This window comes from Arthrobacter sp. CG_A4 (assembly GCF_035985125.1).
Classification (GTDB): Bacteria; Actinomycetota; Actinomycetes; order Actinomycetales; family Micrococcaceae; genus Arthrobacter.
Map to the genome: position 1 here is coordinate 57,060 of NZ_JAXCID010000011.1, position 43,835 is coordinate 100,894.

Genomic DNA, 43,835 nt, shown 5'->3' on the forward strand with positions numbered 1-43,835 from the left:
GGCAACGTCCTCGCCGGTCAGTCCCTCGGCGGCATCGGGGGAGTCCGGGGCGCAGAGTGCATAGAGACCACTGGGATGGGCGCTCAGGAACGTCTTGAGCACCATGGTGTCCCGCCGCGCGGGACCGTGTACGGCGTCGGAAACCGAATGTTCAGCGGAGATGGCGAGCGCGCTGGCAACGTCGCCGAACTGCAGATCCAGATCCACCAAAACTGTTCCGTGCGGCGCTGACTTGGCGAGGCCCACTGCGAGATTGCTCGCGATGGTCGTCTTTCCGACGCCGCCCTTGGGTGAGACGACGGCGATGACCCGCCCGGCAGGCGCCTCAGCCTTGGTCTGTTCCACGGGCACAGCTCTGCGGTACAGCGCGGCGCTACGCACGGCACGGTGGAGCAGCGCCGCGACCTCGTCGGCACCGGCCTCCGGTTCCAGCAGGTCAAGAACTCCGGCGCGCAGGGCGGCCAGCACAACGCCGGGGTCCGGCTGAGCCGCCAGGAGCACCGCCACTTCGGGGCATTCGACGTCGAACGCCGTAGCGAGGGTCAGCGCCAGCTCCAGCGGCATGCCCGGGCCAAGGATCAGAACCTCAAGATCAGCGGGGCGTTCCAACTGGCTGCGAACGTCGGCAGGGCGCCCCGGAAGCCTGCCGCCCTGCCAGCGGTGGACGTCCCCTTGCAAGGGCCCCGTGGCGGCTGCCCCGATCCGGCCCGGCAGGCCAGGGTCATCGGTCACAACCACGTAGCGGCTCACTTGTAAATCCCGTCGCGGGTCAGCTCGCGGGTGCCATCTTCCACTGCGGTTGAGGGTTCGTCGGAGAGCCAAATAGTGCCGAATTCCTGCCCGTAGACGACCTTTTCCGCGTTCGCGGCTGTCAGTGCCAGGGTGACCAGCAAGTTCTCGGATGCGGCACCCGGGCTGGCTCCGGAGGTCGAGTCTTCCGCGGCAGGGGCGGGGGCTCCCTGCACGGCAGTGACAAGGACTTTGTGCAGCGTCAAACGCGTGACTTCCGTCTTCAAGGAAATGAAGACACCCACGGTGTCCCCGGCCTTCAGCAGTCCGCCCACCGCGCGCTGCGGCGCCAGCAGGATTGAGACCTCCTGCATCCCTGCCGGCACGGCGGTGGTCCCCGGGTCCTGCATGGTGGCCGGATCGCGGAATCGGGTGCGCAGGAGCTGTTCACCGGGTACCAGGTCCACGGTTGTGACGAGTCCGTTGATGGCTGCAGGATCGGACACGGCATCGGCCGGGAGGGCTTTTGCCGGCACTGCCTGCCGCGTGGCGCTCTGCAGCACAACGTCGGCGGGGGTGCCGGCGGGCACCGCCGCGCTGACGATCAGGACCTCGGAGGTCTGGACTCCAGCGAAAGCGCGCTGCTCTGCGCCGTTGGTGTAGGAGACCAGCAGGATGCTGCCGGCCACTGCCAGCACGACGGCCGTTACCGCTGCTATGGCTCTGCTGTTCACGCTGATTGCTCCTACAGGCTTAGTGCGACGAAGAAGGCGTTGAGCGACTTTCCGTCTAGCTCTTCAACGCCGAACGACTGGAGATCCGCGAGGGAGACCAGCGTGATGAACTTACCTTTGATTCCGGCGCAGTTATGACAGCCCGTCTCTTTTCTCTGCTCACTGGGCCAACTGTGTGCCGTGACCTTGAAGGCCGCGAAACCGTCAATGACGTACGAGACGTTGTTGCCGTTGCCGGTGGCGGTGGAGTGGATCGGAAGAAGGATCGTGGTGCCATCAATATGGCATCCCTTGGGGCCGCTTTTGCCTGGCTCGCCACCGATGACCTGGTCGACGTCGACGAAAGTCTGGCAGCTATTCTTTGCGTCTGCGTCCAGCCAGCCAAAAGCGCCCGGGGATTTGCCGCCCGGGCCGGAGCACGAAGGGGGGTCATCGGTGATCCAGAACTCAACATCTTCGCGGGCAGTCTCGAATACGCAACGGGGGGCCGTGAACGGAAACACCGTGGCCTTTGACGGGCTGCCCCACGACGCTTTTGCGACAGCCTCTACTGTGGTGGAATCTATGCCCAGCACCGGGGCAAACCAGTGCTGGACGGCACTGCCACCGTCCGGGGTGGCGGTGCTGGTCCGGACCGTCACGGTGTTGCCGGAGATGACGGCCGTAGCCGCGGAAACCCCGTCATGCGCGTTCTTACCTGCAAGCAGATTGGCCGTGGCACCGGGGTTGGCGCACCTTTTCGCGGCACAGTCCTGGGCGATGGCCAGTGCAGCGGCGTCGGCCCCGTTTTGCAGTTGGAACCTTTCCGCGTAGATCATGCCGACGTCCACCACGATTGCGGTGATGCCGAGCAACACCACCATAAAAAGTGCCATGATCACGGCCACGGCGCCGTCTTGCCCCGTGGTTCGCCGCCTGTTCAGCCGCCGCATCGCATGACCGCCCGCCCACTCAGTGGAATCGCATCGGCGAAGAGGCCGGACAGCAGGTCCACGGAGTACGTGATGGTGACCGTCACGTCCGTGGCGGCGGCGCAGGACGCCGGCGTGACCTGGACGTTTCCGGCGGTGAGCCGGGGATTGAGGTTTGGCGCCGCAGCGATCGCCGTGTTGATCGCCGCGTTGATCGCCGTGCCGGGCGGCTTCTGGATGGCCATCACCCTTACCGATTCCCGGGCGGCGGCGCTCAGCTGCAGCTGAGCGTTGAAGACTCGGCCAAACTCGATGACGCCCAGAAGAAGCAAAAGAAGCAACGGAACGATCAGTGCGAACTCGACCGCGGCGGCGCCGCGTTCAGAGGATGATCGTTCCATTGCTACTTTCGGCAGACGTAAGGGACGGGCCGCGTCCCTCGGAGGCGCCGTGGCGCCCCACGGGGGCACCTGTTCGGCCGGAGCCGGCTACTTGACGAGTGTGGTCGCTTTGCCGAGGCCGTTGAAGAAGGCGCTCAGCTGATTTCCGAAGACACTGACGCCGGCGATCATGACTACAGCGATCAGGGCGACCATGAGGCCGTATTCGACCGCGGTGGCGCCCTTTTCGTCGTTGCGAAGGCGGGACTGGAGCGTGAAACCGAGGGTGTGCAGGTTTGCTGCCAGACGAGCGAACATAAGGACTCCTGAAGAGAGATGCGGCTGGCCCAGCGCCAGCTCCAGTACATACGTTAGAACGCGCCAGGACGCTCCGGGACAGCGCTGCGCGCAACCTGCGCAAAGGCTTGACGTACGGGCTGTTCCTGCGCTGGACCTGTGCCTACGCTGGGAATTGGAGCGCTTCTGGCGGGCTACGACGTGAACAAGACAAGCCCCAGGGCCGCCGCGAGCAGAGAGGGCCCAAAAGCAACCTCGGCCGCTCGGCCTGGTATCTGCCGCCGCATCGCGACCAGGGAGACAATTCCGCCGACGACGAAGCCGAGGGCGCCGCCGTAAAATACCTGGCTCCACCCCAGGAAACCCAAGTACAGGCCCACAGGCGCGGCGAGCTTCACATCTCCCATTCCGATGCCGTGCGGAGACACGAGCGCCAGGATCAGGAATACGACGAACAAGACCGTCGCCCCGGCCACCGCGCGAAGAAACCCGAACCAATCGGTCGTGGCGGCGCTGTTGACAGCGAAGAGCGCCAGGCCGGACACGAGCATGGCGCCCACGAGCGGATTTGGCAGCAGGCGGAAGGACAAGTCGATGCGGGCCAGCTGGACGGCGAGCACGCCAAGCACCAGAAAGGCTGGCAGTGACCAGTCCGTCCCGAACCGCAGTGCCAGGGCGGCGCAGAGAAGGCCGGTCAGGGCCGCCGTCGTGATTCGTGTCCGCCTGGCCGGCAATACGCCGAGGCGGGGGAGCGAGCGGGCGATTACCAACTCGGAGAGCATCCCCGCGAACAGGCCGAACAGCCCTGCGGAGATGACGAGGAGCGGCCCGGCGCTGGCTGCTATACCTGATAAGGACACAAGGACTCCCTGACTGGAGCAGCACGGGGCGGCCGGGCTGACCGTGCACCGTGCACGGGGACATCCCATTTTGACCCAAGCGCCCGTCATCGGCTATTCTTGGTAGTCGTTGTGCGTGTCCTTTCTCGATGATGCGTGCCCGTATGAGAATCCGGTTGCAGGATAGCTACTCATCGTGCACATTCGGGACCAATAGGACTACTGGTTGCATGGAGCCCTCACCTCTGTTCCGGTAGCGCATAGATAGTAGGTGCACCTCCGCGTGACGCCTAAAACAAGAACGCCAGAACAAGAACGAGGCAAACACCGTGCGTACGTACACCCCGAAGCCCGGCGATATCAACCGCCAGTGGCACGTCATTGACGCCACAGACGTTGTCCTTGGTCGCCTCGCGAGCCAGACCGCAATCCTGCTGCGCGGCAAGCACAAGGCCACCTTTGCGTCCCACATGGACATGGGCGACTTCGTCATCATCATCAACGCTGAAAAGGTTGCCCTCACCGGCGCCAAGCTGGAGCAGAAGCGCGCATACCGCCACTCCGGTTACCCGGGCGGCCTGACCTCGGTCACCTACGCGGAGCTGCTGGAATCCAACCCGGTCCGCGCCGTGGAGAAGGCCATCAAGGGCATGCTCCCGAAGAACTCCCTCGCTGCACAGCAGCTGGGCAAGCTGAAGGTCTACAAGGGTGCAGAGCACCCCCACGCCGCCCAGCAGCCCAAGACATACGAAATTACCCAGGTCGCCCAGTAGTCCTGGCCACCAAACAACTTATCTATACAAGGAGAATCGTGGCTCAGAACGAAGAGACCACCGAGGCCGTTGTGGCTGAGGAAAACCTGACCAGCTACACCTCGGAAAGCGGTCCTGCGGAAGCAGAAGCGCCCAAGAAGGAACGCCCGGCCCTCACGGTTGCCGGCGCAGCAGTTGGCCGTCGCAAGGAAGCCGTCGCACGTGTTCGCATTGTGCCCGGCACCGGCAAGTGGACCATCAACGGCCGCGAGCTGGCCAACTACTTCCCGAACAAGCTGCACCAGCAGGACGTCAACGAACCCTTCAAGATCCTCGATCTTGATGGCGCCTACGACGTGATGGCGCGCATCCATGGTGGTGGCATCTCCGGCCAGGCCGGTGCCCTGCGTCTCGGCATCGCCCGTTCACTGAACGAGATCGACACCGAGAACAACCGCGCCACCCTGAAGAAGGCCGGTTACCTGCGCCGTGACGCCCGCGTCATCGAGCGTAAGAAGGCCGGTCTCAAGAAGGCCCGTAAGGCTCAGCAGTACTCCAAGCGCTAAAAAGCGCTCCAAGCGCATTTGGCGCTTGCACGAAAGCCCGTTCCGCCCCTGTGGCGGGGCGGGCTTTTGCCGTTGGCGCCGCCCGTCTGGTGCCCCGGACGGGCGGCCGGGCCGGAATATTGCGGCCATCGTCTAAACTTGATTCGATGTCTAGATTATTTGGAACCGATGGAGTCCGAGGTTTGGCCAATGGCCTGCTGACTGCCGAGCTGGCTTTGCAGCTGGCCCAGGCCGCCGCCGTTGTGCTGGGCCATGACCGCAATACCAACGGAACACGGCCGCGCGCCGTGGTTGCCCGCGACCCCCGCGCCAGCGGTGAATTCATTGCAGCTGCCGTCGAGGCGGGGCTGGCCAGCTCCGGCATCGATGTCTACGATGCCGGCGTGCTGCCCACCCCCGCGGCGGCCTACCTCGTGGCCGATCTGGATGCAGACTTCGGCGTGATGATCTCCGCCTCGCACAATCCTGCCCCGGACAACGGCATCAAGTTCTTCGCCCGCGGCGGCCAGAAGCTGGCAGACGACGTCGAGAACGCCATCGAAGAGCAGCTGGGCAAGGAACCGTTCCGCCCCACTGGCGGCGAAGTCGGCCGCATCCAGCGCTTCTCCGACGCCGAGGACCGCTACATTGTCCACCTGTTGGGCACGCTCCCGCACCGCCTCGACGGACTCAAAGTCGTCCTGGACTGCGCGCACGGAGCGGCCAGCGGCTGTTCCCCGCAGGTCTTCAAGGACGCCGGCGCTGACGTGGTGGTGATCGGCGCCGAGCCCGACGGCCTGAACATCAACGAAGGCGTCGGTTCCACCCACCTGGGGCCGCTGAAGCGCACGGTGCTGGAGCAGGGAGCGGACCTGGGCATCGCCCACGACGGCGACGCGGACCGCTGCCTCGCCGTGGATCATGAGGGCAACGAAGTTGATGGCGACGAAATCATGGCCATCCTCGCCGTGGCGCTCAAGGCATCAGGGAAGCTCACGGACGATGTCCTGGTCGCCACCGTGATGAGCAACCTTGGACTCAAGATTGCGCTCCGCGAGGCCGGAATCATCCTCCGCGAGACCGGGGTTGGCGACCGGTACGTGCTCGAGGAAATGCGTGCCGGCGGCTTCAACCTCGGCGGTGAGCAGTCCGGCCACGTGATCTTTGCCGATCACGCAACCACCGGCGACGGCGTTCTCACCGGCCTTCAGATTGCAGCGCAGGTGGCCCTCACCGGACGTCCGCTGAAAGAGCTTGCCAAAGTGATGACCAAGCTCCCGCAGGTGCTGATCAACGTCAAGGGCGTTGACCGCACCAGGGTGCAGGGCGACGAATCGGTGGCCGGGGCTGTTGCCCTCGCTGAAGCCGAACTCGGTGACACCGGACGGGTCCTGCTGCGGCCCTCCGGCACCGAGCCGGTGGTCCGGGTGATGGTGGAGGCGGCAGACCACGACACCGCCCAGTCCGTGGCCGAACGCCTGGCGCTGGTGGTCCGGACCGAGCTGGCCCTCGCGCTCGTCCCGGACTGAGCCGACCGAAACCGCATCACTTACGGCGATGGCCCGTCTCCTGCCGGAGGCGGGCCATTGTTATCGGGGCGGAGAAGTGACCCGGCCGGGCCTATTTCTTGAGCGCGTCGCGGATTTCGGTCAGGAGGGCGATCTGCGGGTCTCCGGCCGCTTCCTCCTTGACGTTCGGGTTGATGCCGAGCCGGCGGTTGCGGCGTTCGATCATGTGGTTCATAGGCACCACAACAACGAAATAGATCGCCGCCGCGATGAGGAGGAAGTTGACGATCGCCGTCAGCAGCACGCCAAACTTCATGTCATTTCCGTTCAGGGTGACGACGGCGAACCTGTCGAAGTTGGGCGCTCCGACCAGCCCGGCAATGAACGGCATAAGCACGCTCTGGACGAGTGCCGTTACCACCGCGCCAAATGCGGCGCCGATGACTACTGCGACGGCAAGGTCGACGACGTTGCCTTTGAGAATGAAGTTCTTGAATCCGGTCAGCATGATTCCACGGTAGCCCAGGGGCATGAACGCGGCATGGCGCGCAGCTGAGGTGCCCGGCCCGTGTCGGCCGTCCCGGCGGACGGTTTCCGCTGTTCGGCCCGGACAGGACCGCTACAGGTAGTCCGGTGCCGCTTCGAGCCCGAAGTATTCCTCAAGCGTCGCGGTGCCGCGCTGGTGCATGTCCGTAGCCGCGTCGACGCCGATGAAGCGCAGGTGCCAGGGCTCGTAGTAGTAGCCGGTGATGGGGTGCAACAGCCACGGATAGCGCACCACAAAGCCGAAGCGGTGGCCGTTCGCCGTGGCCCAGACCGCGGCCGGCTGCCCGGCGAAGCAGGGCTGGAAGCTGCACGCGCCCCCGCCGTCGCCGATGTCGAAGCACCAGCCGGTCTGGTGTTCGGAGTGGCCGGGCCGGGCGGAAGCGGTGTCGGCCTCGGCCTGTCCCCGCGAGTCCACATAGCTGTTGTAGGTGAGTGTCTGCGTCGCGAAAGACCGGTAGCCGCTGGCCAGGGTCAGTACGACGCCGGCGCTGGCTGCCGCCGCAAACATCCCTTCCGCCGCTGCCGCCGTCGTACTGTTCAGCAGGGCTGCCTCACCGGATACGGCAAGGCGGACGGACGGCTGGACCAGGTCCACCGGCACGTAAGCCGCGGGGGAGAGCGGCCGGCGCTTGTTGACCACTACCCAGGGACTCGCCGGATCGGTGAGTGAGTGCCGAGCCGCGGACCCGGCGGCGGACGGTGCCGGGGCCGCCGGCGGCGTTTCCGGTGCCGTGCCGGCGGAGGTAGCCGCGACAGACTCCGTCGGGGATATGGCTGCGGTGGACGGTGCCGCCGGGCTGGGCTCCGTCGTCGCCGTGGCGGTACCGAAGGCGGACGACGGCGGCTGCATCGGTTCTGGGGTGCAGGCGGCCAGGGCGGCGAGGCCGGATCCGGCGATCAGGAGTCGGCTGAAGGTCCGTCGGTTCGGGGTCTCCTGGGGCGGGTGGTCCCGGCTTGCCGGCGGAGTCCCGGCAGTGCCGGATCCGTCGTGGCACATCTGTGCTAAACCTTTCGCAGCAGCATGCGCCGGATGGAGTGGTCAGCATCCTTCGTGAGGACCAGCTGCGCCCGGCCGCGGGTGGGCAGGACATTCTCTTCCAGGTTCGGTTCGTTGATGCGCTTCCAGATTTCGCGGGCGGTCTGCTCGGCCTCCGCGTCCGAGAGCGTGGCATAGCGGTGGAAGTAGGACTCGGGCTGCGCGAACGCAGTGGTGCGAAGCTTGCGGAAGCGGTCCACGTACCACTCCTCAATGTAGGGGGTTTTGGCATCAACATAGATGGAGAAGTCGAAGAAGTCACTCAGGGCCAGGCCCTGGCGGCCGTCGTGCCGCGGGCGGGCCGGTGCCAGGACGTTCAGTCCCTCGACAATCAGCACGTCGGGGCGGCGCACCACCACTTCCTTGCCGGGGACGATGTCGTAGGTCACATGGGAGTACCAGGGGGCCCGGACTTCCTCGGCGCCGCCTTTGATTTCGCTCACAAAGCGCAGCAGCGCGCGGCGGTCATAGGACTCCGGAAAACCCTTGCGCTCCAGCAGCTGGCGGCGCTTGAGCTCGGCCAGAGGGTAGAGGAATCCGTCCGTGGTGATGAGCTCCACGTTGGGTGTTCCCGGCCAGCGGCGGAGCATCTCGCGGAGGACCCGGGCGATGGTCGATTTGCCGACGGCCACCGAACCGGCCACGCCAATCACGAACGGGGTGCGCTGGGTCTGCTCTCCGAGGAAGGTGGTGGTGGCCGCGTGCAGCTGGCCCGCGGCCTCCACATACAGGTGCAGGAGCCGGGAGAGCGGCAGGTAGACGTCGCGGACCTCCTTCATGTCGAGGGGATCGCCGAGGCCGCGGAGCCGGAGCACGTCCTCTTCGTTCAGGGGCTGCTCCATCTGGGCCGCGAGCCGGGACCAGGTCTGCCTGTCCAGCTCCACGAACGGGGAGGCGCCGTCGCCGTTCGCTTCATTGCGTTGCAAAGTCACCCTAGAGATTCTCCCCTCTCACGGGGCCGAGAGCGAAATGGGCCGGCCGGGCAAGCCCCGGCCGGGCCGGAGGAGGGGGCCGTTGCCTCCGCGCAGCCTTCGTTTGCGGTCCGGGAAACCCGCTAGGCTTATGCCCATGTGTGGAATCGTTGGATATGTGGGCCACTCAGCTGGCCGGGTAAATACTGGACACAATGCCCTGGACGTTGTTCTTGAAGGATTGCGGCGGCTGGAGTACCGCGGCTACGACTCGGCAGGAATCGCGGTGGTGGCGGACGGAACCATCTCCGCACGCAAGAAGTCGGGCAAGCTGCTCAACCTGCTCGCGGAGCTGGAGGCCAATCCCCTGCCGGCGTCCCTGACCGGCATCGGTCACACCCGCTGGGCAACCCACGGCGGCCCGACGGACCAGAATGCGCACCCGCACCTCTCCGACGAAGGCAAGCTGGCGGTGATCCACAACGGCATTATCGAAAACTTCGCCGAGCTCAAACTGGAGCTCGTGCGCAAGGGTGTGAAATTCCTCTCCGAGACGGACACCGAAGTGGCAGCGGCGCTGCTGGGCGATATCTACCGCAACCAGCTGGGCGGCGACCTCTCCAAGGGTGGCCTGACCAAGGCCATGCAGCTTGCCTGCCAGCGCCTCGAGGGCGCCTTCACCCTCCTTGCCGTGCATGCCGACCAGCCCGACGTGGTTGTGGCGGCGCGCCGAAACTCCCCGCTGGTGGTGGGCCTCGGCGACGGCGAGAACTTCCTCGGGTCCGACGTTTCCGGTTTCATCGATTACACGCGGCGCGCCGTCGAGCTGGGCCAGGACCAGATCGTCACCATCACCGCGGACACCGTGGAGATCACCGACTTCTACGGCGCCCCGGCCGAAGGCAAGGAATACCACGTCGACTGGGACCCGGCCTCGGCAGAAAAGGGCGGCTTCCCGTCCTTTATGGAAAAGGAAATCCACGACCAGCCCGACGCCGTCCTGCAGACCCTACTGGGCCGCTCCGACGTCCACGGCAGGCTGACCCTCGACGAACTCCGGATCGATCCGGAACTGCTCAAGAGCATCGACAAGATCATCGTCCTGGCCTGCGGAACCTCCGCCTATGCCGGGCAGGTTGCAAAGTACGCGATCGAGCACTGGTGCCGGATCCCCACCGAGGTGGAGCTCTCCCACGAATTCCGCTACCGGGACCCGATCGTGGACGCCAACACGCTCATCGTGTCCATCTCCCAGTCCGGCGAGACCATGGACACGCTGATGGCCGTCCGCTATGCCAAGGAACAGGGCGCCAAGACGGTCTCCATCTGCAACACCAACGGATCCACGATCCCGCGCGAATCCGACGCCGTGCTCTACACCCACGCCGGCCCGGAAATCGCGGTGGCCTCCACCAAGGCCTTCCTCGCGCAGATCACCGCAGCGTATCTGCTGGGCCTGTATTTGGCACAGCTGCGCGGCAACAAGTTCCAGGGCGAGATCAAGGACATCCTGGCCGATCTGGGCAAAATCCCTGCCAAGATCCAGCAGATCCTCGACAACGAGGGCCAGATCAAGGCACTCGGCGAGTCCATGGCCGACGCCAAGTCGGTACTGTTCCTGGGCCGCCACGTCGGGTTCCCGGTGGCAATGGAAGGCGCGCTCAAGCTCAAGGAGCTCGCCTACATCCATGCGGAGGGCTTTGCGGCCGGCGAGCTCAAGCACGGCCCGATCGCGCTGATCGAAGAGGGCCAGCCCGTTTTCGTGGTGGTCCCGTCACCCCGCGGCCGGGATTCGCTGCACGCGAAGGTGGTCTCCAACATCCAGGAAGTCCGCGCCCGCGGCGCCATGACCATTGTGATCGCCGAAGAGGGCGACGAAGCGGTCAAGGCCTACGCCGAGCACGTTTTCTACATCCCGGAGTCGCCCACACTGCTGGCGCCCCTGCTCAGCACGGTGCCGCTGCAGATCTTCGCCCTCGCCCTCGCCTCCGCCAAGGGGTACGACGTGGACCAGCCGCGCAACCTGGCCAAGAGCGTCACCGTAGAATAGCGCCATGATTGTTGGCATTGGCGTAGACGTCGTAGACATTGAACGGTTCGGCCGGCAGCTGGAGCGCACCCCCGGGTTGCGCGACAGGCTGTTCGTCCCCGCAGAGCGCGAACTGAATACTCGGTCCCTGGCGGCACGGTTCGCCGCGAAGGAGGCCGTGGCCAAAGTGCTGGGGGCGCCGGCCGGCATGAACTGGCAGGACTGCTGGATCGGACTGGACCAGAACGGCCCCACCGTGCAGATCAAGGGCACGGTGCTGGCCGTGGCAGAATCCAAGGGCGTCAAGCGCTGGCACCTGTCGATAAGTCACGACGGCGGGATCGCCACCGCAACCGTCCTCGCCGAGGGCTGAACAGCAACGTCCGCAGCAACTGCACCGCGAATGGACTGGAACCATGATCAGCGCCTACACCGGAACCCAGATACGCGCGGCTGAGAAGAGGTTCCTGGACGATGGTTTGGGCGCTGTTCTGATGCAGCGGGCCGCCTACGGGCTGGCCAACGCCGTCGTCCGCGAACTGCACAGCCGCGGGAGCCGCCTCTACGGTGCCAGCGTGACCGTACTCGCCGGCAGGGGCAACAACGGCGGCGACGGCCTGTTCGCCGCCGCGCTGCTCGCCGGCCGGGGCATGCGCACGACGGCGGTGCTGACCGCGGGCGGGGCCCACGGGGCCGGACTTGCGGCGTTTGAACGCGCCGGCGGCCGGGTGGTTCGGCTTACTCCGGAAAACGTCACCGAAGTATCGGCAGCCGCCGCGCGGACCGACGTCGTGTTGGACGCGGTCCTTGGAACCGGCGCCCGGGGCGGGCTCCGGGGCCCCGCCGCCGCCCTGCTGGACCGGCTGCAGGGTTCCCGGCCGGGCCTGGTGATCGCCTGTGACATCCCCAGCGGGGTCGATGCCGACACGGGCGAGGCCCACACGCCCGTGCTTGGCGCGGACCTGACGGTGACTTTTGGCGCCGCTAAAGCGGGCCTGCTGGCCGACCCAGGAGCGGACTTCGCCGGACGCGTCCATGTCATCCCGATCGGCATTGAATCGGCGTTGCCGTCGCCTGCTTTGCGCCGGCTGGAAGCCGAAGACCTTGCCCTGCTGCTGCCTCAACCGGAACGGCGCTCCCACAAGTACTCGCGCGGCGTGCTGGGTGTGGTGGCCGGCTCGCGGCGGTACCCCGGCGCCGCCGTCCTGGCCTGCAAAGGCGCCCTGGCCGCCGGCGTCGGCATGGTGCGGTACCTCGGCCCGCCGGAAGTCGCGGACCTGGTCCGCCGGGCCTGCCCCGAGGTGGTGTGCGGCCCGGAAAGCCCGGCGGAAACCCATGTCCAGGCCTGGCTGCTAGGTCCGGGACTCGACGAGGACGCCCATGATCAGCTGGACCGTGTCCGCGAGGCGGTAGCCACCGGGCTTCCGCTCGTGGCCGACGCCGGAGCGCTGCCGGCCCTGCCCCGGGTTCTCGCCCCGCACATGGTCCTGACGCCGCACGCCGGCGAACTGGCCGCCCTGCTGGCGCGGTACGGCGCGGAACCGGGCCGCGCCGGGGTGGAGAACGCAACGCTCGCCGCCGTCGTGCAGGCCGCGTCCCTGACGGGAGCCACGGTGCTGCTCAAGGGCGCCACGACCCTCGTTTCCGCCCCCACGGGAACTGTCTTCAGCCAGGCCGAAGCCACCCCCTGGCTGGCCACGGCGGGCAGCGGGGATGTCCTCGCCGGCGTGCTCGGAGCGCTGCTTGCACAGCTGTCCGGAAGCGGCGAGGCGTTCGCGGCGCACGGGATAGCGGGATCGGACCGGTGGGCAGCGACGGCGGCAATGGCCGCGAGCCTGCACGGCCGGGCCGGAAGCGCCGGATCGGCCGGGGGGCCGGTGACCGCCACCGCCATCGCGGAGTTCGTCCCGGCGATCCTGCGGGGGCTGTAATGAAGAGGAGACCCGGCGCCCCGACAGGGATGCTAACCCTACTTACCAGTAGTCTGTCTAGAGATTGTCCGCATCACACGAGGAGAACACATGGAAGTCTGGCCCGGAATGGCGTACCCGCTGGGAGCCACTTTTGACGGCACCGGCACCAACTTTGCCCTGTTTAGCGAACTCGCCGAGCGGGTGGAGCTCTGTATCCTCGCCGATGACCTGACCGAGACCCGGATCGAGCTGACCGAAGTGGACGGCTACGTGTGGCACTGCTACCTGCCGCTCATCCAGCCCGGCCAGAAATACGGCTACCGCGTCCATGGCCCGTACCAGCCGGAGACCGGGAACCGTTTCAACGCCAACAAGCTGCTGCTGGACCCCTACGCCAAGGCCATTCAGGGCCAGATCGACTGGGACCCGGCCCTCTTTTCCTACGAGTTCGGCGATCCGGACTCGCGCAACGACGGCGATTCCGCGCCGCACACCATGCACGGTGTGGTCATCAACCCGTTCTTCGACTGGGACGGCGACCGCCTCCTGCGCATCCCGTACCACGAATCGGTCATCTATGAGGCCCACGTCAAGGGCCTCACCGAGCTGCACCCGGAGATCCCGAAGGAACAGCGCGGCACGTACGCCGGAGTGTCGCACCCGGCCGTGATCGACCACCTCAAGAAGCTCGGCATCACCGCGATCGAGCTCATGCCCGTGCACCAGTTCATCAACGACGGCACCCTCGTGGAAAAGGGCCTCAACAACTACTGGGGCTACAACACCATCGGCTTCTTCGCCCCGCAGAACACCTACAGCTCCTCCGGCGACGTCGGGCACCAGGTCCAGGAGTTCAAGGCCATGGTCCGCGATCTGCACAAGGCCGGCATCGAGGTGATCCTGGACGTGGTCTACAACCACACCGCGGAGGGAAACCACCTGGGCCCCACGCTGTCCTTCAAGGGCATCGATAACCAGGCATATTACCGTCTGGTTGACGATGACCAGAAGCACTACATGGACTACACCGGAACCGGGAACTCGCTCAACGTCCGGCATCCGCACTCGCTGCAGCTGCTGATGGACTCCCTGCGCTACTGGGTGACGGAAATGCACGTGGACGGCTTCCGCTTCGACCTCGCCTCCACCCTGGCCCGCGAGTTCTACGACGTGGACAAGCTCTCCACCTTCTTCGAACTCATCCAGCAGGACCCGATCGTCTCCCAGGTCAAGCTGATCGCAGAACCGTGGGACATCGGCCCCGGCGGCTACCAGGTGGGCAACTTCCCGCCGCAGTGGACCGAGTGGAACGGCAAATACCGCGACACCGTTCGCGATTTCTGGCGCGGTGAGCCCTCCACCCTGGGCGAGTTCGCCTCGCGCCTGACCGGCTCGGCGGACCTGTACGAAAGCTCGGCGCGCCGGCCTGTCGCCTCCATCAACTTTGTCACCGCGCACGACGGCTTCACCATGCGCGACCTGGTCTCCTACAACGAGAAGCACAACGACGCCAACGGCGAAGGCAACAACGACGGCGAGTCCCACAACCGCTCCTGGAACTCCGGCGCCGAGGGGGACACCGACGACCCGAAAGTGCTGACCCTCCGGGCCCGCCAGCAGCGCAACTTCATCGCGACACTGCTGCTGTCCCAAGGTGTCCCGATGCTCCTGCACGGCGATGAGCTTGGCCGTACACAGCAGGGCAACAACAACACCTACTGCCAGGATTCCGAACTGAGCTGGGTGCACTGGGAAGCCATGGACCAGCCGCTGGTCGAATTTACGGCCTTTGTCAACAAGATCCGCCACGACCACCCGACCTTCCGGCGCAGCCGCTTCTTTGAGGGCCGCCCGGTGGTCCGCGGTGAGGGCGAGAAGCTGCCGGACATCGTCTGGCTGAAAACGGACGGCACAGAAATGCGACCGGAGGACTGGGACAGCGGCTTCGGCCGGACCATCGGCGTGTTTTACAACGGGCACGGCATCCAGGAGCAGGACTCCCGCGGGCGCCGGATCACCGACGACAGCTTCCTTCTAGGCTTCAATGCCCACGACGAAGACGTGGACTTTGCGCTGCCGCCCGAGGAATACTCGCGGTTCTGGGACGTGCTGGTGGACACCGCGGACCAAGCCGACACCGAGCAGCCGCTCAAGGCCGGATCGGTGCTGAAGCTGGCCGCCAAATCCATGGTGGTGCTCCGCGCGCACTCCGGCCCGGAGGTGGAAGTGGACTACTCCGCGGCCGCTTCCCTGGCCGCCATGGCCGAGCATGAGGACGAGGAAGAGGGCACCCGCACCTTGACCGCGGTGGAGGAAGGTCACCCCGTCACCATCGTTGCCCCCACAAAGACCGCCACGGAGGACCCGGCTTCATGAGGACGCCAGTCTCCACCTACCGGCTGCAGATCCGGTCCGGCTTCACCCTCCAGGATGCCGCCGACGCCGTACCGTACCTGAAGTCACTCGGTGCGGACTGGATCTACCTCTCGCCGATCCTGACGGCGGAGAAGGGCTCGGACCACGGCTACGACGTGACCGACCCCTCCGCGATCGACCCCGACCGCGGCGGGCCCGAGGGGCTCGCCGCGGCATCGGCGGCCGCCCGGAAAGCCGGCATGGGAGTGCTCGTCGACATTGTGCCCAACCACGTCGGCGTCGCCACCCCCGTCCAAAACCCGTGGTGGTGGTCGCTGCTGAAGGAAGGTCAGGGATCGCCCTACGCCCGCGCGTTCGACGTCGACTGGGACTTCGGCCACGGCAGGATCAGGATTCCCGTGCTGGGGGACGACTCGGATCTTGACGCGCTTGAGATCCGGGGCGGGGAACTGCGGTACTACGACCACCGCTTCCCGCTGGCCGAGGGCAGCTATACCGAGGGGGACGACCCCCGCGAGGTCCACCGCCGGCAGCACTACGAACTGGTCGGCTGGCGGCGTGCCGACAACGAGCTGAACTACCGCCGGTTCTTCGCCGTCAACAGCCTTGCCGGGATCCGGGTGGAGCTCCCGGAGGTCTTCGACGAAGCCCACGCCGAGATCGTCCGCTGGTTCCGGGACGGGCTGGTTGACGGGCTGCGGATTGACCACCCGGACGGTCTGGCCGACCCGGAAGGCTACCTCCGCCGGCTGCGCGAGGCCACCGGCGGCAGCTACCTGCTGATCGAGAAGATTCTCGAGCCGGGCGAGCAGCTCCCGGCCGGTTTCGACTGCGAGGGCACCACCGGCTACGACGCCCTCGCGGACGTGGACCGGGTCTTCGTTGACGCCGCAGGCCAGGAGCCGCTCGACGCGCTCGATTCCGGGCTGCGCGGGGGCCAAGCCGTGGACTACGAGGACATGATCCGCGGCACCAAGCGGCGGATCACCGACGGGATCCTGCATTCGGAGATGCGCCGGCTCGCGCGCCTGGTGCCTGCCCACGCCGGCCTCAATACCGACGCGGCCGCCGACGCACTGTCCGAGATCATCGCCGCGTTCCCGGTCTACCGCAGCTACCTTCCGGAGGGTGCGGACGTCCTGAAGGAAGCCTGCGGGCTTGCCGTCCGCCGCCGTCCGGAGCTGGCCGGCGCCGTCGGGGTGCTGCTTCCGCTGCTGCTCGACGCCGGTCCTGACGCCGGCGCGGAACTGGGACGCCGTTTCCAGCAGACCTCCGGCATGGTCATGGCCAAGGGCGTGGAGGACACCGCGTTCTTCCGCTACACCCGGCTGGGCACCCTCACCGAAGTCGGAGCCGATCCCACCGAGTTCTCCGTCTCGCCGGCGGAGTTCCACACCCGGATGACCCGCCGCCAGGCCGATCTCCCGCTGTCCATGACCGCGCTCAGCACCCACGACACCAAGCGCAGCGAGGACACCCGGGCGCGGATCTCCGTGATCGCCGAGCGTCCCGCCGAATGGAAAGCCGCCCTGTCCCGCCTGCAGGAACTGGCGCCGCTGCCCGACGGGCCGCTCGCCAACCTCTTGTGGCAGGCCGTCGCCGGCGCGTGGCCCGCGGACCGTGAACGGTTGCAGTCTTACGCCCGGAAAGCCGCCCGCGAGGCGGGGAACTCGACCGATTGGCTGGACCCGGACGCGGCCTTCGAGGACAAGCTGGCGGCCGCCGTCGACGCGGTCTTTGACAACCCCGCAGTCCGAACGGAACTGGACTCCCTCGTTGCCCTGCTGGAACCCTACGGCGCGGCCAACTCCCTCGGCGCCAAGCTAGTGCAGCTGACCATGCCGGGAGTCCCAGACGTCTACCAGGGCACGGAATTCTGGGACCGCTCGCTGACCGATCCGGACAACCGCAGGCCCTTCGACTTCGGTGCGCGCCGCGCGGCCCTGGCCGCGCTCGACGCCGGTGAGCGGCCGGCGTCGTACACCGACGACGCAGCGAAACTGCTGGTCACCTCGCGGGCGCTCCGCCTGCGCCGGGACCGGCCGGAGCTGTTCACCGGCTACACCCCGGTCCAGGCCACCGGCGCCGCCGCGGCGCACCTGCTCGGCTTCGACCGGGGCGGGACAGAAGGCGGCGGGGCGCTCACACTCGCTACCCGGCTGCCGCGCGGACTCGAACGGCAGGGCGGCTGGCAGGACACCGCCGTCGAACTTGCCACGGCCATGACGGATGAGTTGACCGGGCACACCTTTGGCCCCGGCCCGGTGCGCGTGGCCGGCATCCTGCGCGACTACCCGGTGGCCCTCCTGGTGCCCGCCGCCTAAGCAGTCCTTGAAGAACCGACATGGGGAACGGAAGAATGCCATGACCTTGCCTGCACACGGAACCGAACGCTTCGATCTCTGGGCGCCGGACGCGGAGTCAGTAACGCTGCTCGCCGACGGCCGGAAATACCCGATGAGCCGGGTCGTTGGAGCCGGCCGGGCCGGCGGAGGTCCGCCCGGCGCCGGCCCGGACGGCGACAACCAGGACGGCTGGTGGACGGCCGCCGGAGCCCCGGCCACCGGCGAGGTGGCCTACGGCTACCTCCTGGACGGGGACACGACGCCACTGCCGGACCCGCGGTCCCGTCGGCAGCCCGACGGCGTGCACTCGCTGTCGCGGACCTTCGACGCCGGCAGCCACGCCTGGGCTGACGGGCAGTGGGAGGGACGCGGGCTGCAGGGTGCGGTGATCTACGAGCTGCACCTGGGAACCTTCACCCCGGAGGGGACCCTGGACGCGGCCATCGGGAAGCTCAGCTACCTGGCTGAGCTCGGCGTCGACTTCGTGGAACTGCTCCCGGTCAACGGCTTTAACGGCACCCACAACTGGGGCTACGACGGCGTCCTGTGGTACGCCGTGCACGAAGGCTACGGCGGACCCGCCGCGTACCAGCGCTTCGTGGACGCGGCCCACGCCGCCGGCCTGGGAGTTATCCAGGACGTCGTCTACAACCACCTCGGGCCCAGCGGGAACTACTTGTCACGGTTCGGGCCGTACCTCAAGTCGGGGGAGGGCAACACCTGGGGCGACTCCGTCAACCTCGACGGCCCCGGCTCCGACGTCGTGCGCCAATACATCCTGGAGAACGCCGCCATGTGGCTCCGGGACTATCATGTGGACGGGCTGCGGCTGGACGCCGTGCACGCCTTCAAGGACGAACGGGCAGTCCACCTCCTGGAGGAGTTCGGCGCGCTCGCGGATCACATCTCCGCCGAAACCGGGCGTCCTGCCACGATGATCGCCGAGTCGGACCTCAACGATCCCCGGCTGCTGTACCCCCGGGATGTCAACGGCGACGGCCTGGCCGGGCAATGGAGCGATGACTTCCACCACGCGGTCCACGTCAACGTCAGCGGCGAGGCCACCGGCTACTACGCCGACTTCGAATCGCTCGGGGCGCTGGCCAAGGTCCTGGTTGACGGGTTCTTCCACGACGGCGGCTACTCCACTTTCCGGGAACGCCACCACGGCCGGCCCATCAACACCGGCATCGTCCACCCGTCGGCGCTGGTGGTCTGTAGCCAGAACCATGACCAGATCGGCAACCGGGCCACCGGTGACCGGCTGTCCCAGTCGTTGGGCTACGGGCAGCTGGCGCTCGCCGCCGTCGCGACCCTGACGTCGCCGTTCACGCCGATGTTGTTTATGGGCGAGGAATACGGCGCGACGACGCCGTGGCAGTTCTTCACGTCGCACCCGGAACCGGAGCTCGGCAAGGCCACCGCCGAAGGCCGGATCAGGGAATTCGAGCGGATGGGCTGGGACCCCGCCGTCGTGCCCGACCCGCAGGACCCCGGGACCTTCACCCGTTCCAAGCTCAATTGGGCCGAAGCCGCCGAAGGTGACCACGCCCGGCTGCTGGAACTCTACCGCTCGCTGATCGAACTCCGGCGCTCCACACCGGAGCTCGCCGGTCTGGGGTTCGAGGACACCGCGGTGGACTTCAGCGAGGCGGACGGCTGGCTCCTGTTGCGGCGCGGCGGCGTGGAAGTAGCGATGAACTTCTCCGCCGAACCGCGCGGTGTCGCCGTCACCGGTGCTTCGGTTGTGCTGGCCACCGACGACGGCGTGCGGCTCGGGACCGGGCGGCTGGACCTTCCCGGGCACAGCGCCGCAATTCTCTCGAAGTAGTTCTCTGCAAGTATTTTTTAGATGAGGCAGGATGGAATGTATGACTTATTCGGCAGCTGACACCCGCTACGACACAATGCCCTACCGCCGCGTGGGACGCAGCGGCCTGAAACTCCCCGCGATTTCGCTGGGCCTGTGGCACAACTTTGGGGACGACAAGACGTTCGAGGCCCAGCGCGCCATCCTGCGCCGCGCCTTCGATCTCGGCGTCAACCACTTTGACCTGGCCAACAACTACGGCCCGGCGGCCGGTTCGGCCGAGACCAACTTCGGCCGCCACCTCAAGGACGACTTCCGTCCCTACCGTGACGAGCTGGTCATCTCCACCAAGGCCGGCTACAACATGTGGCCGGGCCCGTTCGGCGAATGGGGCTCCCGCAAATACCTGCTCGCGAGCCTGGACCAGTCCCTGAACCGGATGGGCCTGGACTATGTGGACATCTTCTACAGCCACCGGCCGGACCCGGAGACCCCGATGGAGGAGACCATGGGCGCCCTGGACCAGGCGGTCCGCTCGGGCCGGGCCCTGTACGCCGGCATCTCCTCCTACACCCCGGAACAGACCCTCGAGGCCGCCCGCATCCTCAAGGAGCTCGGCACCCCGCTGCTGATCCACCAGCCCAGCTACTCCATGCTGAACCGCTGGACCGAGAACGGCAGCCCCAACCTTTACGAGGCGCTGGAACAGGTGGGTGCAGGATCCATCGCTTTCTCGCCGCTGGCGCAGGGCATGCTGACGGACCGCTACCTCAACGGCATCCCGGCCGATTCCCGCGCCGCCCAGGACAAGTCCCTGGACCAGTCGATGATCACGGAGGAAAACCTGGAGCGCGTGCGGGGCCTGCGCCGGATTGCCGAGGGCCGCGGACAATCGCTCGCCCAGCTGGCCATCGCATGGATCCTGCGCGAGCAGGGCAAGGGCTCGTCCGTGACGTCCGCGCTCGTGGGCGCCTCCAGCGTCCGGCAGCTCGAAGACACGCTGTCCGCCATCAACAGGCTCGACTTCACGGCCGGGGAACTCACCGCAATCGACGAGTTCGCCGTCGAGTCGGACATCAACCTGTGGGCCCAGAAGTAGCCCGCTAAGCGCCTGCGGTAACAGATTCGACGGCGGCGCCGGGAAGTCCGCGCCGGGAACAAGCGGAGCCCCGGCGCAGTTGAGTAGAATGCTAAGGGCGCCGTATGGCGCCGTGCCCGTCTGCCGCCGTCGCGCATCAGAGCGCGTCCGCGCCGGGCATAAGAAGTTTGTCCTCAAAGGAGTTCCGTGTCTTCACATCCGATTCGTGTTGCAATCGTCGGCGTAGGTAACTGTGCCACCTCGCTGGTCCAGGGCGTCCAGTACTACAAGGATGCAGATCCCCAGGCCACGATCCCGGGTTTGATGCACGTGAAGTTCGGCAAGTACCACGTCAACGATGTGCAGTTTGTCGCCGCTTTTGATGTGGATGCCAAGAAAGTCGGCCAGGACCTGTCCGCCGCCATCCTGGCCAGTGAGAACAACACCATCAAAATCGCCGATGTCCCGCCGGCCGGTGTCACCGTGCAACGCGGCCCCACCCTCGACGGGCTCGGCAAGTACTACCTCGAGACGATCGAGCAGTCCGCTGAGGAGCCGGTGGACGTCGTCCAGGCCCTTAAGGACGCCAAGGTGGACGTTATGGTCTGCTACCTTCCCGTCGGTTCGCAGGAAGCTGCCGAGTTCTACGCCCAGTGCGCGATCGATGCCGGCGCGGGCTTCGTCAATGCCCTGCCGGTCTTCATCGCCGGGACCAAGGCGTGGGCGGACAAGTTCACCGCCGCCGGCGTCCCGATCGTGGGCGACGACATCAAGAGCCAGATCGGTGCCACCATCACGCACCGGGTGATGGCCAAGCTGTTCGAGGACCGCGGCGTCACCCTGGACCGCACCTACCAGCTGAACGTCGGCGGCAACATGGACTTCAAGAACATGCTGGAGCGGGACCGCCTCGAATCCAAGAAGATCTCCAAGACCCAGGCCGTCACCTCCAATGTGGAGGCCGATATTGCGCCGCGCGACGTCCACATCGGCCCGTCGGACTACGTCCAGTGGCTCGACGACCGCAAGTGGGCCTTTGTCCGCCTTGAGGGCCGGAACTTCGGCGACGCCCCGGTGTCGCTGGAATACAAGCTGGAGGTCTGGGACTCGCCCAACTCCGCCGGCGTGATCATCGACGCCATCCGTGCCGCCAAGATCGGCCTGGACCGCGGCATCGGCGGCCCGCTGCTCTCGGCTTCGAGCTACTTCATGAAGTCCCCGCCGGAGCAGTTCAACGACGATCTCGCCCGGGAAAAGGTCGAGGCCTTCATCCGCGGCGACCTCGAGCGCTAACCGGCCTCCCCCTCCCGCCCCCTTCTCCTCCTCCTCTCGGTTGCCCTATCACTTGAGGTCCCCAAACCCCCGGTTTGGGCGCCGCAAGTGATAGGGCAACCGGCGTTTAGCGGCCGCGGAGCGCGAACCGGACTCTTTGGACGGCACCGCGGAAGTCATCCGCGAGGTCGTCGGCATTGAACTTGAAGTAGCGCCAGCCGGCCGCGTTGAACGATTCGTCGCGGCGATTGTCGCGGGACTGTTGTTCTTGGGTGAGGTGGTGGCCGCCGTCGTACTGGATGGCGGTCCGTTGCCTCCGGTAGCCAAGGTCCGCAGCGGGAGAGTAACGGTCGCCCGGCACCATCCGAAGCTGCAACTCGGGCTCAGGCAGCCCGGCAGCGGTCAACGCCAGGCGCAGGAACGTTTCCGGAGCGGAGTCGGAGCCTGGACGGATGAGCTCCAGTGCCAGGCGCGCTTTGACGATTCCTTTGAGCTTCGGGTGCCGTCTGAGCATCACCGCGAGCTGGGGGACCGTTGCCCACGGCTCCGTGCGGCCCTCAAGCTCAGGGCGGGGCCGCCGCACCAACTGGTCGCCGAGGGCGGCGAGATCCTTCAACGGCAGGATGCGGGCCAGGTCCAGCCAGGTCCGGGCGGGGGTTGAAATCCGGATTCCGTCCCAGACCATGAGTTCGTCGTCGAACGCCAGGACGGTGTGTCCGACCACGCCCGCACGCCGGACCGGCGGGAGCGCTCTGGGCTTGCTCAAATGCAGTTCCCGGCAGCCTCGGAACCACGACGGGAGCCACAGGCCCAGCAACATTGCAGCCGTGAGGTGCGAAATCCATGCGCCCGGCGTCGCGGCGGAGAGAGCCCGGGCCAGGCCGCGGAGTTCAAATTCCCAGCCGGTGGGCAGGTAGAGCAGCCGGCCGGCCGTCGCGAGATCGGAAGAACGGAGCCGGGAGCTGCCCATGGCCGCAGCCCGCGCCTCATAGACAGTGAACGGGGCCGAGGCGAGATGGGCCGGCAGAGCTGCTGAGGGTCGCATGCGGACCATTCTTGTCCGAACGCCGGTTCGCCGCTCGCGTTATCCACAGAGGCCTTTTGCGCTATCACTTTTGGTCCCCATTCCCCGGGAATGGCAGCCAAAAGTGATAGCGCAACGGGGATTAGAAGAGGCCGACCGGGTTGCCGTCGGCGTCGACGTCCATCCGCATGGCGGCCGGGACCTTGGGCAGGCCGGGCATTGTCATCACAGCTCCGGTGAGGGCCACAATGAAGCCTGCCCCGGTCTTGGGAATGAGGTCCCGTACGTGGACCGTGAAGCCCTTGGGCGCGCCGAGTTTGCTCGCGTCGTCGCTGAAGGAGTACTGGGTTTTCGCCATGCACACAGGGAAACCCGACCAGCCGTTCTTCTCGATCTCCGCGAGCCGCTTGAGCGCCGGCACCGAGAAGTCCACGCCGTCGGCCCCGTAGATTTCCTGCACGATGGTGCGGATCTTGTCCTCCACCGACATCTCCAGCGGGTACAGGTGGCGGAACGTGTGCGGCGTCTCGATGGCTGCGGCAACCTTGGCCGCCAGTTGGTCCCCGCCATCGCCGCCGCCGCCGCGGCCCCAGACATCCGCCACGGCCGCCTGGACACCCTCGGCTGCGCACCAGTGGAGCAGCCAGTCCAGTTCCGCCTGGGTATCGGTGGTGAACTTGTTGATCGCCACCACGGGCGTGATACCGAACTTCTCCACGTTCCGGACGTGCCGCCTGAGGTTCGCGACGCCGGCGGCCAGCGCCTCGACGTTGGGCTCCTTGAGCCGGTCTTTAGCGATGCCGCCGTGCATCTTGAGGGCCCGGATGGTTGCCACCAGGACCACGGCGGACGGTGCGACGTCGGCGATCCGCGCCTTGATGTCCATGAACTTCTCCGCCCCCAGATCGGCGCCGAACCCGGCCTCCGTGACGACGATGTCCGCCAGGCTGCGGGCGGTCTGCGTCGCGATCAGGGAGTTGCAGCCGTGCGCGATGTTGGCGAACGGGCCGCCGTGGACCAGCGCCGGGGTGCCGGCGATGGTCTGCACAAGGTTGGGCTTGATGGCGTCCTTGAGCAGCATGGTCAGGGCGCCCTGGACGCCAAGGTCGGCCACGGTGACCGGCTGCCGCTCGTAGGTGTAGCCGAAAGTGATCCGGCCGAGCCGTTCGCGGAGGTCGGCGATGTCCGTGGCGAGGCAGAACACGGCCATGATCTCCGAGGCTACGGTAATGTCGAAACCGTCCTGCCGCGGGATGCCCTGCGCCGGGCCGCCCAGGCCGATCACGACCTCCCGGAGGGACCGGTCGTTCATGTCCAGAACCCGTTTGAAGGTCATCCGGCGCGGGTCGATGTTCAGCTGGTTGCCCTGGAAGATGTGGTTGTCCACGAGCGCCATCAGGGCGTTGTTCGCCGAGGTGACGGCGTGGAAGTCGCCAGTGAAGTGCAGGTTGATTTCGTCCATCGGCAGCACTTGGGAGTAGCCGCCGCCCGTGGCCCCGCCCTTCATGCCCAGGATGGGACCCAGCGAAGGTTCGCGCAGCGCGATCATCACCTTGTGTCCGGCCCGGGCCAGGGAGTCCGCGAGCCCAACCGTGGTGGTGGACTTACCCTCGCCGGCGGGCGTCGGTGACATCGCGGAGACCAGCACCACTTTGCCGGGTGCACGGGCCGGTGCGCCGGCCCGGGACGCTGCCAGCTTCCCGGGATCGATCTTGGCCTTGTAGCGGCCGTAAAACTCCAGCGCCTCGGCGTTGATGCCGGCCGCGGCGGCGATTTCGCCGATCGGCCGCATCGTGGCCCGTTGCGCGATCTCCAGATCGCTAAGCGGAGCGCTTGAGGCGGCGGTCTCAGCGGCGGCCGGAGCGCCTGAGGCGGCGGCCTCAGCAGCGGCCCCGGCATGCGTAGGTTCAGACATCGTTGTCCTTCGGCTCGTGGCGTCGGTGGGTGTTCCGGCCAATGATTGCCGGCCGGCTGTTACCGGCCGATTGCCCCGGCTGCGGGCAGATGGCCCACCGGGACGGTCAGGTTTCCAAAATACTGGCTCAGGGCCGTGTGATAGCTCTCCACAGTAATCGCGGCGGTTCGTTGCCAGCCGAATTCCTGGGCGTGCAGGGAGGCGGCCCGGCCCATGTCCCCGCGGGTAGCCGGGTCGTCGTACAGGGCCTCGAGGGCGTCGGCCCAGTCGGCGGCCTTGTGGCCGTCCACCAGCAGGCCGGTGCGGCCATCGAAAATCGCGCGGGACAGCCCGCCCACCCTGGTGGCAACCACGGGGGTCCCGCAGGCCTGGGCCTCGAGGGCCACGAGGCCGAAGGACTCGCTGTAGGAAGGCATCACGACGACGTCGGCCGAGCGGTACCAGCCCGCGAGCTTCGGCGCGCTCACCGGCGAGTGGTGCGTGACGACGTCGTCCATTCCGGCGGAACTGATCAGCGACTTCAGGTCGAAGTCCTTGGCCCCGCTCACCGCGCCCAAAATGGTCAGCTGCAGGTCGATGTCCGGGCGGCGGGCCCGGAGCAACGCGGCCGCCTTGATGAGGATCTGCGGGCCCTTGAGCCGCTGGATCCGCCCGGCGAACAGCAGGTGGAACCTGCCCGGCGGCACCCCGTGGTGGGCCCGGGAGCGGCTCCGGAAGGCCGGAGTAAAGATGGTCAGGTCCACGCCGGGCGGCGCCACATCGATGCGGTCGCTCTCCGCGGTGTAGTGCGAGACGAGCTCGCCGGCTTCCGTGCCGGTGTTGGCGATCAGCCGGGTGGCGCCGTCGACGATCCGCTGCTCGCCGTCCTCGCGCCGGCGCGGCTCCGGCTGCTCACCGGATTCCAGCAGCAGGTTCTTCACCTTGGCCATGGTGTGCATCGTGTGCACCAGCGGCACCCCCCACAACCTGGCGAGCTCCAGCCCGGCCACACCGGACACCCAGTAGTGCGAATGGATCACGTCGTAGCGGCCGTGCGGCTGGAGCCGGCGGATCCTGTCGATCTCGGCCACCATGCTGTGCAGCAGTTCGGGCAGCTCCTCCTTGGGCAGCTTCCGCGGCGGCCCGGCCAGGACGTTGTGGACGCACACCCCCGGGGCAGGATGTTCGACGGCGGCCTGCCCGGCAGCGGTGGACCGGGTGAAGATCTCCACCTCGACGCCGGTCTCGGCGAGGGCCGCGGCCAGCGCGCGGATGTACACGTTCATGCCCCCGGCGTCGCCCGACCCCGGCTGCTCCATGGGCGAGGTGTGGAGCGAGAGGAAGGCGACGCGGCGGATCAGTGACATCCTGCTACTCTCCTGACCTATGCAACACCTGAACATGGATTCGATAAAACACTACTCCTGAAGTGCGGGCGGGTTCACCGGAGGGCTTTACCGGCCGGCGGCTGCTGCTAACGTGGCCGCTGTGAGCAGAAGCACGGAAACTGGGTCCCCGACGGCCGGCTGGGATATCCGGGAGGCCACGGCACAGGACTGGCCCGCAATCTGGGGGATCCTCGAGCCCGTTATCCGGGCGGGGGAGACCTTCACCTGGGACCGCGGCACCACCGAAGAGCGGGCCCGCGAACGGTGGTTCAAACAGGCCCCGGGACGGACGTTCGTCGCCGTCGGCCGCGGGGATCTCGACGGCGTCGTGCTGGGCACCGGGGAGCTGCACGCCAACCAGGGCGGCGCGGGAAGCCACGTGGCCAATGCCGGCTACATGGTCCACCCGGCGCACGCGGGCAAGGGCGTGGCGCGGGGGCTCTGCGCCTATTCCCTCGACGCCGCGCGCCGGGCCGGTTTCCGCGCCATGCAGTTCAACGCTGTAGTGGAAAGCAACGTCCGGGCCGTCGCGGCATGGCAGGGCCTGGGCTTCGAGGTGCTCGCCACCGTTCCTGAGGCGTTCCTTCACCCGCGCCTGGGCTATGTGGGCCTGCACCTGATGCACCGCACGCTGTAGCCTACGCTTCGCGCCAAAGCCGCTTCAGCTCCGGGAATGCGGCCTCGTAGCCGGTGAGCAGTTTCCCGCCGAGGACATCCGAGTCAACGAGGGGATGCCGGGCGAAGGCTGCCTGGGCCGCTTCCCGCCGGCCGGCCCCCGACGCAGGGCCGCCGCCTGTAGCCGGGCCGGGCGAGGTCGCCTGGACGACGAGCCGCTCCACGTCCTTGGTCCGCCGCATCAGCGCCAGTTCCGCCTCCGCCGGGCGATCCTGCGGCAGCGGCGCAACGCCGTCGGGCGTCACCCGGCATGGCACTTCGACGACGGCGTCCGCGGGCAGCCCCGGAATCGCGGGGCCCGCCGCGTCCGCAAGCGTGTTGGGTGTATTCAGGATCAGCTCCGCCCCGCCCCCGCCGGCGAGGGCGCGCATGACAGCCAGCGCGACGCGCTCGTAGCCGCCGCCGGCAAGGTCCGTCTCGTCCCGGCGCTCGCCGGCTGGCCGCGCCTCGGCGAGGTAGCCTTCCTCACGGGACCTCCGCGCGGCGTCCCAGAGCCTGAACGCCTCCGGACCCGCCGCCGCGAGCCGCGGGTAGAGCTCCGCCTGCTGCCGGTCAATGGACTCCCCGCGGGTCCGGGTGGAGGAACGGATGCCGGCCAGGGCACGGGCGGTCTCGTAGTAGTAGAAGAGGTACTCGTTTGGCAGGCAGCCCAGCCCGGCGAGGAAAGGCTGCGGAAACAGCCGGCCCTCCTCGAAACCGGCCAGGGCGCCGGCATCGGCCAACAGCCCCGGCAGCAGATCCCGTCCGCCGGACTCCAGCCGGTACAGCCAGCCGAGGTGGTTGAGGCCGTAGTAGCCGACGCCGTCGAGCCTGCCCTCTTGCAGCTCGACGCCGGCGGCCCGCGCCGCGCGGTGCACGAGCCCGCTGGCGGAGTCACAGATGCCGATCACTTTGGCGCCCAGCATGGGGGTCAGCGCCTCGGTGACCATGCCTGCCGGGTTGCTGAAGTTCAGCAGCCACGCATCCGGGCAGCGGCGGCGCATTTCCGCGGCGAGTTCCAGCATCCGGGGGATCGACCGCAGCGCGTAGGAGATGCCGCCGGCGCCTGTGGTCTCCTGGCCCAGGAGCCCCAGCCCCAGGGCGACCCGCTCGTCGGCGATGCGGCCGGCGGTGCCGCCGGGGCGGATCGCGGCAAACACCAGGTCCGTGCCGTCGAGGGCTTCGGGCAGGGACGTGGTGGCCCGGACCGCAGGGGGGTGGCCGCCGGCGGCCGGGGCCTGCCCCGCCAGGGCGGCCAGGACCGCCTCGATGGCGGCCAGCCGGCCGGCGTCGACGTCGTAAAGCACCAGTTCACGGACGAGCCCCGCGTAGGGCCCGGCGCAAAGTGCCCGGTAGACCAGCGGTACCCGGAATCCGCCGCCGCCGGCAATCATGAGCCGCATGCCGACAGTCTAATCATGCTGCCTCCTCCGGGCCGGGCGCACACCTTTCCAGCAGTACCTGGACGGCGTACTGTGCCATACATGGACGCGATGCCGACGCGGCGATTTGACCCACTTTCCTCCGTCCGGACCCCGGCGGCGGAAGACTTTGACCTGCTCCTGACCGGGACCGTGTTCCAGGACATCATCTTCACCGGCCTCCCGCACGCTCCCGTTGCCGGAACCGAAATCTGGAGCGAGGGAATGGGCAGCTGCCCCGGCGGCGTGGCCAACCAGGCCATCGCGGCTGCCAGGCTGGGCCTGCGGACCGGACTGGCAGCCGCCTTCGGCGATGACGGCTACGGTGACTACAACTGGAAGATCCTGGCCGGGCAGGAACACGTGGATCTGTCCCTGTCCCGGCGCATCCCCGGCTGGCATTCGCCCGTCACGGTGTCCCTGAGCGTTGAGCAGGACCGGTCCATGGTGACGCACGGCCATCCGGCCCCGGTGAGCTCCACGGAACTGATCGGCTGCCCGCCGCCCGCGCTCGCCGCCGTCGCCGGCCTTGATGAGGAAATGGAGCCGTGGGCCCTCGATGCGCACAAGGCTGGAGTCCGGCTGTTCGGCGACGTCGGCTGGGACCCCACCGGGGCGTGGGCGCCCGCCCGGCTGGACAATCTGCAGTACTTCCATGCCTTTATGCCCAACCAGCGCGAGGCGATGGCGTTCACCAAGCGCGACAATGCGTGGTCTGCGCTCTACTCCCTCGCGGACAAGGTGCCTGTGGCGGTGGTGACCCTGGGCCCGCAGGGTGCCATGGCCGTGGACTCCGAAACCGGGGAAGAAGAGTGGGTGCCGTCCCTTCCGGTCTCGGCCTTTGATCCGACCGGGGCGGGGGACTGCTTCGGCGCCGCCTTCATCGTCGGTTGCCTGGCCGGCTGGCCGTTGGGGGACAGGCTGCGGTTTGCCAACCTGTGCGCGGCGCTGGCTGTGCAGGAGGTCGGCGGCTCGCTGGCCGCACCGGGCTGGGGGGATATTTCCGACTGGTGGCAACGCGCCAACGCCCGCAAGGAACGGCAGGGCAGCCAGTGGCTGCGGCGCTACTGCTTCCTGGAAGAGATCATCCGCGACGTGCCGCAGGAGGCGCTGCGGAGGGCGACGGCGACCATCGCGCACCTGTCGGACGCGTAAGTGTCCCGTTTTTGTGCTTGAGCGCGGCTGGACATGTCCTCCGCTGGGGCGTTGGGATGGACATAGTGCCATTGTGCGCACTGCTTGGTGCGAAGAATGGGCATGTCCCGTGCCTGGGAGTGGCTCCGGTTCTGGTTACCGTGGGACATGTCCTCTGCGCGGCCCGGGGGATGGACATAGTGCCATTGTGCGCACTGCTTGGTGCGAAGAATGGGCATGTCCCGTGCCTGGGAGTGGCTCCGGGTCTGGTTGCCGTGGGACATGTCCTCTGCGCGGCCCGGGGGATGGACATGGTGCCATTGTGCGCACTCTTTGGCGCGAAGAATGGGCATGTCCCGCGGGGCGGGGTTGGCCGCTGCGCACGGATTCAGTGCTGCGCGCTGTCGCCCCTAGAATCGTTAAGTGACTTACCCAGCAGCAACAGGCGACTCCCGGCCAGTTTCGGGAGCCGTGCCGGCCTACGTCGAGGAACGTTCGGCAGTAATCGACCTCGAGGCCATCCGGCACAACGTGCGGCGGCTCGCGGCCATGGCCTCGCCCGCCCAGCTCATGGCGGTGGTCAAGGCCGACGCTTACGGCCACGGCGCCGTTCCGGTGGCCCGGGCCGCGCTCGGCGCCGGTGCCAGCTGGCTGGGAGTCGCCCACATCTCCGAGGCCCTGGCCCTGCGCGCCGCCGGTATCGAGGCGCCCCTGCTGGCCTGGCTGCACACCCCGGAGAGTAACTTCGCCGCCGCCGTCGCCGCCGGAATCGACATTGGCTGCTCCGGCTGGGAACTGCAGCGGATCGTGGCGGCGGCCCGCGCCCAGGAACGGCCCGCCCGTGTCCATCTGAAGGTGGACACCGGTCTGGGCCGCAATGGGGCCACCCTCAATGCCTGGGACAGCCTCGTCGGCGAAGCCATGGACTACCAGGACCAGGGGCTGCTGCGGGTGGTGGGGGTCTTCTCACACCTGGCGGTAGCGGACGAGCCGGACCGCCCGGAAACGGATGAGCAGCTTGAGGCCTTCCGCGAAGTCCTCGCCATCGCGCACGACGCCGGCGTGGACCCCGAGGTCCGGCACCTCGCCAATACCCCGGCCACGCTGTCTCGCCCCGATACGCATTTTGACCTGGTCCGCGTGGGACTGGGCCTCTACGGGCTGTCCCCGTTCGAAGGACAGAGCTCCAAAGAACTGGGCCTGCGCCCCGCCATGACACTCCGGACGGTGGTCTCGCATTGCAAGGACGTTCCCGACGGGCAGGGCGTCTCCTACGGACTGAACTACCGTACCCGCGGCGCCAGTACGCTGGGGCTCATCCCCCTCGGCTATGGCGACGGCGTTCCGCGCGTCGCCACCGGCGGCCCGGTTCGGGTGGAAGGCGTGAACTATCCAGTGGTGGGCCGCATCGCGATGGACCAGATGGTGATTGACTTCGGACCGCTCCACGTCTCGGCCGGCGGGCGCAGCCTCCTAGGCGCCGAGGCCGTGCTGTTTGGCGACGGCGCCGACGGCGGACCCACGGCGGAGGACTGGGCCAGGGCTGCCGGCACCAACAACTACGAGATCGTCACCCGGATCAGCCCCCGGGTGCCGCGCCGCTACATCAATGAGGAACCGGACCGCAGCGCGGCGCAGGACGTCCCGGCAGGACCGCGGCAGTGACCGCCCCGGCCTGGGAGCAGACCCTCAACGTCCGGACCGCGGAACAGACGCACGCCCTCGGTGCGGCCCTCGGTGCCCGGCTCGGGGCCGGCGATCTGCTGGTCCTCACCGGCGAACTCGGCGCGGGAAAGACCACCTTTACGCAGGGACTCGGGGAAGGACTGGGCGTCCGTGCCGGCATCATCTCCCCGACCTTCGTGCTGGTCCGCATCCACCCGAACCTGGCCGATGGGCTGCGTCCCGGGGGGCCGGACCTTGTGCACGTGGACGCCTACCGGCTGGGTTCGGCCGCCGAAATCGACGACATCGACCTGGAAAACACCATGGACAGTGCCGTGACAGTGGTGGAATGGGGCCGCGGCCGGGTGGAGCATCTGAGCGACAGCCGGCTCGAGGTGGATCTGGTCCGCAGCCTCGGCGGTGCCGCCGCCGCTGTCACCCTGGACTTTGATACGGACGACGACGACGAGCCCCGCACGGTGGTGATCCGCGGCTTCGGCCCGCGCTGGGTGCACGCGCCGGTATTGCACTCGCCGGTACTGCCCGAGCCCACGCCCGAGCCCGAGCCCACGCCCACGCCCACGCCCGAGCCCGAGCCCACGCCCACGCCCGAGCCCGAGCCCGAGCCCACGGAACGGAACTCCCGATGCTGATTCTTGCCATCGACACCTCGGCCGTGGCCAGCGCCGCCCTCCTCTCCGACGACGCCCTGGAATCCCTGATCGGCAGCTTTTCCACCGCGGACACCCGGAGCCATGCCGAAGTCCTGGCCCCGGGCATCGAGAAGCTCCTCGCCGGGGCGGGCCTGGGCGGAGCCGACGTCGACGCGATCGTCACCGGGGTGGGCCCCGGCCCGTTCACCGGCCTGCGCTCCGGAATCGTCACCGCCCGCACCCTAGCTTTCGCCTGGGGCAAACCGCTGTACGGACTGATGAGCCTGGACGCCATCGCCCTTGAAGTGGCGGAGTCCACCGACGCGGCGCCGGAGTTCCTCGTGGCCACGGATGCGCGGCGCAAAGAGGTCTACTGGGCCCGCTACGCCCTGGCCGGCGGCCAACTCCCGCAACTGACGGACGGACCCCATGTGGGATTCGCCGCGGACCTCCCCGGGCTTCCGGTCTACGGTGCCGGGGCCGGAATCTACTCCGACGTCGTCAAGGCAGTCCCCGGTTTCAGTACCCGGCAGCCCGAAGCCCTCTCCCTGGGCCAGTTTGCGCTGGCCCGGCTCGCAGCCGGGGAAAAGCTGCTGGACTCGACCCCGCTGTACCTGCGCGAGTCCGATGCCCGGGTTCCGGGCCCCCGGAAGAGGGCACTGTGACCGGCCCGGCAGAAGTTCGGGCCCCGGGCGAGGCAACGCTGCGGGAAATGACCGCCAGGGACATTCCCGCAGTTCACGAACTCGAGTGCCGGCTGTTTCCGGTGGACGCCTGGCCGCTTCAGATGTTCGTCGATGAGCTCTCGCAGGCCGAGACCCGGCACTACCTTGTGGCCGAGCACGCCGGGACAATCGTGGGTTACGCCGGGCTGATGTGCATGCAGCCGATCGCGGATGTCCAGACCATCGCCGTCGTCCCCGAGCAGGAGGGTAAGGGGATCGGCTCCGCCCTGCTCACCGGGCTCATCCGCGAGAGCCGGAGCCGGCACGCCGAGGACGTGCTGCTGGAAGTCCGCGCCGACAACCCCCGCGCCCAGCAGCTCTACCGCCGTTTCGGATTCGAACAGATCCACATCCGGCCGCGCTACTACCGCGACGGCGTCGACGCACTGATCATGCGGCTCCGGCTCACCGGCGCACGCTCCGACACCACACCCCGGGAAGCAGACCGCCCATGAACCGCCCCCAGTACAGAGACGGGCCGCTGGTCCTTGGCATTGAGTCCTCCTGCGACGAGACCGGCGTCGGGATTGTTCGCGGGACCCGGCTGCTGAGCAACACCGTGGCCTCCTCGATGGAGGAGCATGTCCGGTTCGGCGGCGTCATTCCCGAGATCGCATCCCGCGCCCACCTCGACGCGTTCGTCCCGACCCTCCGGGAATCGCTGGCCGAAGCCGGTGTGACCCTGGCGGACATCGATGCCATCGCCGTCACTTCCGGTCCCGGACTCGCCGGAGCCCTGATGGTCGGCGTCTGCGCGGCCAAGGCCCTCGCCGTCGCCACCGGTAAACCGTTGTACGCGATCAACCACCTTGTGGCTCATGTCGGCGTGGGCCTGCTCCGGGCGGACGACGGCGGGGCACCGCCGTCGGGGGCGCTGCCGGAAACCCTGCCGGAGACCTTTCCGGACAATTTGGGCGCGCTGCTTGTCTCCGGCGGCCACACCGAGATCCTGCGGATCCGGAACATCACGGACGACGTCGAACTGCTCGGCTCCACGATTGACGACGCCGCCGGCGAGGCATATGACAAGGTGGCGCGGCTGCTGGGCCTGGGCTATCCGGGCGGCCCGGCCATCGACAAGCTGGCGCGCACGGGCAACGCCAAGGCGATCCGATTCCCCCGCGGCCTCACCCAGCCGAAGTACATGGGCACCGCCGATGAACCCGGACCGCACCGCTACGACTTCTCCTTCAGCGGACTCAAGACCGCCGTCGCCCGCTGCGTCGAGCAATTCGAAGCCCGCGGCCAGCCGGTCCCGGTGGCGGACATCGCCGCAGCCTTCCAGGAAGCCGTGGTGGATGTGATTACGTCCAAGGCCGTGCTGGCCTGCCGGGAGAACGGCATCACCGAGCTGCTGCTGGGCGGCGGTGTGGCCGCGAACTCGAGGCTGCGCCAGCTGACCGAGCAGCGTTGCAGTGCCGCCGGGATCCGTCTGACCGTCCCGCCGCCGGGGCTGTGCACCGACAATGGCGCCATGGTGGCGGCCCTCGGGGCCCAGCTGGTGATGGCCGGGATTGGGCCGAGCGGCATCGGCTTCGCACCGGATTCGTCCATGCCGGTCACCACCATCTTCGCCTGAGGCGCAGGCCCGGAACGTCCGGAGTCAGGCTTCGGGGCCCTTGCGCATCTGCTTGACCAGGTCCAGGACGACGGCGCGCAGGTCGCCGTCGTGCTCTGCCGCCACGCGGCGCTGGCGCTGGTAGCCGGCACCGCGCTCAATGATCGTCAGGACATCGGCCAGCTCGGCGGAACAGTTGAGCTTAACCGCGACGGGCTTAAGCCGCCTGACCGTCTCGCGGATGTGGTCCGTGACGAGTTGTTCGTTGCCTTCGGCGTCGAGGATGATGATGGCGTCCAGGCCGTAGCGGGCCGCCCGCCACTTGTTTTCCTGGACATGCCAGGGCGGCATGGTGGGGATGGTGCCGCCGTCGTCCAGCGTGGTGGATAACTCGTCGACCAGACACTGGGTCAGGGCAGCGATGGCGCCGACCTCCTCCAGAGTGGCCAGGCCGTCGCAGATGCGCATCTCGATGGTGCCGAGGTTGGGGACAGGCCGGATGTCCCAGCGGATCTCGGAGAGCGTGTCGATCACACCGGTGGTGAACATGTCCTGGACGTAGGACTCGTAGTCCTCCCAGCTGGAGAACTGGAACGGCAGGCCGGCGGTAGGCAGCTGCTGGAACATGAGGGCACGGTGCGAGGCATAGCCGGTGTCCTCGCCGCCCCAGAACGGGCTGGACGCGGAGAGCGCCTGGAAGTACGGGAAATAGTTGACCAGGCCGTCCAGCACGGGAAGGACCTTGTCCCGGCTGTCGAGGCCGACGTGCACGTGGACGCCGTAGATGACCATCTGGCGGCCCCACCACTGGGTGCGGTCAATGAGCTTCGCGTAGCGAGCCTTGTCGGTCACGGGCTGGAGCTGGGGCGGGCTGAAGGGGTGGCTCCCGGCGCAGAAGATCTCCACACCCATGAGATCAGTGACTTCCCGGACCGCGGCCAGCGAACTTTCCAGGTCAGCTTTCGCTTCCGCAACCGTGGTGCAGATCCCAGTGACCAGTTCCACGGTGTTCAACAGCAGTTCCTGCTTGATGTGGGGGTGCTCGTCGTCCTCGTTCAGCTCGGGATGCCGGGCGGCAACGCCGCGGAGCACCTCATTGGCGACCGAGGACAGCTCGCCGGTTTCCGCGTCGACGAGGGCAAGCTCCCATTCCACACCAAGAGTTGATTGCCTTGATGAAGCGAAGTCAATCTTCATGTGGTCCCTTCACTGTTCTGCTGTGACGTTGCCGCAACTCCGGCTGGCAAAGTCACGGGCGGAGTCGCCGGACAGTTGGCAGGGCAACGGTGGTCCAAGTCTAGTGCAGGGGCAGCGCCGGGACGGTGGCCAGGTTGCGGCGTAGACGTGAAAGTGTTCACAAATGGACCCCGGCCGCTGCGGTGCTCAGCGCAGTCCCGGTACAGGCCCCCGCGCCCGCCTCTTGCCCGGCGCGTCTTTACCGCCGCGTCGCTGCCGGCTCCGCCGGCCATTGGCCTCTGTGCCGTCGAAGCATCGCGCCGCCGTTTTGTGCGGGCTGTCGTTTAATGAAGGGGTGCCCATCCTGGATAAAGACATGACCCTGTGCATCTCCCTCTCGGCCCGCCCGAGTAACAACGGGACGCGCTTCCACAACCACTTGTATGGACAGCTGGGCCTGAACTGGATCTACAAGGCCTTCGCCCCGACCGATCTGGCGCAGGCGATCGCCGGCGTGCGCGGCCTCGGAATCCGCGGTTGCGCGGTCTCAATGCCGTACAAGGAAGCTGTCATTGCCCTCGTGGACGTGATGGACCCCTCCGCGAAGGCCATTGACTCGGTCAACACGATCGTTAACGACGGCGGCCGGCTCACCGCCTACAACACCGACTACACGGCCATCGAGCAGCTGCTGCAGCGCAATGCCGTGCCGAGTTCGTACTCCGTGCTGTTGAAGGGTTCCGGCGGTATGGCCAAGGCCACCGTGGCAGCGCTGCGGGACGCCGGATTCACGGACGTCACGGTGATCGCCCGCAACGAGGCCGCCGGGCGGACGCTCGCGGAGCTGTACGGCTTCAAGTGGTGTTCGGAACTGGGCAGTGCAGATGCCGACGGCGGTGCCGGCACGGGTATGGCGGACATGCTCATCAACGTCACACCCATCGGTATGGCAGACAGTGTGGCGGGCGGCGCCGATGCGGGGGCGCTGTCCTTCCCGCAGGAAGCCGTCGACGCCGCGACGGTGGTGTTCGACGTCGTCGCGCTGCCGGCGGAAACTCCGCTGATCCGGGCCGCCCGTGCAGCCGGCAAGACCGTTATTACCGGCGCCGAGGTGGCCACCATCCAGGCGCTGGAACAGTTTGTGCTCTACACCGGCATCCGGCCCAGTGATGAGCAGATCCGGGCCGCTGAGGACTTTATGCGGGGGCAGTAAATATGGTGCAGTAAATCGGGCGCGGCGGCACGACCCGGGGGGGGGCAGGTCCGGCCCGGGTGCTCCACCCCGTTACCCCTGGACCTCACCTCCCGATGAATCAGCCAGAGTGGCTCCCTAGACCGGCTCCACCGAGATGGCTACCCGGTCCTCGCCGATCCTGGTGAGGACCAGGGTGGCTGTTTTCCTGGCGGCATTTCCTCCAGTCTTCCCTCCGGACTTGCCGCCGGACTTGCCGCCGGGCAGCAGCTGCTTGCGCAGCTCCTCCGGAGTGACCGAGGTACCGCGTTTCTTGATGTCCAGCACACCGATGCCGTGGTCCTTGACCCAGGCCTTGAGCGACTTGACGTTGTACGGCATCACCTCCAGGACCCGGTAGGCCCGGGCAAACGGGGTGTCCCGCAGTTCCGGGGCGCAAATGTAGGCTATGTGCTCGTCCACGAGGTGTCCGCCCAGCTGGAGGGCGACGTCGGCCACCAGCCCGGCGCGGATGACGGCGCCGTCGGGCTCATAAAGATAGCCCTCGACCGGACCGACCGGGGCCACCGGGCCACCGTCGAAGTCCTCAGCGCTGGTGAGTTCCGCCGCCCCCTCGGAGCCCAGTAGGAGGGCGGCACGCCTGATCCCGGGGCGCCGGACCGCGTTGAACCACAGCGCCACCTCGGTGACGTCCCCGCCCACCGAGACCCACTGCGCTTCACAGCCCTCCGGCACCGCGTCGTGCGGCATGCCGGGGCCCATTTTGACGCCCACGGCGAGTCCGGTGCCGGCCAGGGACTCGACAAAGGACAGCGGCGGGGAGAAGTCTTCCGGGTCCCAGAGCCGTTTAGTGCCCGAGGTGGAGGTGGCGCGGCGGGCCGGGTCCAACCAGACGCCGTCGATGCCGTCGAGGGGCACGGAGGTGGCGTCCGAGTGGACGACGGTGGCGTTCCGGAACGGGATCAGGTTCATCGTGGCGCAGGCAGCAGTGGTCTCGTCCATTTCCACCGCGGTCACCTGGATATCCAGGGATGCCAGGGCCATCGCGTCGGCGCCGAGGCCGCAGCCAAGGTCCGCGACATGGGCGACGCCGGCTGCCAGGAACCGCTGGGCGTGCCGGGCCGCGACGGGGAGCCTGGTTGCCTGCTCCAGTCCGGCCTGGGTGAAGATCATCTGCCGGGCGAACTCGCCGAACTTGGCTTCGGCCCTGGTCCGCAGCCGGGACTGGGTGAGCACGGCGGAGACCAGTTCGGGGGAGTGGCCGGCCTTCCGGAGCGAGGCATTCAGCCGGAAGGCGTCGTCCTCCCGGTAGGGTCCCAGCGACGCCAGGAGGTCCCAGCCCTCGGGATTGAGGAGCGGTGCGATCTGGTCCTGCGGTGCGTCAGCCATGCGGTCAAGCCTAGGGCAGACACGGTTGGGGCGCCGTCCGCCCGGTGCGCCCGGTCCTTCCGGTCCGCCCGATAGGGTTGACGGCATGGACGACAGCGGCACGGCGAACAGCGACACGGACGAAAACTTCCCGAACGACGACGCCGCCGACCAGGACGCCGACGGCGGCCGGCCCGCCCGCCGGGGACTCGCCCGGTACGCCCGGCCGGCTTTGATCGCGGGCAGCGTCATCGCCGTCGTCTGCGTGGCGCTCCTGGTCATCATCTTCTTCCTGGACACTTTCAATGCGACCGTCTATTCCGTCGGGGGCCAGGACGTCACGGACGCCACCGACGAGGCACGCAACATCCGTGAGACCTACGCCGCGGCCCGGGTTGGCGGCATCGTCTTCCTCGGCGCCGGCGTCCTCCTGGCCGCCGCCGGCGCCGTCGTCGTCTACCGCCACCGCAACGAGCGGAGCCCGGACGCGGGCGAAGAAGACGGCGAAGACGTGGACTTCGACGATCTCGGAGAACGGTAGCCGGCGGTATTACCCCGCCCCGATCCGGGCCCGTCCCGGGCTGCGCCGGCGTTCACCCGGAACGAACTTCTGGCACTCGCCTTGACCGAGTGCTAACTCCTTACATAGAGTCATCATTAGCACTCTCCCTAGGAGGGTGCTAACACCTGAAGCCCTATCAGCCAGGCTGCTGCCGGCACCGCGACGACGGCCTGCACGCCATGGCGCCAGAGCTTCACAGTCCACGAATTTGCTGACGAATAGGAGAGGTCCTTGTCGGTCTCTATTAAGCCTCTTGAGGATCGTATTGTTGTCCGCCCGCTCGAAGCCGAGCAGACCACGGCCTCTGGCCTGGTTATCCCGGACTCCGCGCAGGAAAAGCCGCAGGAAGGCGAAGTTGTTGCAGTAGGCCCCGGCCGCTTTGACGACAACGGCAACCGCGTCCCGATCGATGTTGCCGTCGGCGACATTGTCATCTACTCCAAGTACGGCGGAACTGAAGTCAAGACCGGCGGCACCGAGTACCTCGTGCTGTCCGCCCGCGACGTTCTGGCGATCGTCGTAAAGTAACTCTCTTGGAACCCCGCGCCGCCGATCCCTCTGATTCATCCCGGACAGGTCTGCTGCGCGGGGTTCTGTCTTTGAAAGGACAAAACCATGGCAAAGCAGCTCGCGTTTAACGACGCTGCCCGCCGGTCGCTCGAAGCCGGCATCGATAAGCTCGCCAACACCGTTAAGGTGACGCTTGGCCCGCGCGGCCGCAACGTCGTGCTGGACAAGAAGTGGGGCGCCCCCACGATCACCAACGATGGTGTGACCATCGCCCGTGAAGTCGAGCTGGATGACCCTTACGAAAACCTTGGCGCGCAGCTCGCCAAGGAGGTCGCCACCAAGACCAACGATGTTGCCGGCGACGGCACCACCACAGCAACCGTGCTGGCACAGGCCCTCGTCAAGGAAGGCCTCCGCAATGTTGCGGCGGGCGCTGCCCCCGGCGAGATCAAGCGTGGCATCGAGGTCTCAGTCGAGGCCATCGCAGCCCGCCTGCTGGAAAATGCCCGTCCGGTCGGCGGCACCCAGGTAGCCAACGTTGCCTCCATCTCCGCCCAGAGCGACGAGATCGGCGAGCTCCTGGCCGAGGCGTTCGGCAAGGTCGGCAAGGATGGTGTGATCACCATCGAGGAATCGTCCACCACGCAGACCGAACTGGTCCTCACCGAGGGCATGCAGTTCGACAAGGGCTACCTGTCCCCGTACTTCGTCACCGACGCGGAACGCCAGGAAGCAGTCCTCGAAGATGCCCTGATCCTGATCAACCAGGGCAAGATCTCATCGGTCCAGGATTTCCTGCCGCTGCTTGAAAAGGCACTGCAGAGCTCCAAGCCGCTGTTCATCATTGCCGAGGACGTCGACGGCGAGGCGCTCTCCACGCTGATCGTCAACCGCATCCGCGGCACCCTGAACGTCGTTGCCGTCAAGGCGCCGGGCTTCGGTGACCGCCGCAAGGCCATGCTGCAGGACATCGCCACCCTCACGGGCGCACAGGTTGTCTCTGCGGAACTGGGCCTCAGCCTGGACACCGTCGGCCTTGAGGTGCTGGGCACCGCCCGTCGCATCACCGTCACGAAGGACAACACCACCATCGTCGACGGCGCCGGTTCGGCCGAGGACGTCGCAGCCCGGGTTTCCCAGCTGCGCGCCGAGCTGACCCGCACGGATTCCGATTGGGACAAGGAAAAGCTGCAGGAACGCCTGGCCAAGCTGGCCGGCGGCATCGGCGTGATCAAGGTCGGCGCAGCGACCGAGGTGGAGCTTAAGGAAAAGAAGCACCGCATCGAAGATGCTGTCTCCTCGACCCGCGCAGCGCTCGAAGAAGGCATCGTGGCCGGCGGCGGCGCCGCCCTCATCCACGCCCTCAAGGCGCTCGACGAGGATCCGGCCGTGAAAGCACTCGACGGCGACGCAGCAGCAGCGGTCGGCATCGTCCGCCGGGCACTGACCCAGCCGCTGCGCTGGATCGCCCAGAACGCTGGCTTCGACGGCTACGTTGTCGTCGCCAAGGTGGCCGAATCCGCCGACAACCACGGCTTCAACGCCAAGACCGGCGAATACGAAGACCTGATCGCCGCCGGCGTCATCGACCCGGTAAAGGTTACCCGTGCGGCCCTCCGCAACGCTGCTTCCATCGCGGCCCTGGTTCTCACCACGGAAACTCTCGTGGTGGAGAAGCCTGCCGACGAAGACCAGCACGCAGGCCACCAGCACTAAGCCTCGCCGGCGGCGCCCTGACCGGCACCGCAGCTTCACCAGCACATAGAAGGAGAGGGACCGGACCAGCGCGAGCTGTTCCGGTCCCTCTTTTCGTGGCGGGACGCTTGAGTCAGGGCCGGGAGCGGAGCGCCCTTCGGCGAAGCCGCAGCGCGGCGTCCCGCGGAAGCCGCCTGGTAATCAGCCGGTAGAAGATCAGGACGGCAACAGCCGCCACCACGATTCCCACGAGATTCAACCCCAGCTGGAGCGCCGATCCGGCCGCCTTCTGGTACTCGCCCAGGACCAGTGCCACCGCCACGAATCCGGCGGCCGGGACCGTCGTGACGGAGATGAAGACGCCCACCAGGGCTGCGGACCGGCGGCTGATCACGGACAGCATTCCGGCGATCCCGGCCAGCACGGCAACGATCAGCGAATAAGGCCCCGGGTGGTAGATGAAATCGACCGCGGAGCCGCGGTCGAGCACATCGGCGGGAAAAAGACCGAGCGGCACTGACAGCCAGGCCGTGAGGGCTGCCGCGAGCATGGCCACCGGGAAGCCGACGCCGAGCGCGAGTGCCGCGCCGCGGCCGAGCCGCCACTGCCGCCGCACGAGTGCCACCGCCAGGGCCGCCAGCGGGCCGAACTCCGGCCCCACCGCCATCGCCCCGACGATGGCGATGGTCGAATCCGTGACGATGCCGATGGCCGCCAGCTGGGTCGCGAGGACGAGGAACGCCAGGTAACTCCAAGTCAGCCGCGAGTCCTCACCTGTCTGCCGGGACACCTCGTCCCAGATCACGGCGTCGGCACCCTCGCCCGGGGCGGCCGCCTCAGCCTGATCCGCCCGGTCCGAGAGCACCAGCTCCGGCGTGGTGACCGAGATCGACCCCACTTCCTGGACTTTCAGCGCATGGAGTTTCTCCACCAGCCGCTCCACGGATTCGCGTGCCAGCAGGACCTGGATGACGTCTCCCGGTGGAACTAGGGAGGCGCCGGAATGGCGTGCGACTTCGGCGACGCCGATCTCGCCGGAGCAGCAGTCCACCACAGCCGGGGACAACTTCTCCGGGACACAAATTCGCAGTTGCACGATCACGTGCCCACCTCCTTCGACTCCCACCACACTGACATAAAGTGCGGTAACCGTATCCCGGTGACGCGGGGGTCCGGCGGGCTTGTAGGGGGACCGGTCGTCATCCGGCCTTTTGGAGGGGTTCGAGGGTCACCTGCCCAACGCCCTCGACCGCGGTGAGCATCGCACAGCTGTTCCTGCCGGGCTTTGCGAGATCGCGAGGTTCTTCGTGGACCCGTCATCAGGAGCAGGGCGGCAGGGGACTCCAGTTCGCGGAGGCCAGACGTCGTCGATGCCGATATCGCTTTGCTGGACCAGGACCAAAACCCGGATTCCCCATCTGCGCCGGCGGCCGGCGAAGCCCGTGCGGTTGCTCACATTACCGGCCCGGAATATGGGGATCGCCGCCAAGGTTCTACTATCTATTCAACACTTCTGCACAGGCCATGCCCGTAATGACGGGCTGGTCATCTGCTGCAACCCCTACCCGTGACACCCTGCAACCAAGGTAAGAGGCGCACTCATGACCCAGCCCGGACACGACCCCTTCGGCTTCATCGGCCTGACCTATGACGATGTCCTGCTCCTGCCGGGCCACACTAATGTCATTCCTTCGGAGGCGGACACCTCATCCCGGATCTCCAGGCGCATCACGGTCCAGACGCCGTTGCTGTCCGCCGCCATGGACACCGTCACTGAGTCCCGGATGGCCATCGCGATGGCCCGCCAGGGCGGTCTCGGCGTCGTGCACCGCAACCTCTCGATCGCCGATCAGGCCGACCAGATCGACCGGGTCAAGCGCAGCGAGTCCGGCATGATCACCAACCCGCTGACCATCGGCCCCGAGGCCACGCTGGCCGAGCTGGATGAAATCTGTTCGCACTACCGGGTCTCCGGCCTGCCCGTCGTGGACGAGGGCATGAGGCTGCTGGGCATCGTCACCAACCGCGACACCCGCTTCGTGCCGGAGGCGGACTTCCCGCTCCGGCTCGTCAGCGACGTTATGACCAAGATGCCCCTCGTCACCGGGCACGTCGGCATCAGCCGCGAGGAAGCCTCGCACAAGCTGGCGACCAACAAGATTGAGAAGCTCCCGCTGGTGGACGAGCAGGGCCGGCTCAAGGGCCTCATCACCACCAAGGACTTCACCAAGGCCGAGCAATACCCGCTGGCCACCAAGGACGAGGCGGGCCGGCTGCGAGTCGGTGCCGCCATCGGGTTCTTCGGTGACGGCTGGGAACGTGCCATGACCATGATCGACGCCGGCGTGGACGTCCTCTTCGTCGACACCGCCAACGGCCACTCGCAGGGTGTGCTGGACATGATCAGCCGGTTGAAGGCGGATCCCGCCGCCGCCCACGTGGACATCATCGGCGGCCAGGCCGCCACCCGCGAAGGCGCCCAGGCGCTCATCGACGCCGGCGCCGACGGCATCAAGGTCGGCGTGGGCCCGGGATCGATCTGCACCACCCGTGTTGTTGCCGGCGTCGGTGTCCCGCAGATCACCGCCATCTACGAATCCGCCAAGGCGGCCATCCCCGCCGGCGTTCCGCTGATCGCCGACGGCGGCCTGCAATACTCGGGCGACATCGGCAAGGCGCTGGTGGCCGGCGCCGACACCGTGATGCTGGGCTCCCTGCTGGCCGGCTGCGACGAGTCCCCGGGCGACCTGATCTTCGTCAACGGCAAACAGTTCAAGCTCTACCGCGGCATGGGCTCCCTCGGCGCCATGCAGACCCGCGGCAAGAACACCTCCTACTCCAAGGACCGGTACTTCCAGGCGGACGTCTCCGGCGATGACAAGCTCATCCCGGAAGGCATCGAAGGCCGGGTGGCCTACCGCGGCCCGCTGGCCTCGGTGGCGCACCAGCTGGTCGGCGGCCTCCGCCAGACCATGTTCTACACCGGAGCACCGACGATTCCCGAGCTCAAGGCCCGCGGCAAGTTCGTCCGCATCACGCCGGCCGGGCTGAAGGAATCCCACCCGCATGACATCCAGATGACAGTGGAGGCACCGAACTACGGTTCGCGCTAGTCTGAAGTTACGTTGGTCCTTTCCTCGTTTTCCTTCTGGAATCCGGGGGAAGGACCACTTTTGTATCAACATTTGTAGCCACTAAATTCTTT

39 protein-coding genes (1 of these 39 only partly in view) are annotated in these 43,835 nt (G+C 67.4%); 23 read left to right on the forward strand and 16 right to left on the reverse strand.

The window, feature by feature from the left end; all coding sequences use genetic code 11:
• The 6 genes from RCH07_RS06895 to RCH07_RS06920 form a co-directional block, all read right to left on the reverse strand.
• Window positions 1-750: the 5' portion of an AAA family ATPase gene (locus RCH07_RS06895; RefSeq protein WP_326966722.1), read on the reverse strand. The gene continues 456 nt to the left of window position 1, outside the view; the window shows 750 of its 1,206 coding nt (coding positions 1-750); it begins with the start codon at window positions 748-750; the stop codon falls past the left edge of the window.
• Window positions 747-1,463 carry a Flp pilus assembly protein CpaB gene (gene cpaB, locus RCH07_RS06900; protein ID WP_326966723.1) on the reverse strand — a complete coding sequence of 239 codons (717 nt, stop codon included), beginning with the start codon at window positions 1,461-1,463 and terminating at the stop codon, window positions 747-749. The genes RCH07_RS06895 and cpaB overlap by 4 nt, the downstream gene beginning before the upstream one ends.
• An 11-nt stretch (window positions 1,464-1,474) precedes the next feature.
• The gene (locus RCH07_RS06905; RefSeq protein WP_326966724.1) at window positions 1,475-2,395 is read right to left on the reverse strand and encodes a Tad domain-containing protein; all 921 of its coding nucleotides are present in this window, start codon (window positions 2,393-2,395) and stop codon (window positions 1,475-1,477) included.
• Window positions 2,383-2,775, reverse strand: a complete 393-nt coding sequence (locus RCH07_RS06910; protein WP_326966725.1) for a TadE/TadG family type IV pilus assembly protein — start codon at window positions 2,773-2,775, stop codon at window positions 2,383-2,385. Before RCH07_RS06910 ends, RCH07_RS06905 begins: the two co-directional genes overlap by 13 nt.
• A gap of 87 nt (window positions 2,776-2,862) precedes the next feature.
• Window positions 2,863-3,072, reverse strand: coding sequence for a Flp family type IVb pilin (locus RCH07_RS06915; protein ID WP_326966726.1), 210 nt, complete (start codon window positions 3,070-3,072; stop codon window positions 2,863-2,865).
• A 173-nt stretch (window positions 3,073-3,245) separates the two neighbouring features.
• Window positions 3,246-3,911: an A24 family peptidase gene (locus tag RCH07_RS06920; protein ID WP_326966727.1), complete on the reverse strand. Its 666-nt coding sequence runs from the start codon at window positions 3,909-3,911 to the stop codon at window positions 3,246-3,248.
• Window positions 3,912-4,219: 308 nt separating this feature from the next.
• Here RCH07_RS06920 and rplM point away from each other — a divergent pair, with 308 nt between their 5' ends.
• From rplM to glmM, 3 genes are all read left to right on the forward strand, one after another.
• On the forward strand, window positions 4,220-4,663 hold the full coding sequence (gene rplM, locus RCH07_RS06925; RefSeq protein WP_024367145.1) for a 50S ribosomal protein L13: 444 nt from the start codon (window positions 4,220-4,222) through the stop codon (window positions 4,661-4,663).
• Between the two features lie 38 nt (window positions 4,664-4,701).
• Entirely contained in the window at window positions 4,702-5,208 is a 507-nt protein-coding gene (rpsI, locus tag RCH07_RS06930) for a 30S ribosomal protein S9 (RefSeq protein ID WP_301225040.1), read from the forward strand.
• Between the two features lie 146 nt (window positions 5,209-5,354).
• The gene (gene glmM / locus RCH07_RS06935) at window positions 5,355-6,716 is read left to right on the forward strand and encodes a phosphoglucosamine mutase (protein WP_326966728.1); all 1,362 of its coding nucleotides are present in this window, start codon (window positions 5,355-5,357) and stop codon (window positions 6,714-6,716) included.
• Window positions 6,717-6,807: 91 nt separating this feature from the next.
• Here the strand turns inward: glmM and mscL are convergent, their stop codons facing one another.
• From mscL to coaA, 3 genes are all read right to left on the reverse strand, one after another.
• Window positions 6,808-7,203 (reverse strand): large conductance mechanosensitive channel protein MscL, encoded by a 396-nt coding sequence (gene mscL / locus RCH07_RS06940; RefSeq protein WP_326966729.1) that lies wholly within the window; start codon window positions 7,201-7,203, stop codon window positions 6,808-6,810.
• 111 nt (window positions 7,204-7,314) lie between these two features.
• On the reverse strand, window positions 7,315-8,238 hold the full coding sequence (locus tag RCH07_RS06945) for a M15 family metallopeptidase (protein WP_326966730.1): 924 nt from the start codon (window positions 8,236-8,238) through the stop codon (window positions 7,315-7,317).
• Between the two features lie 5 nt (window positions 8,239-8,243).
• On the reverse strand, window positions 8,244-9,209 hold the full coding sequence (coaA, locus tag RCH07_RS06950; RefSeq protein ID WP_326966731.1) for a type I pantothenate kinase: 966 nt from the start codon (window positions 9,207-9,209) through the stop codon (window positions 8,244-8,246).
• 136 nt (window positions 9,210-9,345) lie between these two features.
• Between coaA and glmS the strand changes: the two genes are divergently transcribed.
• From glmS to RCH07_RS06990, 8 genes are all read left to right on the forward strand, one after another.
• Entirely contained in the window at window positions 9,346-11,238 is a 1,893-nt protein-coding gene (glmS, locus tag RCH07_RS06955; RefSeq protein WP_326966732.1) for a glutamine--fructose-6-phosphate transaminase (isomerizing), read from the forward strand.
• A 4-nt stretch (window positions 11,239-11,242) separates the two neighbouring features.
• Window positions 11,243-11,590 carry a holo-ACP synthase gene (locus RCH07_RS06960; protein WP_131682854.1) on the forward strand — a complete coding sequence of 116 codons (348 nt, stop codon included), beginning with the start codon at window positions 11,243-11,245 and terminating at the stop codon, window positions 11,588-11,590.
• Window positions 11,591-11,633: 43 nt separating this feature from the next.
• Window positions 11,634-13,148, forward strand: a complete 1,515-nt coding sequence (locus RCH07_RS06965) for an NAD(P)H-hydrate epimerase (RefSeq protein WP_326966733.1) — start codon at window positions 11,634-11,636, stop codon at window positions 13,146-13,148.
• Window positions 13,149-13,238: 90 nt separating this feature from the next.
• A complete protein-coding gene (glgX, locus tag RCH07_RS06970; RefSeq protein WP_326966734.1) occupies window positions 13,239-15,506 on the forward strand; it encodes a glycogen debranching protein GlgX in 2,268 nt (755 codons plus the stop codon).
• Entirely contained in the window at window positions 15,503-17,830 is a 2,328-nt protein-coding gene (gene treY, locus RCH07_RS06975; RefSeq protein ID WP_326966735.1) for a malto-oligosyltrehalose synthase, read from the forward strand. Before glgX ends, treY begins: the two co-directional genes overlap by 4 nt.
• A gap of 40 nt (window positions 17,831-17,870) precedes the next feature.
• A complete protein-coding gene (gene treZ, locus RCH07_RS06980; RefSeq protein WP_326966736.1) occupies window positions 17,871-19,682 on the forward strand; it encodes a malto-oligosyltrehalose trehalohydrolase in 1,812 nt (603 codons plus the stop codon).
• 40 nt (window positions 19,683-19,722) lie between these two features.
• Window positions 19,723-20,760, forward strand: coding sequence for an L-glyceraldehyde 3-phosphate reductase (gene mgrA / locus RCH07_RS06985; RefSeq protein WP_326966737.1), 1,038 nt, complete (start codon window positions 19,723-19,725; stop codon window positions 20,758-20,760).
• Window positions 20,761-20,946: 186 nt separating this feature from the next.
• Window positions 20,947-22,032, forward strand: coding sequence for an inositol-3-phosphate synthase (locus tag RCH07_RS06990; protein WP_326966738.1), 1,086 nt, complete (start codon window positions 20,947-20,949; stop codon window positions 22,030-22,032).
• 106 nt (window positions 22,033-22,138) lie between these two features.
• On the opposite strand, the gene RCH07_RS06995 is transcribed toward RCH07_RS06990, so the two are convergent.
• The 3 genes from RCH07_RS06995 to mshA form a co-directional block, all read right to left on the reverse strand.
• Complete coding sequence (locus tag RCH07_RS06995; RefSeq protein WP_326966739.1) at window positions 22,139-23,056, reverse strand: DUF559 domain-containing protein; 918 nt, start codon at window positions 23,054-23,056, stop codon at window positions 22,139-22,141.
• A 121-nt stretch (window positions 23,057-23,177) separates the two neighbouring features.
• Window positions 23,178-24,950, reverse strand: coding sequence for a formate--tetrahydrofolate ligase (locus tag RCH07_RS07000; RefSeq protein WP_326966740.1), 1,773 nt, complete (start codon window positions 24,948-24,950; stop codon window positions 23,178-23,180).
• A 59-nt stretch (window positions 24,951-25,009) separates the two neighbouring features.
• Window positions 25,010-26,296 carry a D-inositol-3-phosphate glycosyltransferase gene (gene mshA, locus RCH07_RS07005; protein WP_326966741.1) on the reverse strand — a complete coding sequence of 429 codons (1,287 nt, stop codon included), beginning with the start codon at window positions 26,294-26,296 and terminating at the stop codon, window positions 25,010-25,012.
• A 112-nt stretch (window positions 26,297-26,408) separates the two neighbouring features.
• Between mshA and RCH07_RS07010 the strand changes: the two genes are divergently transcribed.
• Window positions 26,409-26,954 carry a GNAT family N-acetyltransferase gene (locus RCH07_RS07010; protein ID WP_442784783.1) on the forward strand — a complete coding sequence of 182 codons (546 nt, stop codon included), beginning with the start codon at window positions 26,409-26,411 and terminating at the stop codon, window positions 26,952-26,954.
• A gap of 1 nt (window position 26,955) precedes the next feature.
• On the opposite strand, the gene RCH07_RS07015 is transcribed toward RCH07_RS07010, so the two are convergent.
• The gene (locus tag RCH07_RS07015) at window positions 26,956-28,374 is read right to left on the reverse strand and encodes a family 4 glycosyl hydrolase (RefSeq protein WP_326966743.1); all 1,419 of its coding nucleotides are present in this window, start codon (window positions 28,372-28,374) and stop codon (window positions 26,956-26,958) included.
• A gap of 81 nt (window positions 28,375-28,455) precedes the next feature.
• Between RCH07_RS07015 and RCH07_RS07020 the strand changes: the two genes are divergently transcribed.
• The 6 genes from RCH07_RS07020 (at window position 28,456) to tsaD (ending at window position 34,148) form a co-directional block, all read left to right on the forward strand.
• A complete protein-coding gene (locus RCH07_RS07020; protein ID WP_326966744.1) occupies window positions 28,456-29,547 on the forward strand; it encodes a carbohydrate kinase family protein in 1,092 nt (363 codons plus the stop codon).
• Between the two features lie 402 nt (window positions 29,548-29,949).
• Complete coding sequence (alr, locus tag RCH07_RS07025) at window positions 29,950-31,191, forward strand: alanine racemase (protein WP_326966745.1); 1,242 nt, start codon at window positions 29,950-29,952, stop codon at window positions 31,189-31,191.
• Complete coding sequence (gene tsaE / locus RCH07_RS07030; RefSeq protein WP_326966746.1) at window positions 31,188-31,844, forward strand: tRNA (adenosine(37)-N6)-threonylcarbamoyltransferase complex ATPase subunit type 1 TsaE; 657 nt, start codon at window positions 31,188-31,190, stop codon at window positions 31,842-31,844. The genes alr and tsaE overlap by 4 nt, the downstream gene beginning before the upstream one ends.
• Entirely contained in the window at window positions 31,838-32,509 is a 672-nt protein-coding gene (gene tsaB / locus RCH07_RS07035) for a tRNA (adenosine(37)-N6)-threonylcarbamoyltransferase complex dimerization subunit type 1 TsaB (RefSeq protein ID WP_326966747.1), read from the forward strand. The genes tsaE and tsaB overlap by 7 nt, the downstream gene beginning before the upstream one ends.
• 47 nt (window positions 32,510-32,556) lie before the next feature.
• Complete coding sequence (rimI, locus tag RCH07_RS07040; RefSeq protein WP_326966759.1) at window positions 32,557-33,024, forward strand: ribosomal protein S18-alanine N-acetyltransferase; 468 nt, start codon at window positions 32,557-32,559, stop codon at window positions 33,022-33,024.
• Window positions 33,021-34,148: a tRNA (adenosine(37)-N6)-threonylcarbamoyltransferase complex transferase subunit TsaD gene (tsaD, locus tag RCH07_RS07045; RefSeq protein WP_326966748.1), complete on the forward strand. Its 1,128-nt coding sequence runs from the start codon at window positions 33,021-33,023 to the stop codon at window positions 34,146-34,148. The genes rimI and tsaD overlap by 4 nt, the downstream gene beginning before the upstream one ends.
• 24 nt (window positions 34,149-34,172) lie before the next feature.
• On the opposite strand, the gene RCH07_RS07050 is transcribed toward tsaD, so the two are convergent.
• Entirely contained in the window at window positions 34,173-35,324 is a 1,152-nt protein-coding gene (locus tag RCH07_RS07050; protein WP_326966749.1) for a glutamate--cysteine ligase, read from the reverse strand.
• A gap of 334 nt (window positions 35,325-35,658) precedes the next feature.
• Here RCH07_RS07050 and RCH07_RS07055 point away from each other — a divergent pair, with 334 nt between their 5' ends.
• Window positions 35,659-36,516 carry a shikimate 5-dehydrogenase gene (locus tag RCH07_RS07055; protein ID WP_326966750.1) on the forward strand — a complete coding sequence of 286 codons (858 nt, stop codon included), beginning with the start codon at window positions 35,659-35,661 and terminating at the stop codon, window positions 36,514-36,516.
• Between the two features lie 117 nt (window positions 36,517-36,633).
• On the opposite strand, the gene RCH07_RS07060 is transcribed toward RCH07_RS07055, so the two are convergent.
• A complete protein-coding gene (locus RCH07_RS07060) occupies window positions 36,634-37,884 on the reverse strand; it encodes a class I SAM-dependent methyltransferase (RefSeq protein WP_326966751.1) in 1,251 nt (416 codons plus the stop codon).
• An 85-nt stretch (window positions 37,885-37,969) separates the two neighbouring features.
• Between RCH07_RS07060 and RCH07_RS07065 the strand changes: the two genes are divergently transcribed.
• The 3 genes from RCH07_RS07065 to groL all read left to right on the forward strand — a co-directional run bounded on the left by RCH07_RS07065 (window position 37,970) and on the right by groL (window position 40,651).
• Window positions 37,970-38,404, forward strand: coding sequence for a hypothetical protein (locus RCH07_RS07065; RefSeq protein ID WP_326966752.1), 435 nt, complete (start codon window positions 37,970-37,972; stop codon window positions 38,402-38,404).
• A 252-nt stretch (window positions 38,405-38,656) separates the two neighbouring features.
• Window positions 38,657-38,953: a co-chaperone GroES gene (groES, locus tag RCH07_RS07070; protein ID WP_326966753.1), complete on the forward strand. Its 297-nt coding sequence runs from the start codon at window positions 38,657-38,659 to the stop codon at window positions 38,951-38,953.
• Between the two features lie 87 nt (window positions 38,954-39,040).
• Entirely contained in the window at window positions 39,041-40,651 is a 1,611-nt protein-coding gene (groL, locus tag RCH07_RS07075; RefSeq protein ID WP_326966754.1) for a chaperonin GroEL, read from the forward strand.
• A 112-nt stretch (window positions 40,652-40,763) separates the two neighbouring features.
• On the opposite strand, the gene RCH07_RS07080 is transcribed toward groL, so the two are convergent.
• On the reverse strand, window positions 40,764-41,732 hold the full coding sequence (locus RCH07_RS07080; RefSeq protein WP_326966755.1) for a DUF389 domain-containing protein: 969 nt from the start codon (window positions 41,730-41,732) through the stop codon (window positions 40,764-40,766).
• Window positions 41,733-42,231: 499 nt separating this feature from the next.
• Here RCH07_RS07080 and guaB point away from each other — a divergent pair, with 499 nt between their 5' ends.
• Entirely contained in the window at window positions 42,232-43,743 is a 1,512-nt protein-coding gene (gene guaB, locus RCH07_RS07085) for an IMP dehydrogenase (protein ID WP_326966756.1), read from the forward strand.
• Window positions 43,744-43,835 lie beyond the last annotated feature (92 nt).

Bases quoted from the DNA above. Each gene is read 5' to 3' on its own strand.
- RCH07_RS06910 (WP_326966725.1), bottom strand. From the start codon at position 2,775: ATGGAACGATCATCCTCTGAACGCGGCGCCGCCGCGGTCGAGTTCGCA.
- RCH07_RS07065 (WP_326966752.1), top strand. From the start codon at position 37,970: ATGGACGACAGCGGCACGGCGAACAGCGACACGGACGAAAACTTCCCG.
- RCH07_RS07050 (WP_326966749.1), bottom strand. From the start codon at position 35,324: ATGAAGATTGACTTCGCTTCATCAAGGCAATCAACTCTTGGTGTGGAA.
- RCH07_RS06960 (WP_131682854.1), top strand. From the start codon at position 11,243: ATGATTGTTGGCATTGGCGTAGACGTCGTAGACATTGAACGGTTCGGC.
- tsaB (WP_326966747.1), top strand. From the start codon at position 31,838: ATGCTGATTCTTGCCATCGACACCTCGGCCGTGGCCAGCGCCGCCCTC.
- treY (WP_326966735.1), top strand. From the start codon at position 15,503: ATGAGGACGCCAGTCTCCACCTACCGGCTGCAGATCCGGTCCGGCTTC.
- RCH07_RS06945 (WP_326966730.1), bottom strand. From the start codon at position 8,238: ATGTGCCACGACGGATCCGGCACTGCCGGGACTCCGCCGGCAAGCCGG.
- RCH07_RS07015 (WP_326966743.1), bottom strand. From the start codon at position 28,374: ATGCGGCTCATGATTGCCGGCGGCGGCGGATTCCGGGTACCGCTGGTC.
- rimI (WP_326966759.1), top strand. From the start codon at position 32,557: ATGACCGCCAGGGACATTCCCGCAGTTCACGAACTCGAGTGCCGGCTG.
- mscL (WP_326966729.1), bottom strand. From the start codon at position 7,203: ATGCTGACCGGATTCAAGAACTTCATTCTCAAAGGCAACGTCGTCGAC.
- RCH07_RS06905 (WP_326966724.1), bottom strand. From the start codon at position 2,395: ATGCGGCGGCTGAACAGGCGGCGAACCACGGGGCAAGACGGCGCCGTG.
- tsaD (WP_326966748.1), top strand. From the start codon at position 33,021: ATGAACCGCCCCCAGTACAGAGACGGGCCGCTGGTCCTTGGCATTGAG.
- RCH07_RS07000 (WP_326966740.1), bottom strand. From the start codon at position 24,950: ATGTCTGAACCTACGCATGCCGGGGCCGCTGCTGAGGCCGCCGCCTCA.
- glgX (WP_326966734.1), top strand. From the start codon at position 13,239: ATGGAAGTCTGGCCCGGAATGGCGTACCCGCTGGGAGCCACTTTTGAC.
- glmM (WP_326966728.1), top strand. From the start codon at position 5,355: ATGTCTAGATTATTTGGAACCGATGGAGTCCGAGGTTTGGCCAATGGC.
- RCH07_RS06915 (WP_326966726.1), bottom strand. From the start codon at position 3,072: ATGTTCGCTCGTCTGGCAGCAAACCTGCACACCCTCGGTTTCACGCTC.
- RCH07_RS06965 (WP_326966733.1), top strand. From the start codon at position 11,634: ATGATCAGCGCCTACACCGGAACCCAGATACGCGCGGCTGAGAAGAGG.
- guaB (WP_326966756.1), top strand. From the start codon at position 42,232: ATGACCCAGCCCGGACACGACCCCTTCGGCTTCATCGGCCTGACCTAT.
- treZ (WP_326966736.1), top strand. From the start codon at position 17,871: ATGACCTTGCCTGCACACGGAACCGAACGCTTCGATCTCTGGGCGCCG.
- RCH07_RS07020 (WP_326966744.1), top strand. From the start codon at position 28,456: ATGGACGCGATGCCGACGCGGCGATTTGACCCACTTTCCTCCGTCCGG.
- mshA (WP_326966741.1), bottom strand. From the start codon at position 26,296: ATGTCACTGATCCGCCGCGTCGCCTTCCTCTCGCTCCACACCTCGCCC.
- RCH07_RS07060 (WP_326966751.1), bottom strand. From the start codon at position 37,884: ATGGCTGACGCACCGCAGGACCAGATCGCACCGCTCCTCAATCCCGAG.
- glmS (WP_326966732.1), top strand. From the start codon at position 9,346: ATGTGTGGAATCGTTGGATATGTGGGCCACTCAGCTGGCCGGGTAAAT.
- mgrA (WP_326966737.1), top strand. From the start codon at position 19,723: ATGACTTATTCGGCAGCTGACACCCGCTACGACACAATGCCCTACCGC.
- groL (WP_326966754.1), top strand. From the start codon at position 39,041: ATGGCAAAGCAGCTCGCGTTTAACGACGCTGCCCGCCGGTCGCTCGAA.
- RCH07_RS06995 (WP_326966739.1), bottom strand. From the start codon at position 23,056: ATGCGACCCTCAGCAGCTCTGCCGGCCCATCTCGCCTCGGCCCCGTTC.